Genomic DNA, 57397 nt, shown 5'->3' with positions numbered 1-57397 from the left:
GCATGGGCCAGCGCGTGATGATCGCCATGATGCTGCTGGCCGACCCCGATCTGGTGATCGCCGATGAGCCCACATCGGCGCTGGATGTGACGGTGCGCTTGCAGGTGTTGAACATCCTTGACGCACTGGTGCGCGACCGGGGCATCGGGCTGATCATGATCAGCCATGACCTGAACCTTGTGCGCAATTTCTGCGACCGGGTGCTGATCATGTATGCGGGCCGCGTGGTGGAAACGCTGGATGCGCGGGACATGGACGCGGCACGGCACCCCTACACCCGTGGCCTGCTGGCCGCGCAGCCGCGCATCGGCGGCAGCCGCGCGCCTTTGGCCGTGCTGGACCGCCGCCCCGAATGGCAAGAGGAGATGGCCCCATGACCGCCCCGGTTGACATCCAGAACCTGTCGATCACCTTTGGCACCGGGCCGGGCGCGGTAAAGGTGCTGCCCTCGGTCAGCTTTGCCGTGGCGGCGGGCGAATGTTTCGGCCTTGTCGGTGAAAGCGGGTCGGGCAAATCGACCGTGCTGCGCTGCGTGTCGCTGCTGACCGATATCTGGACCGGCACGGTGAAGATCGCGGGCAAGGACGTGCGCAGCCTGCCGCTGAGGGAACGCTGCCGGCTGGTGCAGATGGTGTTCCAGGATCCCTATGGCAGCCTGCATCCACGCCAGTCGGTGCGCACCGTGCTGTCGGAACCCCTGCGCATCCATGGCATCGGCGACCGTGACGCGCGGATGCGGCAGGCGCTGGTCGATGTGGGCCTGCCGGTTGATTTTCTTGACCGTTTTCCGCATCAGCTGTCGGGCGGGCAGCGGCAGCGGGTGGCCATCGCGCGCGCGCTGATACTGGAGCCCTCGGTGCTGCTGCTGGACGAGCCGACCTCTGCGCTGGATGTGTCGGTGCAGGCCGAGATCCTGAACCTGCTGGCCCGGCTGCGCGAATTGCGCGGATTTACCTATATCATGGTGACGCATGACCTCGCGGTGGTCGATCACATGTGCGATCGTTTCGCCGTGATGCAGCACGGCACCATCACCGAAACCCTGCCGCGTGCGGCCATCGCGGGCAATCTGGCCACGCATCCCTATGCGCGCGAGCTGATCGGCGCCTCGCTGGAATATGAGGGCCACGGCAGGGGGTAAGGCCGACCCGCCCCGAACCGGCAACCCGCCGCAAGACGCCCGGCCCGGGCCGCATGCGGCAGGTGTCTGGTCGGGCATGTGGCGCGCGCAGGTGCAGACGGGCCAAGCGTGCCTCTGGCCCAGCGGGCCAGCCATCGCGTGAAGCCGGGCCATGCGCACCCAACGCACCCTTCCGCACCGCCGCACGAAAAGGCCGCGCCGGGCCCGCCGGGGTGCCCCGGGTCTGCCGCGGGGCCGCGCGCGCAAGGCAAGACGGGCGCACCCCGGGATGCGCCCGCTGCAAGGGGCAAGGCCGCGCGGGGAGGATCAGCGCGACTTTGTGACCCCCTCGAACCGCGACAGCCAGGGGCTGACGATCATGCCATCCACATCGGCCAGATAGGCCGCCGTATCGACCACCTCGGAAAACGGCAGGATCGGCGGCACCGTCTGGTCGATGTAAACCTGAATCTCCTCATACAGTTTGGCCTGTGCCGCCGGATCACGCTCCAAAAGCGCGGCTTCGATATTTTCATTCAGCGCGGCATCGAAATAGCTGGTGCGCCAGCCCTGATAATTGGTCAGCTTGGCCTCATCACTGTTGTCGGGGTTGTAGGCCAGCGCGCGCAGGTTGCTGTCAGGGTGGGGTTGTTGACCGCCGCCGCCACGGCCCACCAGCAGCTCGAAATTCCGCTCGCGCATCGCGCCATAGATCTGGTCGCCCGACCCGGTGATCAGTTCGGCCTGGATGCCCGCCTGCGCCAGCGTGTTCTGGATCGCGGTGGCCGCTTTCAGGAACGGGTCTTCGGACAGCACGCGCAGCGTGGTCGAGAACCCGTCGGGATAGCCCGCTTCGGCCAGCAGCGCCTTCGCCCCTTCCACATCCAGCACATAGCCCTGATCCGGCAGCAAGCCCAGCACACCGGATGACAGCGGGCGTTGGTGCAGTTCGCCGTAATAGGGCATGACCGCCTTGTTCAGCCCCTCATAGTCGATCAGCAGGCGCAGCGCCTCGCGCACCTTGGGGTTGGCGAAACGTTCGTCCTTCATCGACACGGCCAGATAGTAGAAACCCGAACCGGGCGTCGATGCGACCTCGATCGCGTCGCTGGCGTCAAGCGCGGCCAGATCGGGGGCCTGCAACGAATAGGCCACGTCGATGTCACCCTGTTCCAGCATCAGCCGCTGTGACTGCGATTCCGGCAGGTGGCGGATCAGCACGCGCGCCATCGCCGGGGCGGCCCCCCAGTAGGCGTCGTTGCGGGTCAGGATGATGTATTCGTTCGACGCCCATTGCGTCAGCACATAGGGCCCCGATCCGGCTGAATTCAGCGTCAGCCAGGCCGCGCCCAGATCGCCATCCACCTCATTGGCCAGCGCGGTCTGGCTGTCGATGATCGACCCCGGCCCGTTTTGCGCCAGCACCATCAGGATCATGTTCGGGTCATCCGGCTGCGGCAGGTTCATGACAAAGGTCTGGTCATCCTCGGCCACGAAATGCGCATCGGCGGTTTCGGCGCTGAACCCGCGTGATTTCAGAAAGGAGGATTGCGCAAGGTTCAGCGTCATCAGCCGCTTCAGGCTCCAGACCACATCCTGCGCGGTCAGCGGTTTGCCCGAGGCAAAGGTCACGTCATCGCGCAGCTTGAAACGGATCGACATTCGATCCTCCGACACTTCATAGCTTTCGGCAAGCCGCGGCTGGATGGAACGGTCGTCGGGCGACAGGATTACCAGCGTGTCATAGATGTTGTTCAGAACCTGCACGGTTTCGCGCCCGGTGATCGTGGCCGGGTCAAGCGTCAGGATGTTGTTCATGGTTGTCGCCACGATCAGCTGATCGGCGGGCGTTTCGGCCCAGGATGCCGGGGCCGCGCCGATCAGCAGCGCGCCAAGCGCCACGGATGCCAGAAAATGTTTCATTGGTCCTCCCATTCCCCGCCGCGTCAGGGGCGCGCGGCTCGCCTTGTTCACTGGCATGTCAGACATGCCGCCATTCCACGCCCGCCTGTCAGGCAAGCAACGCTGTGACAGGTGCAACCAGCGCGCGCCCAAGGGCCACGGTGTCTGCCGCCTCCAGATGCACGCCGTCTGTGGCACTGGGGCGGGCCACCGTGCCCGCATCAAGGAACCCCGCGCCAATCTCGGCCGCCAGCGCGCGGTAAAGCGGTGCCAGCCGCAGCGATTCCTGCACCCGCCGCCCGCCTGTCGCACCCGCCGCACAGGGCGGTGGTGCCACAATCAGCAGTTTCGGCACGGCCCTGCGCGGCTTGTAGGGAAAGGTGGCCACGATCTCGGCCAGCCGCCGCATCCCGGCCTGCGCCGACACCGCCAGACCGCCATGCACCGCCTTCAGGTCATTGGTGCCCAGCATGATGATCACCAGATCCAGCGGCATATGCGCCGACAGTGCCAGCGGCAGCGCCTTTGCCCCGTTGCGCGGCGCGGCCCCGGCATCGTCATCGCGGCAGGTGGTGCGCCCGCCCACGCCATCGGCATGCACCCGCGCGCCGGTCAACCCGCCCTCCAGCACGCGCGGCCATTGCGCCGCTGCCGGGTGGCGCAGGCCGGTCGCCGGATCGGCCCCCCAGGTCAGGCTGTCGCCAAAGGCCAGAATCGCGTGCATCATCAACCCCTTGCCTCAGGCGACCCGGTTGTTCTCGATGAAGGCAAAGTCGATGTCCTCGCCCAGCCCGGGCCGGTCGGGCACATGCACAAAACCATCGGCATCCATCGGATCGGACAGCGATTTCAGGTAATCGAACCCATCGTCATATTCGAGGAACGGGTGCAGAAGCCCCCGCTCATACCAGCGGCAGTTCTTGGACACCGCCACCACATGCAGGTTCATCGCGGTGTTGCCATGCACCTCGCAATCCATGCCAAAGGCCTCGGCCATCCGCATCGTCTTGATCGCCGGGGTGATGCCGCCCACGTCATTGACGCCGGTGCGCAGGATGTCACAGGCCCCGTGGCGCACCCATTCGGCGCGGTGCCAGTGCTTGCCCGCGGCGCTTTCGGGGCCGACCACCGGAATATCCAGATTGTCGGCCAGCCATTTGTAGGATGACATGGATTGTTCATCCATCGGCTCTTCGATCCAGTCAAAGGCCAGTTTTTCCAACCCGCGCCCCAGTTCCAGCGCATCGCTGCGCGAATACCAGTGAAAGGCGTCGATCATCAGGCGGATGCCCGGCCCCACAGCCTCGCGCACGGCGGCGCAGGCCCTCAGATCCATCTTCACATCGGGGGCCCAGCTGACAGGTGGCATCCAGGTGTGCAGCTTTATGCCCTTGTAGCCACGTTTCACCAGCGTTTCGGCAAAGCGTGCATAATCCTCGGGCGTGGCAAGGCCACCCTCCAGCTCATCGCCGCACATGATGCTGCCATAGGCCAGCACCTTGTCGCGGTAGGCCCCGATCAGCTTGTGCACCGGCTGGTTCAGGCTGCGGCCCGCCAGATCCCACAACGCGCAATCCACCACAGCCAGCGTGCGGTCGGTCAGTTGCGCGGCCGACCCGCGCTGCCAGTGCGCCAGATCCTGCCACAGCCGTTCACGGTCCCTGTGATCCTGCCCCACAAGCACCTTGCGCAGGAATTTATCAAGCAGATGCGGGCGGATGATTTCGGGCGTGGTGAAGGAATGGCCCTCGTGCCCGTCTTCGGTGCGGATGGTCAGCATGGCCTGCGGCACCTGATGCGCGGGGCCGGGGTGGGCGTGGCCCGCGCTGTCGGAATGGCGGTGCGTCGTGGTCAGGAAAACCCGCGCTTCCACCTCGGTGATGATCATGCTTTCCCCCGCCGTCGCGCCGCCGCCCCCATCGGAGCCGTGGCATGTTGCAAGTGGCATAGCATCCTGTCAGCTAGATAGTCAATATATGCCTGACAAGTTGTATGACAGAAACGCGGGTTTCCGAATGACAGGAAGCCGACGCATCGCACGGGGCAGAGGCCTATTGCCCTGCCCGCCGCACCACGTCACAGAAGTCTGAAACAATGGCCCGCCCGCCCGGCATGCATCCGCCGGTCTGGCGGCATTGACCCTGCGGCACCCCCGCAACCTTGCCTTGGACAGCATTTGCATGACGGCTATGTAACGCTGAAGCCGTGACAGGATTGCCCATGCCACCCCGTGCCGCCGAATCTTCCTTCACCGCTCATGCCGTGCCGCTGGCCGAACTGCGGGCCTGCCCGCATTGCGATGCGCTGCACCGCCTGCCGCAGGTGCAGCCGCGCGAGCGGGCGGTGTGTGACCGCTGCGGATCGGTGCTGATCGCGCCCCGCGCCGATGCCTTTACCCGCATATTCGCACTGGCCGCCACATCGCTGATCCTGATGGGGGCCGCCGTGTTCATGCCGTTTCTGGATCTCTCGGCATCGGGCCTGCACAACCGCGCCTCGGTGCTGGATGCGGCGCTGGCGTTTTCGCAGGGAGCGATGGTGCCGCTGTCGGTTGCCGTGGCCGCGCTGATCGTGGTGATCCCGGCGCTGCGGCTGATGCTGATCCTGTATACGCTGGCGCCGCTGGTTGCGGGGCGGCCTGTGCTGTCACGGGCCCGGCAGGCCTTCCGGCTGGCCGACCGGCTGAAACCTTGGTCGATGGCCGAGATTTTCGTGATCGGCGTGGCGGTGGCGCTGGTCAAGGTGGCGGGTCTGGCCATGGTCACGCCCGGCCCGGCCTTCTGGGCGTTCTGCGCGCTGGTGCTGGTGACGGTGCTGCAAGACAGTTTCATGGACAAGGAGCAGATCTGGCAGGCCATCGCCGGTGCCGAACCTGCAAACGATGCCGCGGAAGGGGCGCAGCCATGACCATATCTGCCCGTCAGGCCGGGCTGGTAGGCTGCCTGCGCTGCGGCCGGGTGCATCTGCCCGATGTGGCTCTGTGCACGCGCTGCGGTGCCGCACTTTCCAGCCGCGATCCCAACGGGTTGCAGCGGGTCTGGGCCTGGTGGCTGGCGGGATTGCTGGTCTATATCCCCGCCAACCTTTACCCGATGCTGCTGACCCGCACCCTGACGCAGCGCACGGAATCCACCATCATCGGCGGCGCGGTCGAGCTGTTCCAGCACGGCGATGCCGGTATCGCGCTGATCGTCTTTGTGGCCAGCGTGGTCATTCCGGTGGGCAAGTTCATTGCCATCGCCTTTCTGGCCATGTCACTGGAAAAGCGCCATCTGATGACCGAGCACGCCCAGCACCGGCTGTTTGCGGTGGTGGAATTCATCGGGCGCTGGTCGATGATCGACGTGTTCGTCGTGGCTATCCTTGCGTCACTGGTCAGGTTTGACGCGGTGGCCACCATCAACCCCGGCATCGCCGCCGTGAGTTTCGCATTGTCGGTTGCCTTCACCATGCAGGCAGCCCAGAGTTTCGATCCCAGGACGATCTGGGATGACTGAACGGGAGACGGGCTTGACCACACCGACCGATGACATTCCGCCGATGATGCAGGTGCGCCCGGCCGCCGTGCGCTGGTGGCAGCGGCTGTCGATTGTCTGGCTGATCCCCATCGCGGCGCTGGTCGTGTCTTTGGGCGTGGCCTGGCAAAGCTATGCCGGGCGGGGTGAGCTGGTCGAGATCAGCTTTCAGAACGGCGCAGGGCTGGTGGCCGGGCAGACCGTGCTGAAATACCGCGATGTGAATGTGGGGTTGGTCGAAACCGTGGGCTTTGCGGCGGGCCTGACCGAGGTGGTGGCCGGCGTGCGCGTGACCAATGATGTCGCGCCATTTCTGGATGCGAACGCGCAATTCTGGATCGTGCGGCCCGAAGTGTCGGTGCGCGGCATCACCGGGCTGGATACGGTTCTGTCGGGCGCTTTCATCGCGGGCCAGTGGGATCCGGAACCGGGGCAGGCCGTCTCGCGCTTTACCGGGCTGGAGGCGGCCCCGCTGAATGCGCAGCCCGGCGACCGTGGCACCCGCGTGACGCTGCAACTGCGCGACGGCAACCAGATTTCCGCCGGTGCGCCGATCCTGCACAAGGGCATCGAGGTGGGCAATGTCGGCAACCCGCGCCTGTCGGATGACGGCAATCTGGTGCTGATCGAGGCCTATATCAACCAGCCCTATGACCGCGTGCTGACCACCGCCACGCGGTTCTGGGATGCCTCGGGGTTTGATCTGACGCTGGGCGCGGGCGGCGTGACGCTGGATGTGAAAAGCCTGGCCTCGCTGATCGAGGGTGGCATCAGCTTTGACACGCTGGAATCCGGCGGGAGCCCCGTGACAGAGACCACCGTTTTCGATGTTTACGCAGATGAGGCGACGGCCCGCGACAGCGTGTTTTCGTTGCAGAACGACGAACCGCTGGCGCTGTCGGCGGTGTTTGACGGGTCAGTCAGCGGGCTGGCCTCGGGTTCGGACGTGCGGTTTCGCGGGCTGACCGTGGGCCGCGTGACCGATCTGGGGGCCTTTGTCGAAGGCGAGGCGCGCGACCGCCGGGTGCGCCTGCTGGTGAACATGGAACTGCGCACCGGCAAGCTGGGTCTGGGCGAAGAAGCCACGGCCGAGGATGCGCTGGCGCTGCTGGGTGAATTCGTCAGCCAGAACGGGCTGCGCGCGCGTCTGGCCACGGCCAGCATCCTGACCGGCGGCCTGCTGGTGGAACTGGTGGAAGAACCCGATGCAGCCCCCGCCACCATCGACCTTGCGTCGCAGCCCTACCCCCGTCTGCCGGTCACGGCCCCGGCGATTACCGACGTGCGTGCCACCTCGCAGGGTGTGCTGGAGCGTATCAACGCCCTGCCGGTCGAGGAATTGATGCAATCGGCGATTTCCGTGCTGAACAGCGTCGATGCGCTGGCCAGCAACCCCGATCTGCAACGTGTGCCGGGCGAGGCTGCGGGCCTCTTGGCCGACACCCGCGCGCTGGTGACATCTGATGATGTGGCCGCGATCCCGGGCGAGGTGCGCGGCATCACCGAAGATATGCGCGCTGTTCTGGCAAAGCTGGAACAGGGGCAGGCGGTGGAAAATCTGGTCGCGGCGATTGCCAAGGCCAATACGGCGCTGGATGGCGTGGCCACTGCCTCGGCCGATTTTCCGGTGATCACCGGGCAGATCCGCGATCTGGGCGAAAAGGCCAATGCGCTGGAGATCGAGGCATTGGCCGCCGCCACCACCCGACTGGTCGATACCGCCAACGGCCTGATCGGCTCTGACGACGCCAAACGCTTGCCGCCCGCGCTGACCGCCGCGCTGACCCAAGTGGCGGGCTTTCTGGCCGAACTGCGCGAGGGCGGGGCCATCGCCAATGCCAACGGCGCGATATCCGCTGCCGAGGCTGCGGCCAATTCGATCAGCGAGGCCGCGCGCACCCTGCCCGCCCTGTCAGACCGCCTGACCGGCCTTGTGGCGCAGGCCGAAGGCACATTGTCGGGCTATGGGGCTGAATCCCGCTTCAACACCGAGCTTGTGAAGACCCTGCGCGAATTGCAGGTCGCCGCCGATTCCGTGTCATCGCTGGCCCGCACGATCCAGCGCAACCCCAGTTCCCTGTTGCTAGGACGATAACCGATGCCAATCCGCCATGTTCTGATCGTGTCTCTTGTGGCCCTTGCCGGTTGCGCTGCCTCGCCGCGCTATCTGATAGATCCGCCTGCCGCCTCGGTATCGGTGCGCACCGCCGCGCAAAGCATCATGCTGCGCGATGTGTCCTTGCCCGATTATGCCAGCGCCGACAAGATTTCGGTGCAGGATGCCGATGGGTCAGTGCGCGAAGTGAAATCGGCGCTTTGGGCAGACCTTCCGCCCCGCGCCGTGACGCTGGCCCTGGCGCGGCAACTGGATACCGCGCTGTCGGCCACTGTCGCGGCGGCGCCATGGCCGCTGGCGGGCCTGCCCGATGCGGAAATCGAGGTGCGGGTGGAACGCAATCTGGCGGGGTCCGATGGCCAGTTCCGGCTGGCGGGCACATTCTATGTGCTGTCGGAAATCGGGCGGCTGGGGCCGGAATCATCAGGTTTCGACATTGCCGTGCCGCTGGCGGGCACCTCGCCTGCCGAGATTGCGGCGGCACAGTCGCAGGCGCTGGCGAAACTGGCGGAAACCATCGCGCTGAGCGTGGGGCGCTGAAGCGGCGGGGACCGGGCAGAAGCCCGGCACATTTCAAGCTCCCAAAGTCAGCCGCAGGTTGGTAACACCATCGCGCAGGCGCAGCCGGAATGGCCTGCCGTCATGCGGGGCCTCTGCCCCGTCGATTGCGGCCCGCGTCACACCCCGGCCCGCGCCCGAGGCATTCACCACCTCGACCCGCAGTTCGGCCCCGCCGTGCCGCAGGGTCAGCGACATGCCCGGCCATTCGGACGGCAGGCAGGGGTCGAAGATCACTTCATCGCCTTCGCGCGTCAGGCCGATGATGCCCTCAACGCCCGCGCGATACATCCAGCCCGCGGATCCGGTATACCATGACCAGCCCGCCCGCCCCTCATGCGGGGCCACCGAATAGACATCGGCGGCAATGACATAGGGTTCGGCCTTGTAGCGTGCGGCATCGGATGGGGTCAGAGTGTGGTTGACCGGGTTCAGCAGGCCAAACAGCGCCGCCGCCTTGTCGCCCTGCCCCAGCCGCGCATAGGCCAGCACCGCCCACATCGCCGCATGGCTGTATTGCCCGCCGTTTTCCCGCAGGCCGGGCGGATAGCCCTTGATATAGCCGGGGTCGTGGTGCGTCTGGTCAAAAGGCGGGGTGAACAGCAGCGCCAGTCCCGGATCAGGCCGGATCAGATGCTGGCCGACCGAGGCCATGGCCTGCGCCGCCCGCGCAGGATCGCCCGCCCCCGACAGCACCGACCACGACTGCGCTATGCTGTCGATGCGGCATTCGTCCGACTGGGCCGAGCCCAGCCATGTGCCATCGTCAAACGTGCCGCGCCGATACCACGCGCCATCCCAGGCCACAGCCTCGATCGCGGCGCGCACGCTTTCGGCATGGGCACGCCAACGGGTGGCACGGGCCGGGTCACGGGTATCGGCCAGCGGAGCCAGCATGCCCACCGATGCGATCAACAGCCAGCCCAGCCACACGCTTGTGCCCTGCCCTCCCTCGCCCACACGGTTCATCCCGTCATTCCAGTCGCCGGTGCCGATCAGCGGCAGACCATTTCCGCCTGTCAGATCAATGGCCTGATCCAGCCCCCGCGCGCAATGTTCAAACAGGCTGGCTGTCTGGTCCGAAACCACCGGCTGAAAGAAGTCGTCATGTGCGCCGGGTGGCACCTGCGGCCCTTCCAGAAACGGCACCTGCTCGTCCAGAATGCCGGTATCGCCGGTGACGGCCACGTAGCGCGCCACGCCGAAGCCCAGCCACACCCGGTCATCCGAAATCCGCGTGCGCACGCCCTGCCCGGAATGCGGCAGCCACCAGTGCTGCACGTCGCCTTCGGGGAACTGGCGCGAGGCCGCGCGCAGAAGGTGTTCGCGCGTCATGTCGGGGCGGGTAAAGGTCAGCGCCATGCCATCCTGCAACTGGTCACGGAACCCGTAGGCCCCGCTGGCCTGATAAAACCCGGCCCGCGCCCAGATGCGGCAGGCCAGCGTCTGATACAGCAGCCATCCGTTCAGCAGCACATCCATCGCACGGTCGGGGGTTTTCACCTGCACCGCGCCCAGAAGGCTGTTCCAGTGCGCGGCCACCCCGGCTTGCACAGCATCCAGATCGGCGGTGCGGTAGCGGGTGATCAGGTCGCGCGCATCCTCGATGCGCGGGGCTTGCCCCAGCAGGAAGCGCAATTCCAGCTTTTGCCCGGGGGCCAGGGTGATGATCCGCTGCTGCGCCGCGCAGGGGTCAAGCCCCGCGCCCAGCCTGCCTGACAAAGCCTGCCCCCGCAGGCCGGCCGGGTCGGCCATATGGCCCACCGTGCCCAGAACCTCGGCCCGGTCGCAGGTGAACCCGTCAACCTGCGGCCCGATGTCGGCAAAGGCCACCCGCCCCGGAAAGGCCATGCCGTAAGGGTTGCGCGCCATCAGCGCCCCGGTTTCGGGGTCACGCTCGGTTGTCAGGTTGGGTGCGGTGGCGCTGCGTGACGGGCCCATGACCCATTCGGCATAGGTGGTGACAGACAGCCGGCGCGGTCGGTCGGTGGTGTTGTGCAGCGCCAGCCGGGTGACGCGCAGCGGGTCGTCCAGCGGCACGAAATGCAGCATTCCGGCTGCGATGCCATGGGCGGTATGGTCAAACCGGGTATAGCCGAAGCCGTGCCGCGCCGTGTAGGTGCCACGGCCACGGATCGGCAGGGCGGTGGGTGTCCACAGCGCGCCTGTGTCCAGATCGCGCAGATAGACAGCCTCGCCCGGCGCATCCGTCACCGGGTCGTTCGACCAGGGCGTCAACTGGTTCTCGCGGCTGTTCTCGGCCCAGACCGGGCCCGACCCTTCGGCCGAGGTGATGAAGCCAAAGCCGGGGTTGGCCACCACGTTGATCCAGGGCGCAGGCGTGGTGGCACCGTCGCGCAGCACCGTCACATATTCGCGCCCATCGGCATCAAAACCGCCGGTGCCGTTGAAGAACTCCAGTTCCGGCAGGGGTTGCGCCACCACGGCATCTGCCACCGGCGGAAGCATGGGCAATTGCGGCGGCTGCGCGGGTGGCAGCGGCGGCGGCAGGGCGTCAAGCTGCTGGCCGATGTCGCCCCGGCTGGCCAACAGCACCACGCGGGCCACCGACATCAGCAGGGCGCGCGCCTCGGCGGTGATCAGATCGGCGCGCAGGGCGTGGATCGCACCTTGCGCAGCACCCGCCGCGCGGGGCTTGCTTTGCGCGATGCGCACCGCCGCCTCGATGCCGATCTGCAAATCCTGCACATAGGAGGATGAGCGTTCGTTCAGCACCACCAGATCCACCGCCATCTGACGCGCGCGCCAGTATTCATGCGCGGCAAGGATCTGGCGCACATGCCCCAGATCGCCCGCATCGTCTATCAGCATCAGCACGATGGGCAGATCGCCCGAGATGCCGAACTGCCACAGCCCCGACTGCGGGCCTGCGCCCGCGATGATACGTGCCGATCTTGCCCGCAGCCGCGCATCATTGCGCAGCAAAAGGCCCGCCAGCCGTTGCAGATCGGCGGCCTCAGTGTTGCTGATGCCCAGATGGCGCAACTGCACCTGCGCCTGTGTCCATGCCAGGGTAGTGGCGCGGTCAAAGGCCGAAGGGTCGCGGTGCCGGTCCACCAGTTCCAGCAATGCCTCGGGCGTTGCCGCCACCATCGTCCAGAATGTCACGCGCACACGGCCCCCGGCAGGCACCATCACCCGGCGGCGGATGGCAAAGATCGGGTCCAGCACCGTGCCCGTGGTGCCTGACAGCGGCGCATCGGCTGCCGCAGGCCCGCCAAGGTTGCCCCCCCGCCCGATGAAACGCGCGCGGTCGGTTTCGTGTTGCATGGGCGCTGTCTGTTCGCCCTCGACCACGGCGATATGCGCGGCCCAGATGCCCGGCTCGCCGGGAGAGCGGCGGCGGCGTGTGGCGATCACCACCTCCAGTTCCGGCAGGAAATCGGTGACGACGAACATCTTGGAAAAGGCCGGATGCGCCAGATCGGCCGATTGCGGGGCCAGAACCAGTTCGATGTAGGATGTCAGATCAATCTCGCGCGCCTTGCGGCCCGTGTTGGTCAGCGTGACGCGTCGCGCCTCGGCGTCATCCTCGGCGGAAACGACGATCTCGGTGGTGGTGGTCAGCGTCTTGCCACGGCAGACAAAGCAGGCCTGATGTTCGCTGAACACGGCGGAATGTTGGTCGGGCCGCGCGCCGGTCGGCAAGAGGCCCGAAGACCAGCCCTCGCCATTCTGCACGTCGCGCAGGTAAAGGAACGACCCCAGCCCCCCCACCGTCGCATCGCCACGCCAGCGGGTCACGGCCATGTCGCCCCAGCGGCTGTAACCCGCGCCGGTCGGCGTCAGCATCACGCCGTAACGCCCGTTTGACAGCAGATGCCCGGTCGGCAATTCCGTGGCGGGGCTGTCGAACCGGCGCACCGAGGGCGCATCCCCGCCCGCATCGGCGGTCACGGTGATCTCTTCGGCCCGGGGCGGGGCCATGGCCACATCGCGCGGCACCCGCTCCTGCACCAGCAGATCCACCGCCTGCACCATGGGCACGGCATGGAAACGCGTGCGCAGCACGCCATTCTGCACGGTGTTTGCGATGGCGGTGATGGTCATGCCCTGATGATGCGCCATGAAGCTGCGCACAATCGCCATGTCGGCGCCTTCTGGCACGCGCTCGGGGGTGAAATCCATCGCCTCGTAGAAACCATAGCGCCCTTCGGCCCCCATGTCGGCCATCCGCCGGTAGTTGACCATGGCCCCGGCCGGATCAACCATCGCGGCCAGACCGGTGGCATAAGGCGCGATCACCCGGTTCTGGCTGAGACCGCGTTTCAGCCCCAGCCCCGGCACGCCAAAGTTGGAGTATTGATAGGTCATCTCCAGATCACGCGCGTTGTAGGAGGATTCCGAAATGCCCCATGGCATGCCCATCGCCCGGCCATAAGCCTGCTGCCGCGCCACGATCAGCGCATTGGTCTGCGCCAGAACCGATCCTTCGGGGGCCCGCATCACCAGCGAGGGCATCAGATATTCGAACATCGACCCCGACCACGAGATCAGCGCCGCCCCCGCGCCAATCGGCGTGGCGGTGCGGCCCAGGCGGAACCAGTGCTTTGTCGGAACATCCTTTTTGGCGATGGCAAACAAGCTGGCCAGCCGCGCCTCGGACGCCAGCAGGTCGTAGCAGTTGGTGTCCAGCGTGTTCGTGCTGACCGAGAACCCGATGGACAGCAGTTCCTTTTCGGGATCGAGCAGAAAGGCGAAATCCATCTCCATGGCGAAACGGTCGGCCTCGGCGGCGATGGCCAGCAGGCGGGCCTGCCGGTTTTCCACGGCGCGGGGCGTCAGGCGCTGCACGATCGCCTGTGTCCAGAAGGCGGTATCGGATGCGGGACCGTGCAAGGTCGCGCTTTCCTCATGCGCGGCGGTTGCCAGCGCCACAAGGCCCGCATCCACCGGACCGCCCAGTGCCCCTGCCAGCGCATCCAGCACCGGCGCCGGGGTTTGCGTGGCAGCGTGGCTCTGGCGGGCAAGTGCCACCATATCACGCAGACCGTCGCGCAGCGCCGCGTCATCCGGCGCGGCTTGCGCCCAGTCGCGGCACGATTGCGCCACGCAGATCAGATGCCCCGCCAGATTGCCGCTGTCCACCGACGACACATAGGCCGGGTCCAGCACCCGCAGGTCGGTGGTGTCATACCAGTTGTAGAAATGCCCCCGAAAGCGGGTCATCCGGCCCATCCGCTCCAGCGTCTGTTCCAGCCGGTGCAGGGCGTCATGCTCGGCCAGCCAGCCCATATCGCGCGCGGCGACGGTGGACAGAAGGTAAAGCCCGATGTTGGTGGGCGAGGTGCGGTGCGCAACAGCGGGGCGCGGGATTTCCTGAAAGTTGTCGGGCGGCAGCCAGTTGTCCGCCTCGGTTACGAAAGTCTCGAAAAACCGCCATGTGCGCCGTGCGATAAGGCGCAGGGCCTGCCCGTCATCCGGGGCGAGGGTGGCAATGCGCTGTGGTGCGTCCGGCTGGCTGATGCGCCATGCGGCCAGCGGTGCCAGCGCCCACAGCAGCGCGAAAGGCAGCAGCAGCGCCCAGCCAGCCGGATTGATCAGCAAGGCTGCACCCACCGTGCCAATGCCCAGCACCACTCCACCCGCCATCTGCCGGCAATGGCCCACGACCCCGGGCCGACGGGAAGCCCCGGCCTGCGCCGCCGTCGTCCATTCCAGCAGATGCTGCCGGGTGATTTTAAGCCGGAAAGCGGTGCGCAGAATGGCATCCAGCATCAGCCAGGCCTGATCGGCCAGAAACACCACGTTCAGCCCGATCTGCGCCAAGGCCGTCAGTGCATCGCGCCCCAGTGCTGCAAAATGCGCATTCAGGCTCAGCCCGGTGCGGCGCGGCAATACGGCATGCGGCAGGCCCAGCAAGCGCGGCAGGGCCAGCATCGCCAGAACGCACAGCGTCCAGCCCACGGCCACCGGCAATGGCAGCAGCCAGCCCGCAAACAGTGCGGCCAAAGCGGCGGGAGCCACCAGCGAGCGGCGCAGGTTATCCACCATCTTCCAGCGCCCGACCGCCGGAATGCCCCCACGCGCCAGCCATGGCAGCAACTGCCAGTCGCCCCGCGCCCAGCGGTGTTTTCGCTTGGAATCCACGTCCATGCGCGCGGGGAAATCCTCGATCACCTCGATGTCGGATGCCAGTGCCGCGCGGGCATAGGTGCCTTCGAACAGATCGTGGCTGAGCATGGTGTTTTCCGGCACCCGCCCCTGCATCGCGGCCTCGAAGGCATCGACATCATAGATGCCCTTGCCGGTGAACGACCCCTCGCCGAACAGATCCTGATACACATCAGAGATGGCCGCCGCATAGGGCTCGATCCCGCCCGCGCTGGAATAGACGCGCTGATAGAGCGACCCTTCGGCCCCGACCGGCAGCGCGGGCGTGACGCGCGGTTGCAGGATGCCGTAACCCTCGACCACACGCGCCTGTGCGGCGTCGAAACGGGGGCGGTTCATCGGATGCGCCATCTTGCCGATCAGCGCGCGCAACGTGTCACGCGGCAGCCGCGTGTCGGCATCAAGCGTGATCACAAACCGCACATGCTGCGGCACCGCATTTAGCCCGGTGATGAAACTGGTATCGGTGGCCCCGCGCAGCAGGCGGTTCAGTTCGTGCAGCTTGCCGCGCTTGCGCTCCCACCCCATCCATTTGCCTTCAGAGGGGTTCCAGAGCCGACGGCGATGCAGCAGCAGGAAACGCGGCCCCCCCACCATCGGATAGCGCAGGTTCAGCCGCGCCACCGCAGCCTCGGCCAGCGCGATCAGATCGGCATCCGAAGGTATCGTTTCGGTCGTGGCATCCGGCCCGTCGGACAGCAGCGCATAATGCACCGCCCCGCCGATGCTGGCCAGATGATGCACCTCCAGCTGTTCGATCTGGTCCAGCAGCGCATCCTCGCTGGCCAGCAGCACCGGCACGGCGACCAGAGTGCGCAGTTCGGCAGGCACGCCGCCTGTCAGTTCCATCCCCGGCAGGGGGCGGGGCGGAACGCTGCGGGTCACGCCATGGTTGACCAGCGCCGCCGCGGTGTCGCTGGCGGGCAGCAACGCCAGCAGCGCCAGCGGCAGCAGCGCCCAGCCTGCAACGCCCGACCACGCCAGCGCGGCCCAGATCACAAGCCCCGTCAGCAGCGCAATCGCGCCCAGATAGCTGGCCAGACCGCAGCGCGCGACCAGCCGTGTTGCCCTTTGCCACACCGACGGACGATAGCCGACAACCGCCTCCAGCGCGCCGCGCCCGCGCCCCACCAGCCCGTGCCCCGGGTCGCGCGCGCGGGGGCTGTCGCCCGCCGCCGCCAGCCGCAGGGCAGCATCCGTCACGGCCTGCTCATCGCCCGCCGATCCGCGCGCCAGATCCTCGATGGCGGTGCGATAGGCGTTGCGCGTGGCAAAATCCATCGCGGCGAAATCGGACGAGGCCCGCAGCCGCGCGTCGATCAGGCTGACATCCTCGAAAAACTCGGCCCAGTCGAGTTCCGATATGATGCGCATGGATGTCACGATGTTGCGCATCGTCACGTTGGATGCGCCCTGCCGGTTCAGAACCCGCGCAACCACCTCATCAACTGACGTGCCCTGGCGGCGCAGGCGATCCTCCAGCCAGCCATGCAGCGGGGTTTCTGCCGGATCAAGGCCGCGCAGCCGCCGTGCGACCTGCGCCGCGAAAATCTCGTTCAGCGGGCCGCTGTCATGCCCGGCCACCGCCAGATGCAGGGGCATCGCGCCGGGGTTGCTGGCGGCGGTGCGGTCAACCAGCGCATCGGCGGCCGCGCGCCAGTCCTCGGCCTCGATGATCTGCACCGCAAGGCGGCGCATGTTTTCGACCAGAACGATGCGCAGGGTGATGGCCACGGCCCAGATCTCGCCTATCTTCAATGGTGTGACGCGCTGATAGGCCGTGACGAACCGGCGCAGCACCGGCCCGGAAATCAGGCTGTCCGTGTGGGCGATGTAGGCCCAGGCCAGCGAGAACACCCGGGGATAGCCCGCAAGATGCCCGTCGGCCAGTTTGGGAAGCTGGCGGTAATAGCCAGGTGGCAGATCTTCGGTGATCTGCCGCAGTTGCAGTTCGACAAGGTGAAAATTGTCAAGCAGCCATTCGGCGGCGGGTGTGACGGGCTGGCCGCGCTGCGCGATGGCGGCGCTGTTGCGATAGGCATCCAGCAGAACGCGGATGTTGTCACGCAGCCTTGCCGACAGGCTGGGCACCCGCAGGCGGCGCGTTGCGATTGTCTGCGCCGCAGCAAGGGTTTCGGCGTGGTGTTCAAGACGCTCCGGCCCGAACAGATCAGAACGGATCGGAGCGGTGTCGCCCCAGGCTGACGCGACGGTATTCTGCATCAGGCGAGGGCGCGCAGGCTTGACGTGGCCGTGTCAGCGCCCCGGATGCGCGACGGCGTTTTGGGTTCGGGTTGCGACACGGCATCCTGTGCGTCGGCGATGCGGCCTGCCGACAGGTTCTGGCGTTCCGCGGGGGTCATGTTTTGCAGCCGCCGGGCCATTTCGTGCCATTTGGTCTCGATCCGGTTCCATTCCATTGGACGCTCCCGTGCTGGAAAATGCGCGCTGCCTTCTGGCGACTGATCCGGCCCGCAAATCCGGGCAGATCATCGTCGGGGCATCGGGACAGAAACGACCCGAGCGGCGGATCGGTTCCTGCCCATCGGCCAGATATGGCAAGAACACGCCGATCGTGGCCAGTCAGGCCAGCGGAACGTCGTCCAGCACGCGGCCCATGACGGCGGCCGTCTGTGGCCATGTCGGCAGGGCTTGCCCGCGCCGGGTGCTTGCGCCGGCCATTGCCATGCGCAGCGGTGCATCGGTCAGCAGGCGGCGCAGCGCCCTGGCAAAGGCCTGCGCATCATCGGGCGGCACCAGAAGGCCGGTATCAGGCGGCACGGTTTCAGGCACGGCACCGGTGGCACAGGCCACGATCGGCAGGCCGTGCAGCATCGCCTCGGAAAACACCATGCCATAGCCCTCATACCGCGTGGCCAGCGCGAATATCTGCGCGCTGCGGAAGCGGTCGCGCAGGGCATCATCGCCCAGCAGCCCGGCAAGGCGCACCCGCCCTTCCAGCCCCGGATCGCGGCATTGCTGACGCAGGGCTGCGGCCACGCCCGCATCATGCGTGCCACCGGCAATCTCGGCCCGCCAGTCCAGATCGGTGATTTGGGCCAGCGCCGCCAGCAGCACGTCATGCCCCTTGCGCGCGGCCAAAAGGCCCACCGACAGGATCAGCGGCGGTGTCTGCGGGCTGCGCACGGGGTCTGGTGCCGCAAACCCCGGCAGGGCGATGGTGATGCGGTCAGGGGCCAGACCGAAATCGGCCACCAGAATGCGCTTGGTATGCGGGCTGGGCACCACGACATGCGCGGCCAGCGCCAGATTTGCGGCCTCGCGCGCCAGCAGTTCGGCGGCACGCGAAGGGGCCAGCCCGGTTTCCAGCCCCAGCGGGTGATGGATCATCGCCACCAGCGGCGCACGCACCTGCGCCAGACCCGCGGTGTCGATCGAACCATAGACCAGCCCGTCAAGGATCAGCGGCAAGTCAGGCGGCAATGCGGCCAGTGCCGCCACTGACGCCGCCATTTCAGCCGGTGAAGGATCGGGAAAACTGCCGGGCAGCGCGATATGATCCACCCGCCGCCCCAGCGCCCTCAGGCCCAGCAGCAACTGGTGCTCATAGATATAGCCGCCGGTTTTCTGGGTGATGTCGCCGGGAATGGCAAAGGCGGCGGGGCGCATGGTATTTCCCTAAGGTTGGCGTTGTTCGCTGGCATAGACACGCAGCACCCGCCGCTCCAGCAATTCCACCCCGGCATAGGCCAGCATGGCCGTCGATGCCAGCAGCACGATGGCCGCCCACAGCATCGCATAGGACGAGGTGGAGGCCGTCAGCGCCATCAGGCTGCCCATGCCGATGCCGGTGGCCAGCCATTCGGCGGTGGTGGCGGCCAGCAACGCGGCTGGCACCGCCATGCGCGCGGCGGCAAAGAAGGCGGGCAGCATGGCGGGCACCTGCGCCAGCAGCAGCCGCTGGCGGCGCGGTGCCGCATAGGTGGCGAACAGATCCATCACCTGCCCCGGCGTCTGGCGCAGCCCGGTCAGGCACGCCACCAGCGTGGGGAAAAAGATCATCACCGCCACGATGGTTATCGTGCCCGTCGCCCCCCGCCCCAGCGCCAGCACCAGCAGCGGGGCCGTGGTGACAATGGGCACCGACCGCAGGGCGATGGCCACCGGCAGCACCGCAGCACCCAGCCCCGGCACCAGCACCACCCCCGCCGCCAGCATGGCCCCCAGCGCCAGCCCCGCCAGATAGCCCGGCACCGCCAGCACCATCGTCTGCGCGAAAGCCCCCAGCAGTAGGGCGCGGTTGGCCGCAGCCTCGGGCACCGTCACCAGAAACGCCCAGACATCGGCCGGGCGCTTGGCAAAGAACGGGTTCAGCCCGAACCCCTCCATCAGCCCCTGCCACAGCAACAGAACCACGATGATCAGCCCGACCGCCCGCCCCAGCCTGCCAAGCGCGCGGCGGGCGGCGGGCGGGCGCCGGGTGGCCTGCGGCGGGGCCAGCAGCAGATCACGCGGATGGGTGCCCAGCCGCCGCCCCAAAGCCCCCAGCGCCAGATAGGACATGATCGAAACCCCCGAGGCCACCGTTGCCAGCGCCCAGGTGCCGGGCACATCCAGGGCCCCGATGGCGCGGATGGTCAGCACGCCCATGCCCCGCTCGGCCCCGGTGAATTCCCCCACCATCGCGCCCAGAAAGGCGGCAGGCGCTGCGATCTGCAAGCCCGACACCAGATAGGGCACCGCCGCATGGATGCGTATGCGCAGCAGTTCGGCCATGCGGCCCTGCCCATAGGTATGCACAAGGTCAAACCAGCTGGCCGGGGCCGCGCGCAGCCCCACCAGCAGCGGCAGGTAGGTGGTGTAATACACCGCCAGTGCCGCCAGCGTGATCTGCGGCCCGGTGCCCGCGCCATACAGCACGCGCAGGATCGGCCCGGTGGCCACCAGCGGCAGGCAGAACACCAGCAGCGCCAGCGCCGAGATCAGCCAGGCCATGCGCGGCACCAGCAACGCCACGCAGGCCAGCGCCATGGCCGCTAGATTGCCCAGCAAGAAACCCGCCGTCGCCGCCTGCAACGTCACGGCCAGCGCGCGGCCGACCAGACCGGCATTGGTCCACAGATAATCCGCAATCTCGGATGGTCCCGCGATCAGAAACCGGCCCGCAGTGGCCTGACCGGCCGCCTCCCACAGGGCCAATGCCGCCAGCAGCGCCCCCCAGCGCCAGACCCATCCCGGCAGCGCGCGCGGGCCCGCCCCCGCCCGCGCGATCATTCCGCCGCCAGCGGCCCGGCCAGCGACCCCGCCCACAGCGCCGCCGAGGCCTGATCGACCAGATCACGGAACGCGGGCGTGGCCATCACGTCGCGGTTGCGCGGGCGTGGCAAGGACACGGCGATGTCGGCCACGACACTGGCGGGCCGGGGGGAAAACACCAGCACCCGGTCAGACAGCAGCACAGCCTCTGTCACCGAATGCGTCACGAGGATTGTGGTGGTGCCGCGCTTTTCCCACAGCCTTGGCAGATCGAAGTTCAGCCGCAGCCGTGTCAGCTCATCTACCGCGCCAAAGGGTTCATCCAGCAGCAGCAAACGGGGCTCGGCGGCCAGACAGCGCGCGATGGCCACGCGCTGCCGCATGCCGCCTGACAGTTCCGCCGGGCGGCGGTCGCCAAAGCCGTCCAGCCCCACCAGCGCGATCAGCCTTTCCACCAGCGCCGGATCGGCGGGTTGCCGGGCCAGTGTCAGCGCCAGCGCAATATTGCCGCGCACCGTGCGCCAGGGCAGCAAGGATGCATCCTGAAACGCCATGGCCAGCCCCGCCCGGGCGCAGACTTGTGCCGGGCTGTTGCCGCCGATGGTCACATGCCCAGCCGAGGGTGCCTCCAGCCCCGCCACCAGCCGCAGCAGGGTGGATTTGCCGCAGCCCGATGGCCCCAGCAGCGCCGTGGTCTGCCCCGCCGCAAAGGTCAGGTCCAGCGGCCGCAACGCCTCGGTCGCGGTGGGGCCGCTGCCGAAGGTCTTGGCCAGCCCAAGGCAGCACACATCGGGCGGGGGCAGCGCGTCAGGCAGCATGCGCTTCCTCAAGCAGGGAACGGTCCCACAGATCGGGGGTCACGCTGCGGCCCAGCAGGGCCAGCGTTTCAATATTGGCCGCCACCGTCTCATCGGTGAACCAGCCAAAGCCGTTGGCCCGCGTCAGGTCGGAAAACATCAGCGGGGCCTGACGTTCGGCCTGCAACACCTGCGTCGCCAGATCGAGGCCCGCATCGGGGAACATATCTACGGTCAGCTGGGCGGCAGCGGCGGTATCGGCCTCGTAATCCTGCCAGCCCATGATCTCGCCCTTCATCAGCGCCACCAGATCGGCGCGGCGGTTGGCCAGCGCGTCGGTGGTGGCGATGTAGGTCTGCGAGTGCAGGGCATAGCCATGGTCGGCCATCAGCATCGTCATATTGTCCACCCCCTGCATGGTCATCGCCACCGGCAGGTCGGTCTGCCAGCACAGCAGGCAATCCACCTGACCCGACACCAGGGGTGCTGCATCATATTGCGTGGGCACAATCTCGATCTGGGTGATGTCCACCCCGTTCAGCGTGCAAAGCGCCTGCAACACCGGCGTGTTTGCCAGCGCCATGCCGATCTTCTTGCCCACCAGATCGGCCGGGCTGTTTACCGGATTGCCGGGCAGCGATGCGATGGCAAACGGGTTTTTCTGCATCGCCACGCCGATGATGCGGAACGGCGCGCCATTGGCCACGGCGGCGGCGGTGTAGTCTGCCGCCGAAATGCCCACCAACGCCTGACCTGACACCACCGGCGGTTCAACCGGCGCATTCGGCCCGCCGGGGTTCAGCGCCACCTCCAACCCCAGATCGCGCCAATAGCCCTTGGACTGCGCGATATAGCTGCCACCGAACTGCACCGAATGCAGCCACGACAATTGCAGCGCCACCGCCGATTGCGCCTGTGCCGCGCGCAGGCCAAAGGCCGAAGCTGAAAGCCCTGCGGCCCCAAGGGCAAGAAAGCGGCGGCGGCTGGTGGTGATCAAAGGCATCGGCTTCTCCATAAAATGTCACAGGGATGTAGACTTGCCCACTGGCAGGGCAACAGTGTGTTTTGCAGCGCGCCACAAGGGGTAAAGCCCCGGCAACCCGGACAAGAGCAGCAGACCCCCGAACGCAAGGCTCGCCGCAAGCCCCGCATCCGCGCCAAACCCCGCCAGCGGAAACAGGCCCGCTGCGGCCCCCTCGCGCCAGCCCCAGCCACCGACGCCCAAGGGCAGCAGCATCGCCGTCAGGATCAGCGGGATCAAGGTCAGGATGGCCTCAACCGGAAGCGTGGTGCCGGTGGCGCGCGCGGCGCAGGCAAAGGCGGCAAGATTGCACGCCAGAATGGCAAGACCCAAAGGCAGTTGCACCCGCCATTGGCCCGGCAGCGCCCGCTGAACCGCCACGGCAAACCGGCCCCCGCGCGCGGCACGGCGGGCAAACCAGCCACACAGGCCCGCGCCAGCCAGCCCCGCCGACCAAAGCGCCAACCCCGTGCCTTGCGGCCAGTCGATGCCCCCCGGCCACATGAGGGCCACCGCCAGCGCCGTGAACAGTGTTGCAAACAGCACCAGTTGCCCGGCCAGACGCTCGATCACCACGGCCGTGGCGGCGCGGGCCAGATCGTCGCGCCCCCCGGCACGCAGCGCGCGCGCCGCATCGCCCAGCACCCCGCCGGGCAATGTCTGGTTCACCAGTTGTGACAGGTAGTATTCGGCCACCGCATGCCGCAGGCCGATGGCTGCGCCCAAGGCCGCGGCCACCAGCCGCCAGCGCAGGGCCGAAAGCAATGTTTGCAGGTTCAGCGCCATGACCGCCGCCACCAGCCAGACCGGATCGGCCTGCGCCAGCCGCGCCGTGACCTGCGCCCCGTCGGCCAGTTGCCACAGCACCGCCAGCAGGGCCAGCGGCACGGCAAGCCGCAAGGCGACAGGCCAGCCCATCATGTGCCACCCGACGGGGCTGCGCTGGAATAGCTGCGCAGGAAACGGTTGCGGAAGGCCGCCATCGGCCAGACCGGCGCTGCGGCGGGAAACAGCCCGGGCGCAAAGCCCCATTCTGCCATCGGGGCCAGCGCCTGCGCGGGCCCGATCACATGCAACGGCACGTCGCGGCTGGCGTTCTGCGCCACGAAACCGGCGGCCTGATGATCGCCCAGCACCAGCATCAGTGGCGCATCCGGCCCTTGGCGCGCGGCAAATTCCATCACCGTTTCCAGCGCATAATCCAGCGACAGGCGGTATTGCGCGCGCACCCGGTCGCGGTCGCGCCAGACCACATCTGGCGCGTCGCCCGCCGTGGCCATGGCATCGAACACCCGGCCATCCCCCAGCGCCTCCCAATCCAGCAGGCGCGGCACCGGCACCCAGGGCGCATGCGAGGATATCAGCACGATCTGCGCCATCAGTGGCCGATCAGACGGCGCGAGCAGCCCCGGCCCCCGCGCCAGCGTGAACTGGTCGGGCATCGTCACCCAGTTGAACGGCTTGCCACGATAGCCCATGTCTGCGGCGGCAAGGATCTGGCCAAAGCCCAGCCTTTCGCCCTCGGGCCAATCCATCGTGATGGCGGGCATGATGGCGGCGGTGCGGTATCCCGCCTCGCCCGCGATTTGCCACAGGCTGCGGCGCGGGCTGGCCAGAAGCGCGCGATACCGCTGCTGGTTGCCGATCATCAGGCCCGAGGCCAGCGTGGCATGCGCAAGCCAGCTTTGCCCGCCCGTGATCGGCGAGGTGAGCCAGGCTGACCGCGCCTGCAACCCCGCCGCCGCCAGCTTGGCCTCGGCGGCGCGCAGGAAGGGGGCGTGGGTTTCAGCGTAAAACGGCGTGTCAAAGCTGGACCTGCCGTAGCTTTCGACAAAGATCACCAGCACATCGCGCCCGCCCAGACGGTCCAGCAGGCCTACGCCGCTGGCAAAGGGGTCATCCAGTGCGGCGGCGCGGAAGGCCAGCAGCGTGGCGCGCGAATTGCGCAGCGCCACCACACGTTCCCACCCCAGCCGGGCGGTAAAGGCCGCACCGGGGGGCGAAACCGGCAGCGACCACAGGCGGCGGGCCTGCCCCGCCTCGGCCACAGCCACGCCGCCTGCCAGACAGGCCGCCAGCCCTGCGCCAAGCGCCACCGCGCGCGGCAGCCCGACCCTCGCCCATTGCGCCAGCGCCCACCACTGCAGCCCGGCGACTGCAACCACCACCGCAAGCGAAGCAACCATGGCCAGCAGCGCCACCACCACCTGCGGCAGACCCAGCGACCCCGCGCCAAGGTTCACCCCCGCCGCCAGCAGATGCCCGTCAACCAGCGGGTCAAACCCCCGGCCAAAGGCCACGAACATGCCCAGATCCGCCGCTTTCCACGCAGCCCCCGTGGTCAGGAACACCACCAACGCCAGACGCACCGCGCGAGACGCCCGCCTTGACCCCGGCAAGGCCAGCAGCAAAAGCAGGATCACCGGCAGTTCCAGCGGGAACAGCAGCAGCGCCTGCGGCGTCATTGCCCCCGGATGGTTGGGCTGCACCAGCACCAGATGCAAGACAAGCGCCGCCAGCGCCAGCCGCAGCGCCAGTGGCCATCCCCCGCGCCGGGTCACACGCGGTGCCGGGCGCGCCATCGCAAATCCACGGCGAATGACCACAGCAGCGGCACCAGCGCCAAAGCCGCCAAACCTTGTGACACGGGCGGCTGCACCACCGGAGCCAGCAGCGCGATCAATATAGCGATCTGCACCACGCAGACTGCCTTGCGGCTGAAACGTTCGGGCAGCGCGCCGTTGAGCCAGGGCCAGACAAAGCCCGCCAGCACCCAGGCATAGCGCAGGAAACCCAGCGCCAGCAGCCACGGCCCCGCCTTGCCCAGATCCAGCGCCAGCAGGCACAGCACGGCGGCAAGGGCTGCATCCACCTCCATGTCGAAACGCGCGCCAAAGCCCGAGGCAAGGCCGGAATTGCGCGCAAGCCAGCCATCCACCCCGTCCAGCGCCAGGGATGTGACGGCCAGCAGCGGCACCGCCCATCCGCCAAGCGCTTGCGGCCCATCCCCGACCAGCGGGGCCAGCAGGGCGCAGACAACCGCCGCACGGGCCATCGTCACCGCGTTGCAGCCGCCCAGCCGGTCGTGCGGGTAGTGCAGCCGCATCTGCCGCGCCACAAAGGGCACCACACAGGCAAAGGCCAGCAGCGGCGCGATGGTGCCCGGTGACAGCAACCAGCCTGCGGCCCCCGCGCCCATCCCCAGCACCGCCCCCAGCAAAAGCAGTCGCCTTTGGAGAGCGGCTGCACCCGATGGGGGCCGGATGGTCTGCGCAGTTGACGGGCGTGTGATGAATGTCATGGTCAGAGTTGTGATCCGCGTCACGGAACTGTCAAGATTGCATTGCCAAGGCTTGACGCTATCGTGTTAGCAACGGTTCGAAATTGCTGCCCGCCTGCAATCCAATGCATCATGCCGGAGCCTGTGCCATGCACGAATCCCCTCTCGTCTACAAACCTGCCGCGCGGTTCCTGCACTGGCTGATGGCATTGCTGGTCATCGCCACCATTCCCATCGGGGTCACAATGTTGCAGCCGGGGCTGTCGCGCGGGGTGCAGGACACGTTGTTCATCCTGCACAAGAATGGCGGCGTGGTGATCCTGTTGCTGCTGCTGGCGCGAATTGCCTACCGCATCGCCAACCCGCCACCGCCGCTGCCGGCGCATGTGCCCCACAGCCAGCGGCTGATGGCCGAGGCGGTGCATCTGGCGTTGTATGCGCTGTTGCTGATCATGGCCGTATCGGGCTTTGTGCGGGTGTCGGCCGGCGGTTTTCCCATCGAGGCGCTGGATGCGCTTGGCCTGCCGCGCCTGCCCAAATCCGAGGCTGTGGCGGCTTTCGCAAAGGCCGTGCATGCCAACGCCCGCTATGCGCTGGTTGCGCTGATGCTGGCGCATATCGGGGCGGCACTGTATCACGGGCTGGTCAGGAAGGATGGCGTTCTGGCGCGGATGTGGCCCGCGCGGCGGGGCTAGACGCAAAGGCGCGCGGCCATCCTGCGGTCATCGCACGCGACGGTCAGCACATATGGGACACCGGGCCTGCCCAGATCGGCCACAGGGCGACAGATGGGCCAGGGTCGCCTTCGCCCCCGATGCCCAGCCCTTCGCGGCCCGGCGAAAACCATAGGCCGCGCAGCGTCACGGCTGCTGCCAGAGCCGCAAAAGGGACCGGGGCCATTACGCAAAGCTGCGTGCGGTGGCTTGGCGCAGAGGCATCGGAACGGTTGCGTCAACCCAAGCGCGGCTTGGTGCCAGACCTGTTGCGTCGCGCCAGGCGTCGGTCTGCGACGGGTCCATGCGCAGCGGGGGCAGACCCGCGATGGCATGGGTTGCCTGTGCAAGATTGCAGCGCGTGGTCATGGCCCACAGCACTTCCTCGTCGCAGGTCAGGTCGATGTCATCATCGGTGAAGACCACCGTCTTGGTAAAAGGCATGACCCCGATCAACTGCCGGGCCAGCTGCCCAAGATCGCACTCTTGCGCCGCCCCGGGGGCCAGGGCCACGAACAGCAGCAACATTCCGCCGCCGGCAGGGGCATAGCGCAGATCGCGCACAGGCGGGCACCCGCCGCGCGACAACAGGGCCAGCGCCAGCGCCAAAGCGCCTCCAAGACCCAGGATCGCAGATTGCTCACGTCCCGGGCCGAGTGTCGCCTGCAACACCGCGTCGGGGCGCTGGGTGATGGCGGTGATCTCGATCACCCCCAGCGGGGCACCGGCGTGACCGTCATAGCCCAGAAATTCCGGCATCGTGACGCCGGGCGGGCGCGTGCCGAGGGTTTCGGCACAGGTGCGCGGCGTCAGCCGCCCGTGCAGCACGAACTCGGCTTGCGGCAGCGAGGGGGTTGCATCGTCCGAGATTGCAACCGGCGCCTGCGCCAGTGCCCCGGCCAGCGACAGCTTGTCAAAGCCGCCGGGCAGATGCGCGGTTGCCGTGGCCGAGGCGATGGCCACAGCAGGCGGCACACCGATATTGATCGTGACGGCAAGGTCTTGCCCCTCGTCCCATGCGGCTTGCGCGCGGTGCCGCAGATGGCGGCTGGCCAGCATCGAAATGCCCAGATGCCGGTCATCCAGCACCAGCATTCGGTGAGCCGACAGGGCAAGGGCGGGGCCACCATGCCCGCTCATCACGAAGCCCATCGTGACATAGGGCCCGGCGTCGCGCGGCGTGATGCGCGGAAAGGGCAACCGCGACAATGCGACACTGTCCCAACGTTCCTGTGCCAGCGGACGGGTCACGGGTGGGGTTGGCAAAAGACCTGCGGCCACGGCGGGCATCTGGCGCCCCTGCCATGCGGGCAGCCAGGATTTCAGCCGCGCCTCACAGCCATAAAGCCCCAACAACAGCGCGGGGCCCCGGGGTTGGTGATAAAGCACCGCCGGTTCCGAACCGCCCCGGGGCCGGGCCGGCACGCCCGCATGGTGACAAGCGAAATCGGCGCAGGCGGCATCGGGGCCAAGCCCATGCTTTGCCAGAAAGAAACCGCTGTCGCTTGTGGCGGCAAGGGCGGCGCGCATATCGCGCGCCACCCCTTTTTGCGTGTCATCAGACCGGGGCATTGGCCAGCGTCGCCTGACGTTCTGCTGCGCTTTGCCGACGGGTCGCGCGGTCGTAAAGCATCAGCGCCGCCGGTCCGATGAACACTTCGGACAGGAACGCCAGCAACGAACCCGATGCCATCAGCAGACCAAAGCTCTGGATGTTCGACATCGACGACATGGTAAAGACTGCAAAACCCGCCATCACCACAACGGTCGTCGTAAAGATCGGATGCCCGATGTCCGACATGGTGTTGCCGATCGCCTCCTCCATCGTGTCGCCCGCCGCCAGGCGTTCGCGCACGTTGTGAAAGAAATGCAGCGTGTCATCGACGATCAGACCCGTGATGATGCCGCCGATCAGCACGGTAAAGGTATCAAGCGGGATGTTCAGATACCCCATGACCCCAAGCAGCACCACAAACGGTGCCACATTCGGAACCATGCTGACCAGACCCAGCCCGACCGACCGCAATGCAAGCACCATCATCCCGGTGATGAGCGCCAGCGCAATGCTGTAAGAGACGGTCATGCTGTCCAGCACCTCTTTCGAGGTTTTGGCAAGCAATGCGATCAGACCCGTGCTTTCCACGGTGGCCGTGTCGCCAAGTGCTGCCTCGAACCGGGTTTCGATGATCCGGATCACATCCGAATAAAGTTTTGCCTCCAGCCAGGGGGTCTGAAAGGACACGCGGCCCGAGGAATAGTCAATTGACGCATACCGTTTCAGGTCGTCGATACCCTGTCCTTCAAGCAGAAGGATCTGGTCCCAGAGCGCGTCCTGGCTGGGAAGTCGCCGTTCGGCCGGATCACCGTCATGAATGGCCTGATTGGTTTCCTCGACAAACGAAATCAGCGAGGTATGCCGCCCGATCGGAATATCCACTGCGCCATAGGTGCTGCGTGCCGTGGCCTCGATTGTCTTGAGCATCAGCTCGTCGCGGAAGTCCAGACCCTCGGCCGGAGTGATCACCAGTTCGAGGTTCACCGTGCCCCCGAAGTTCGTGTCGATGTATTCGGTTGACCGGCGCGCATCGTTGTCGTCGGGCAGCCAGAGCAGAGAATTGTGCGAATAGCTGAGCTGCACGATGCCCACCCCGGCAGCAAGTATCACCACCGCGCAGATCGCCAGCGTCTTGCGCGGCGCGCGGGCCGCAAGCATTGCCCCCTGCCGCATGAGAGAGGCGATCAGACCGGGCTCGTCCTTCTGGCGGTTGAGGTAGCGTTCCGGCAGGGTGCGGAACACCAGCGTCGCCCAGGTCATCGCCAGCAGATACGACAACCCCACGGCAACCGAGCCGAAAATGCCAAGCGCCGTGATCGGTGCAAGCGGTGCCGCGACCAGCCCAAGCAAGCCCCCGATGGTGGTCAGCGCGGTGAACAGAATGGGTGTGTTCGCCTTGCCAATGGCGATTTTCAGCGCCTTGCGGCCATCCGGTTCCCGGCTGCGCGCCTTCAGCAGCGTCGAGACGAAATGGATATAGGTGCAAAGCCCGACCACCAGCGTCATGGGAATCAGAAGCTGGGTCGGCGGGGTCATCGCCGTGCCGGTCAGGGCGACGGTCGCCAGTGTCGAAAAGATCGCGGTGAAGAACGACAGGAACGCGCCCACGGCAACCAGCAGGCTGCGGTGCAGGATCATCATCGAAAGCACGGTCAGGATGACGCAGGCCAGCGTGAAGCGCGGCATGTCCTGTTCCATCATGTTGACGATTTCGGTGGACAGGACCGGCGCACCGGCGATGTGGATCGCAAATCCTTCGGATTCGTATTTCGCCGCGATCGCCCGTGCTGCGGCCGTCATCTCGGCGTAATGCGGTGCGCCCAGCAGGTCGCGGTCCGCAAGCGGTTTGAAGACGACCTCGCAGGTCTGGCCGTCGGATGGATCGGGCACACAATCATTGGACTGGGGCGCATAACGGTAGGGTTCGATCACCACTGCAACGGTGCCGCCATCTTCGGAGACGATGAAGTTGCGATAGAGCGGGGTCGAAAGGATACGTTCGCGCAGCTCTTGCGGGTCGCGACCCCGGACCAGCAGGTTGCGCACCAGTTCCTCAAGATAGACGCCGCCACCCTCGTATTCGATGAACGGAATGTTGTAGGGTGAAAAGATCGCCGAAACATAGGGCACGTTGTCGGCCAGTTCGCGGTGCATGTCCGAGAATTTTGTCAGGAACTCGGTCGAAAAGATGTCTTCCGACGCAACGGCCACCACCAGCCGGTTGTCCTGGCCAAATTCGCGGCGCATCGCATAGTAGCTTTCAAGGGCAGGATCGCTTTCATGCATGAAAGCTTCAACGCGCCCATCCCGTTGCAACGTGGGAAGATTGGTTGCGACATAACTGAAGACAGCGACAACAAGGATGACAAAGGCTTTGATGCGGTGGGTGTAAACCGTCTGGAGAAAGCGTGTCATCAGGCTTTCGACAAGGGAAAGCGGACGCATGGGTCTGGCTCCTTGAAAAGGGGAACGGGGACGTGGCGGCATTTTGTGCCGCCACGCCGGCGCCGCATCAGTTGACGAAGGAATCCGAACGGAAGTCGCGGAAATCGCTGTCGGGGTTTCCGATGTCATTCTCATCGAACCACGCAGAGGGCAGGCCGATGTTGAACTGCTCGCCCGTGGTCTCGAAATCCGAGAACGACACCACACGGCCTTCCTTGATCGTCGAAACGCGGTAGCGGGCGGGCGCGAAAACGCCGTCAACCCAGCGCAGGTCCAGCGTTTCCAGCACCCGCTGTTCGTTCGGGGCATCGGCGTTGAAGCTGGAATAGATCGGCATGAAGGTTTCGGTATCGGCCCAAAGCTCGCCGTCACGCAGGCCCAGCCGGATCACCTCATCCTCGGTGCGCGGGTTCACATAGATCTTGTAAACCGGATAGCCGCGGAACTCGCCGGTGCCCAGCATCTTGCAGTCATAGTCGTCGGCCTGCCGGATCAGCATTTCGCCCACGGCTAGGTCGGACCCGTAAAGACGCTGCGACAGATCTTCGGATTTCACGTCGATGATCTTGTCTGCCGAGGGCAGATAGACCCAGACCTTGTCGGGCACGCCTTTTTCAAAGCTGTCGCGCACCGAGGATTCGACATTGGCCAGCTCTTCCGGGTCGAACACGAACGACCGCAGGCGGCGGTTGATGCCGTCGTTCTTGTGCGCGGCGGCGATGCGGCGGGTTTTGACCGCGCCGGTTTCATCGGTGATCGTCATGTGGACGATGCGCCAGCTGTCATAGCCGTTGTAGCGGTTCTGCACCGATTCGATGACCTGGCGGCAATCGGTGACCATGGGCGAGGTTGGCGTGGCCGCCGCCAGCAGCGGTTCGGCCGTCTGTGCCGTGGCTGCGGTGGAAAGCGCGGCAGCGGCAAGGGTTGCGAGGGTGAACAGGGAAGTGCGGGTTCTGGAAAACATTCGAGGTGTCCTTCGTTCAGATTGGCAACGTTGAAGTGTTTTTTATCGCGCGGCCAACTTGGGGTGAATCCCGCTGAAAACAAAAAAGCGTTTCGTTCGTTTCTCTGATCTTTTTCGACGGTATGTCCGCCATTGTGCTTTTATGTGCGCCCTTGAAGCGCCCAATTGCATGCCTTTCAAGGCAGTGGCCCGCACTTTCAGGACAAAATATCTATAGATCAATGTGTTGTGCAGATGTGGCAGGCTTTTTCGCAGAATATTCAGCTTTGTCACAATCTATGGCGCACCGGCACAACTCGCTTGAATATTGAACACTACGTTACGCTTCAAAATTGTAGCGTCGAAAAGGGAAATCCAATCTGCATTGCTGATCCGGAGACAAGAAATGGATTTGAAAATCTGCGGTATAACCAGCCACGATGAACTGGATATCGTCGATCAGGAAGGTGCCAGTTACGCGGGCCTGTGGAGTGGCATTGCGGGGCACCCGCGCAACCTGTCCGACAAAAGCCTGACCGAACTGGCCGAACGCTGCCAGAACGTTGCGCCGGTTGCGGTCTGCGTGAAGCGCCCTGTGGCCGAACTGTGGAACCTGATCAGGGAAACCCGGGTGCGGCATGTGCAACTGCATGGGTTCAACCCGCCGCGCGACATCGCGTTTCTGAAGGACCGGGGCGTGACGCTGATCAAGACCGTGCATGTGAATGACGATGGGGAAAGCCCGGTTGACCGACTGGTCGATTCCTACCGCACAGCGGGCTGTGACATCTTCCTGATTGACCGGTTCGGGGGGCGGCAGGCCATCGGATCAAGCGGCGTCTGTCTGTGTTCCCGCAGCGTCGCCCGGTGGCTTGACCGGCTGGAGGGCGCGCGGGTCTGGCTGGCCGGAGGTCTGACGCCCGACCGGATCTGCGGGCTGCCCGAAGACCGCCGCATCGAGGCGGTGGATGTGGATTCCGCAGCCCGCATGGCCTGTGGCGCGATTCACCGCAAGGCGGCGCGCATGCTGGTGCTTGCCGCCCGTTCCCCCAATCTTTTCGAGGCTGCATGATGCACCAGACAACAGACCTGTTGCAGCTCAGGCCCCGCACCCGCGCGCATCGCCCCACGCTCTGCCCGCTGATCATGGCGGGCGACCCTTCGCTTGAGGTCACACGTGACCTGCTGCGCCACTGTGTGGAGATCGGGGTCGGCATGGTCGAGCTTTGCGTGCCCTTCCGCAATGCCTTTACCGATGGCGCGACGCTGATCCGGGCGCATGAACGCGCCCTGCGCAACGAGGCAGAGCTGGAGGCTGTGATAGCGCTCGCGGCCGAGTTCACCAGCCGCATCCGCATCATCCTGCTGGCGGATTCAAGCCACACCCTGCGCCCGCGCGGGTTTGACCGGGTTTTCGCCATGGCGGTGGCTGCGGGCATGGCGGGGGTGTTGCCGCATGGTCTGCCCCCTGCCCTGTCCGACCGGTTTCATACTGCGGCCAGACGCGCGGAATTGCCGGTTGTCGGCACGATCTATGCCACGGCCCGGCCAGAAATCCGCCGGCAGGTGATCGAAAGGGCCTCGGCCTTCATCTATCTTGTATCGACCTATGGCCGGTCAGGCGGGGCCACCGAACCCATGGATCTGGCCTGCCAGATCCAGGCGCTGCACACCCATACGCCGCTGGCCGTGGCGATTGGTTTCGGCTTGAAAACCCCCGGCGATGTGGGGCGGGCGTTCCAGGCTGGCTGTGACATCGCGATTGTCGGCAGCGCCGTTGCCGCTGCGGTGGAAAAAGCCCTTGCCGACGGGCAGGATCCGGGGGCGCAGGCGGCCGGGCTGATCAGGGATCTGAACCGGGAGACACTGGCATGAGCGCGCTTGACCGTCGCATGGACAGCCGCAATGACGTGCTGGCCTATTCCGCCACCGACCCCGCGCATGTGGCGCGGCTGATCGTGGATAAGGCGCATCCGTTCTTCTTTGACCATCCGCTTGATCACGTTCCCGGGCTTCTGCTGCTTGAGGCCGCGGTGCAGGCGGCGCAGAACCGCGCGCAGAAGCCGTGTTTTGTCAGCATGATCAAGGCCGAATTCATTCAATACACCACGTTCGACACACCCATCCTGGTAGAGACGCAGGATGACGCGGTGAACGGGCAACCGATCTGCCGGGTAGAGATCAGCCAGAACGGCACGCCGCGCGCGCGCTGCGATGTGCAACTGACACCGCTGGTCAGCCCCATGCCGCGCCCGCATCCTGCGCTGCACAGGGCGGAGCGCGCCCTTCCCCCCTGCGCGAGTCAGCCGCTGAACAAGCTGCGGCCTGAAAACGTGCTGATCAGCACGCCGGTGATCACCGACACTTTTGTCGAGGCGCGGCTGCTGCCGATGTCGCGGTCGTGCCTGCTGGCCGAGACGGTGAAGACGGTGCATCCGCTATATTTGCTGGAGGCGTTCATGCAGGTGCAGCGCTATCTGAACGCCACGCAGGAGGGCGACCGCCGGATCCGCGATATCCTTACCGGGGTCAGCATCATGCAGACCGCGCCGCTCGCCGATCTTTCCGAGGGCGTCTACCTGCGAAGCGCGCGCGAATTCGTGCCGTCCGGGCGCAGCCACATGTCGCGCAACGCCTGGCTTTATGCGGGGCAAAAGCCCTTTGCGAAATGTGCAATCGAGACCGCCCGCCTTTCAATCCGGGCCGCAGCTTCCAAAGGAGCAACCTGAATGGACCCCGTTCACATTGTCGGCGCCGGCGTTTCCGGCATGGGTGCTGCGCATTATCTGGCCCAGCGTGGCATTCCCAGCATCATCCACGAGGCGGGAACCCATGTGGGCGGACGCGCGGCCTGTATCCGTCAGGGCGAACATGCGTTCGAGACCGGCGGCAAGAATTTTTCAAGCGGCTGGAAGCGGTTCAACACCCTGCTGAACGAATTCGGCATTGCGGAGTTCGAGGATCAGCATCCCGGCTTCCACATCGTGCTGAACGATCAATTGGTTGCGCTGAAGAAATCCGCGACGCTGAAGGGCGACCTGCGCCTTGCGGCGTCGCTGGGGCCACGTGGGGCTCTGCAATTCCGCAACTTCCTGAGTTTCGCGCGCCAGAACGCGGACCGGCTGAACTATACGTCCGGCCTGATTGCCGAGGTTGAACGCCAGTGGGACCATTCCACCATCGACAGGCATTTCACGCAGCGCCTGACCGATGGCCCGTTGCGTCTGTTCTCGATCATCATGGGCGGGGCTGAACCATCGGAGCTTTATCCCTCGCTGATGATGCTGTTCGCTTCGGGCTTCGGCAAAGGTTCGCATCACGCCATCAAGGGCGGCATCGGGCGCTTTCATGACCGGCTGGCGGAAGGCAAGAACATCCGCTTCGGCGCGAAGGTCAGGCGCATCGTGACCTGCGACGGGCGGGTCACGGCGCTGGAACTGGAGGACGGGAACCGCCTGCGGTCAGAGCCTGCGAGCCGCGTGATTTCAGCCGTGCCGGCGCATGTGCTGCGCCAGATCGTCGATCTGCCCGCCTATGGGCGCGTCGCGATTGATGCGCTGCGCTATTTCCCGCTGGCTTTGGTGAACGTGGTCTATGACGCGCCGGTGTTCCGTGACGGCGTGCATTCCATCATGTTCGAACCCGGCGCGCCGCTGGGCCATTGTTCGGCCAACCGGTTGACGGCACCGCATCATGTGCGCTTCACCCTTTCGGGCAAGGCCGCGCGCGACATTCTTGACCGGCCGGATGCCGAACTGGTCCAGATTGCAGAAGACACGTTTTCCCGCCGGCTGCCGATCACCGCCAACCGGCTTGCGGTGCATGTCGCGCGCCATCCCGGCGGGATCTGCGGCTATGCGCCCTATTTCACCAAGGTCAAGCAAGACATGCTGCGCGCTGTTGCAACCCTGCAAGGGCTGGAAATCGCGGGTGATTTTCTGGAAGGTCACACGATGGAAGGCTGCCTGACTTCGGCCGATCTGGCGGTTCAGAGGTTGCTGCTGCCTGCCGCCCAAACATCTGTCGCGGCATGAGCAGCGAAGACATCGTCGCTCTGCCCCGCCTCGCGCCATCACGGCGCGGGGTGATCTGGGCCGCCAGCGCCTGCGCGGTGATGAGCGGGGCCGCGATTGCCCCCGCCATCCCGGGCATCGAACAGGCGCTGTCCGGCGGGGGCGGCACCGTCTGGGGGCGCATTGCGCTGGTGGTGCCTGCCCTTGTCATCATGTGCGCCGGGCCGTGGATCGGGCGGCAGACCGGCCGCATGGATCAGCGGTCGGGTTTTGTCGCAGCCCTTTGCGCCATGGCGGCGTTCGGGGTCGCGGGGGGGCTGGCCACAGGTTTCGGCTGGCTCTTGCTGACGCGCGTCGGGCTGGGGCTGGCCACGGCTGCGACGCTGTGCTTCGCGACAGCGGCCATCGCCGCGCTGTTTCAGGGCGAGGAGCGCGGTCACGTGATCAGCCGGCAGGCCGCGATAAACACCTTTGGCGGCGTGGTCTTTGTGCTGTTGGGCGGGCTCATGTCACAATTCGGCTGGCAGGTGCCGTTCCTTTTGTATCTGCTGACCCTGCCGGTGGCATTCTTTGCGGCGGGGTTCGACTGGCGCGCGCCGGTCGCACAAGCGGCTGCAAAGCCCGAGATGGCTGGATTGTGGGTGCCGCTTGCAACGCTGGCGCTGGCGATGATGGCGTTTTACCTGGTGCCGGTGCAGGCGCCCTTCGTGCCGGTGCTGGTGCAGACCCCTGCCCTGTCAGGTCTGGTCATCGCTTGCGCAACGCTGGCCAGCGGGCTGGTGTCGCTGCGCATTGCGGCGGTGCTGGCGCTGGCGAACGGGCCGGTGGTGCAGGCCGCTGCGATCTTTGCGGTGATCCTTGGTCTGGTGGAATTCGGGCTGGCGGCATCCTTGCCCCAGCTTGTGCTGGCGGCCGGGTTGATCGGCGCGGGCTTTGGCGCGTTGCTGCCGATGACCGTCAGGCGCATCATGGCGGGCGCGACTCCCGCAACCTCTCATGCGATTGCCGGGCTGATCGCGTCGGCGCTCTATGCCGGTCAGGTCGGGGCGTCGCTGCTGGCCGTGGTGCTGAGCCTTGGCGGCCCTCGGCTGCCGTTCTTCGCCATCGCGGCGGGGCTGGGGCTGGCGTGTTTCCTGCAGGCAAACCGGGCCAGACTGCGGCCATGGGCCCGCTGGATCTGGGAACATCTGGCCTGAGAGGTCAAGCCGCCAGCCGCCCGTGCGGCACGGCGCATGCGTTTCACCCCATCAATGATGCACTGTCCGCGACGCCGCCATGATGAACGCGCGCGTGGTGTCAAAGGGCGGGGCCGGGCCTGACAGCAGGGCCGTGCCCACAAGCACACCGTCAAAACCGGCGGCCATCGCCCGGGCGACCGCCTGCGGCGTGGTCAGGCCAGAGGCGCTGACCAGCAGCCCGGCATGGCCCGCACGGGCCTGCGCATACAGCAGCTCGCTGTGTGAAACGCCACCGTCATCCACCTCTCTCGTGCGGATGTCGCGGTTGTTGATGGCAAGAATGGCTTCGTGCGGCAACTGCAACCCTTCCAGCTCGCGCACCGAGGCCGCCTCGACAAAAGGCGTCAGCCCGATGGACAGCGCCGCCACGGCCAGCCGCGTTACGTCTGCGCTGCGCAGCAGCGCGCAGGTCAGCAGCACGGCCGAGGCTCCGGCCTCAAGAGACTCGTCAAGATGGCGGCGCGAGGTGATGAAATCCTTGCGCAGCACCGGCAGGCCCGTGGCGGCCATCTGCGCAATCATGCCAAGGCTGCCACCGTGCCACGCACCCGTTGTCACTGAAAGGCAGGGCGCGCCAGCGTTGGCATAATCCCGCGCCACATCGGCGACGGCATGGGCCGCGACAAGCGGCCCGGTCTTTGGCGAATGGGGTTTGATCTCGGCGATGACCGGCGCATGCGCCTTGGTCAGGGCCGCATGAAACGGCAGGCTCATGCGACGCGCCCCAGATCCGCCGCCGCGGCCCGGGCAAAGGCCTGTGCCTGCTCCAGCTTGGCGAAGGGTGCGCCATCGGCCAGACACTCCAGCGCCAGGCGGGTGCCCTGTGCCAGATCATGCGCCACGCCACCGGCAAAAAGGGCCGCCCCCGCGTTCAGCGCGACCGTTTCGGTGCTGGTGCGGTTGCCCTGGCCCTTCAGGATCGCCGTCATCATCGCAATGTTGTGCGACAGATCGCCCCCGGCCAGGTCGTCAAGGCTGCCCTGCCCCAGACCAAGCGCTGAAGCATTCTGCAACCGGGCCTGTTCGTCCTGCGCCCAAAGCCAGCTGTTCGTGCCGATGCTCAGAAACTCGTCCACGCCCAGATCCGAATGCACCAGCAAGGCAGGCACCGCCAGCAACTGCGCGATCTGGTGAAGCTGGCCGAACAGCCGCAGGGATGAGACGCCGATGACATGGGCCCGCATGTCATAGGGGCAGATCAAAGGGCCAAGGGTGTTCACGAAACGCCCGATCACCTTGAAATCCAAGGGCAGGGCCGCGATGGCCAGCCGTTTGCAAACCGGCGCATAGCGTTGCGGCGCGGCAAATGCGAGGCCGGTTTCCGACAGCATGGCGTCTGTGAACGCATCTGACGGCGCACGCGCCAGCCCCAGCGCGTTCAATATGTCGCCCGACCCCACCGAAGACGAATAGGCAGAGGAACCGGATTTCAGCACCTTTACCCCCGCCGCCGCCGCCACGAATGCGGCAGTGGTCGAGATGTTGAAGGTGGACCGGCCACCACCGGTGCCCACGATGTTCACCGCGTCGCCTGCCGATGGCAGCGCGACCGGCGGATAGGTCTGCCGGATATAGCGCACGAAGCTGCGCATCATGTCCGGGTCGGAAGGGGCGGCCGAAAGCGCGGCAAGGATTGCCACGGTTTCGGCCTTGGGGCGAAGGCCCTCGTCGGTGGCCTGCCAATAGGCGAACATGGCGTCCTCTGTCGGCGTCCGGCCCGCGATCAGGGCTGCGGCAGTCTGGTCCGGCGTCATGGCCTTCGCTCCTTCTTTCGGGAATGCGTCAGGCCGCAGCCATCTGCTTGCTGCTGATCAGCGCCTCGATCTGGCTGATGCTGCGGTAAAGATCGGCGTCAAGCTCGTCGGGTGTGATCACCAGATCATATTCACCTTCCAGAAAGGCGATCAGCTTCAGCACGCCAAGGCTGTCAACGATGCCGGTGTCGATCAGGTCCAGATCGTCGGTCAGTTGATGGGCGGGAACGTCGATTGCAAATTCGGCGGAAATGAAGCTGCGCAGGGCGGGATAGGACATGGGAGGTCTCCTTTATCTGTCCGTCGGTCTTGCTGGCCCTCAGACGAGGGTGGATTGGCCATTCTGCGCCATCTGGCGCCTGCAGGCTTTCCCGTTGGAGTTTTTGGGAACCTCCATCCGGGAAATGGTGTAGTGGCGCGGGATGGCGGCCAGGGGCAGCCGCTGCGTCAGATGCAGACGGAGGTCGAGGCTGCTGAGGTCGTGCTGCGTCGTGACCCAGGCGTTCAGCGCCAGACCGTCAGCCGACGGGGTGACGAATGACAAGGCCTCGTCCACGCCCGGATGGGCCAGCAGGGCGGCGTCAACCTCGTTCAGGTCCACCCGGATGCCGGTCAGCTTCACGATCGTGTCGTTGCGCCCGATGAAATGCACCAGCCCCGTCGCGTCGCGGCGCACCTGATCGCCCGATCGGTAGTAAAGCTTGCCCTGATGCCAAACCGTGGCGCGGGCGGTCAGTGCGGGGTCGGCATAGCCGCGCATCATGGTCGGGCAGCGCACCCAAAGCTCGCCCTCGCCGGGGCCGGCAATCTCGGCGCCATCGGCGTCGGCCAGAACGTAATCCACATAGGGCAGCGCGCGGCCAAGCGGCAGCGGATCGGGCGTGTTCTGGCGGGGCACTTCGTAGCAGAAGGTGTCGTTGGTTTCGGTGCAGCCATAGATGTTCAGAAAGCGCGCCTTGGGGAAGATGCGGAACAGCTTTTGCAGGGTGCGCGCGGGCATCGGCTCGCCCGCGAACAGCACGCAGCGCAGATCTGGCAGAATCGTATCGCCCGCAGACTCGGCGATCAGTTTCAGTGCCGAGGGGGCGGAGTGCCAGATGGTCACACGGGCGCGCTGCATCATGGCCATCAGCTTTGCCCCGCTGCGGGCGGTTTTTGCATCCGCCAGCGCCAGGCCTGCGCCCGACATCAGCGCGGCATAGATATCGAGAAACGACAGATCAAAGGCAAACGGCGCATGGCTGAGCAGGCAATCGTCCACGCACAGGCCCAGCTCATCCACCACCCATTCCTGAAACACATGCAGGGCGCTGGCCTCGATCTCCACCCGCTTTGGCTTGCCGGTGGAGCCGGAGGTATGCAGCACCGCAGCCAGGCTTTGCTGCGACACGGCAATGGGCGCGTGCGGGGCCACAGCATCGGGCGCGGCCCGCGACAGTTGCAGCAGCGGCACATCTGCGGCCTGCGCCCAATCCCGCAGCCGGGGGCCCGTGGTTTCATCCACCACCAGCGCCGCAGGGCGAAGGTCGGCCAGAATGCCGGTCAGGCGGGCATCGGGGTGGGTCGGATCCAGCGGCGCATAGGCCCGGCCGGTGGAAAGCACCGCCAGAATCGCAGCCAGACAATCGGGCGTCTTTTCGGCGCAAATCGCCACGGTTTCCTCGGCCGTTGGATCCGGGCAGGGCAGGCGGTTACGGATCAGGGCCGCCATGGCGATCAGGCCCTCGTGCGACACGCGTTCTTCCTGTGCGGAAAAGACCGTGGAACGGGGCGTTTTCGCCATCTCGCCGCTGATCCGCTCATACAGCGCGCGGGTTCCGATGATGGTGAGGTTTTCCTGATGCAGCATGGCGTTCCCTCGGTCACAGGCCAAGCATGGCGGCGATGCGGTTTTTCTGGATGTCCGAGCTGCCCGAATAGATCAGGCCGCCCACCGCGTTGCGCAGGTGGCTTTCGATCCCGGTTTCAGACATGAAGCCCGCGCCGCCATGCAGGGTGATGGCGTCGATGGAATTGGCGACATGCGCCTCGGATATGGCCAGCTTGGCCGCGGCGATCTCCAGTGAGGCCTGTCCACCTCCCTCCATCGCGATCACCATCCGCGACAGCCAGCTGCGTGACGATTGCAGCCGCATATGCATGTCGGCAACCCGGTGTGACACGGCCTGAAAGCTGGCGATGGGCGCGCCGAATTGCCGCCGACCTTTGGCAAAGGCAATGCAGCGGTCAAGCTGTCGGCGCATTTCGCCAACCTGAAGCGCGAATACACACAGGATTTCCCAGCGCATCACATATTCCAGAATGGAAAAGCCCTGCCCTTCGCGCCCGATCAGGCGTGAGGCGGGAACCCTGACATCGGCAAAATGCAGGTCTGCCATCGGCGCGGTGCGCAGGCCCATTTTCTTGCGCGGCTTGCCGATGGAAAAACCCGGTGAGCCGCAATCAACCGCCAGCGCGGAAAAGCCGCCAAGGGCACCTTTGGTCGGATGGGTCCGGGCGTAGACTACGCAGATGCCGGCGATCGGCGCATTGGAAATGAAGCATTTCTCGCCCGACAGCACATAGTCTTCGCCATCGCGGATCGCGGTGGTTTTCATGGCGAATGCGTCAGACCCGCTGTCGGGTTCGGTGATCGCATGTGCGCCGACGATCTGCGCCCGCGCCAGCCTTGGCAACAGATCTGCCTGCATCGCCGCGCTGCCGAACTTTGCCACGGGCAGACAGGTGCTGCACAGATGCGTCGCCAGCGAAAATCCCAGGCCCGCATCCTCGCAAAGATGGCCCAAAGCCTCCAGCACCTCGGTCAGTTCCAGAACCGAAAGGGCAAGCCCGCCCATGTCTTCGGCGGTGACAAGCCCGGTCAGCCCGGCATCGACCAGCGCACGCCAGCGTTGCTCGCCAAAGCGCCCGGCCTGGTCATCCTCTTGCCAACCTTCGTTGAGCGCCGGGGCCCATTGGGCCAGCGCCTCCAGCAGCGGCCCCATAAGATCATCGCGAAAGTTACCCTTGGTGCCCCCCAGCGGCAGGCTTCGGATCGCGCGCATCATGGTTCTCCCGTTGTGACGAGTTCAAGGATCAGGCTGCCGTTCAGCCCGCCGAACCCCAGAGAATTGTTCATCGCAAGGCCGGTGGCGAGCCTGCGATCAGTGCCCGCCAACGGCAGGGCAAAGCCGATATCCTCGGGATCAGTGGTTGTGGCCATCAGCGGCGCCTCGCCCGCCTGAAGGGCCAGGATCGTGGCGACAGTCTCGATTGCACCGGCGCTGCCCAGAAGATGCCCGGTCGAGCCCTTGGTCGAGCCGACAATCGGGCGCGGCGCGTCGCCGGTAAACACACTGGCCAGCGCCTCGGCTTCGGCTATGTCGTTCAGCGGCGTGCCGGTGCCATGGCAGTTCACATAGCCGATGTCGGACGGGCTGCGTCCGGCCTCTGCCAGCGCCTGCCGCATCGCCATGGCAAGCCCGCGGGAATTGGGGCTGGTGATGTGATAGCTGTCGGTGGACAGACCCATCCCGGCCAGACGCACCAGCGGGGTCGCACCCCTTGCGCGGGCGTGGTCCTCGTCCTCGATCACCAGCATGGCCGCGCCGTCACCGATGACCATGCCTTTGCGGGTGCGGTCAAACGGGCGGCAACTGTCACGGTCCATGGCGCGCAGGGCGTTGAACCCGGCAAAATCCGCCTCGCGCATCCGGTCGGACCCGCCGACCAGCATCAAGGGCACGTCGCCGTTGCGCACACGGGCCAGCGCATAGGAAAGTGCGGCCAGCGACGACACACAGGCGCAGGAAAACCCGCACAGCGGCCCGGTCAGGCCAAAGACCCTTTGCAACACCAGTGCAGCGCTGCATGGCACGACAAGATCATGCGTTTCGCTGCCGGACGTGCCCGCATCAAGCGCGTCGGAGTAACGGTCCATCATCCCGCCCGATGTCGTCGCGACGGCACAGCCTGCGCGGTGCAGCGTGGCGGCATCCAATCCGGCCTGCCGGATCGCCTGCAAGGCGGCGAGGATGCCGTGCCCGGCACAGGCGACCTCGGCCTCGGTCACAGCGGCCATCAGCCCGCCGCAATCGGCATTGTGCAACGCCGCCCTTGTGGCAAGCGGGTCAGCCACATGGGCAAGTCTTGCGCGGAATCTTTCACTGTCGAATTGCGGTGGCGGCTCTGGTGCCGTGCCGCCACGCGACAGCACCCTGCCGAAATCGGCGGTGCCGATCACGTCACGCGCCACCACCCCCAGACCGGTCACAACAACAGAACGGGTCATTGGCTGTGCTCCATCTGTGGCAGTGCGATGTTGACAGCAATGCCGCTGGCCGGTGCGGTTACAGCGATCTGCCAGTCTGTCGCAGCAGGCCCGGCCCCGTCCGGACTGGTCAACAGGTCATGAATGGCAAGCAGCCCGCCCGCCCCAAGGAAATCGAGCGCCTGAGAGCGCATGGTGCGCACAGCCGGATCGGAGCATTGGATATGCAGATGCGACCTTCCCCGGGCGGGTATGTTCGTCACGGACCCCAGCCTTGCCAGACCGGCAAGGCCGCGTGCTGTGGCGGCGGTCTCGCGTTCCAGTAGAAGAAGCACCATCGCCTCGCCAAAGGCTGTGCCGGGGGTTGCCCGGGCGCGCGCAAGAAGGTGGTCGGCGGTGGGTGGCGCGAAGTCTTCAAAAGCCGTGACCAGCACGCGGTCGCAGCGATTGTCTCGCAGCCAGTCGAACGCACATTGCAGCGCATCCAGCCCCGCGGTTTCGGTGCTGACGACGGACAGACAGGGCCCTTGCAGCCCGTATTCGATGGCGCAAGAGGACACCGGGTAATTGTGCGTTGCCTGTGCGAAACGCACGGCATCGACACCGCGCGGTCCCTGCTGGCGCAGACGGTGGTGCATCTCGTAAACCGGCGAACAGCCATAGCTGGACCCCGAGACCAGACCGGTGCGGGGGCCCGCCAGCGCCTCGGCACTCAGCCCCGACCTGGCGCACAGTCGCGCCACCATCCGGCTCAAACGATGCGACACGCGGGTATGGCGGCTGCGGTCGATCGCGGCGTGTGCCTCATATTCGCTGTGATCCAGATAGTGGACCAGAAAGGAACCAAAGGCTGCATCTGCCTTCTGGCCGTCGGAACGCAGAGGTTCCGGGAAAGCGGCATCAGCGCAACTCGCTGAAATGACGATGCTGTCCTTCATGGCAGAGCAACCTTTGGTGAATTGGAAGGCGTAGGCGAATGGCAATATCAATAGGCGGAGCTGTCACCGCCCAGCGAATGCCGTTCATTCCCCTTCAGAGGGGGATTGAAGACGCAGACCAGCCGCATCGTCTTGCTGGCTTTCAGCCAATGCTTGTCATGCTTGTCCAGCGCATACATCGTGCCGGGGGTGATGATGTGGGTCTCGCCGGTCTGTTCATCCACCACCTCGCCCTCGCCCTCGACGCAATAGCAGGCTTCCAGGTGGTTCTTGTATTCCAGCAGCGAGGCCGTGCCCGCATTGATGATCGTGTCCGTCAGAGAATAGCCCATCTGGTCTTTCTCGATCAGAAGGCGCCGGCTTTTGCCGTTGCCCCAATCGACATCGCGCTCGGTATTGGTGATGTTGCTCAGGGAATTGATGATCATTTTATCCTCGTGTTGACTGACTGGTTGCCACAACCCGGCGTCATTCGCCCACCGCTTCTGGCATGCGGCGACCATAAACCAGATGGTCCATGGATAGTTTGTCGATTTGTTCGAAAATATTGCTATGATGCACAGAATAATTCAGCAAGCCAGAAGGGTTTCCTATATTTTTCAACGATTTGTGATGAATAATTTTTCCCGCTGATATTATTTTCAGCGCAAGGAACCATCGACAGAACGTCAAAGGGGGGCGGCCAGAAATTGGCACCCCCCCTTGCATGGATCATAGGATGACTGGTTTGTTAATCGCTATGCCGGAACGTTACGCCAGGTCTGACACAAGCGAACCTGACTTGAATTTCGTTTCGGTCTTGAACATGGCACCATGCTTTTCACGCAGCCCATCGAGAATCATGTCATAGGGCAGATCATCGAATTCGCCGTGCTCATGCGTGATTTCCATATAGGCGCGGCCGGTCGTGTCAAAAGCATGGTGAACACAATCCTGAACGCCGTCGAATTCCAGTGCCGTCATGCCATAAAGCTGGCAAAGCCGCTCGTTGAAAACCGGTGTGGCCTTGATCCACCTTCCATCAAGCTGAAGCGACACCAGAACGTGATAGTGGAACACCTTTGTGCCCATCAGTTTTGCCAATTGCGGTGAACACAGGTGGTTTTGCACATCCGTCACCCAAAGCCGTGCCGGTATGCCCTCCCGCCGCAGCAGAGCCGCATAGACAATCGACTTGTGGATGCACAGCCCCGAGCGGCGGCGCAGGATTGCGCTGGCTTTCATGGCCGGGCGCGCAAAATCGGCGTTGTATATCTCATAAAACAGGCCATCACGCACGGCATAGAACAGATCGACCGCCTTCTGACGCGGGTCGTCGCCGCTGTTGGCCAGCGCCTTGCGGGCAAAGTCGGCTACGACGGGATCGGCAAAGTTCAGAAACTCGGTCTGGGCGAGTGCGGGCAGGGTCATGTCAGATATCCTCAAGTGTGTTGCACAGCACATTGGGCAAAACCACGCTGATCTCGGTTCCCTCGCCAAGCGTGCTGGTAATGTCGATCTGGCCGCCAAGGCCAGTCACAATGGTCTTGCAAAGGTAAAGACCCAGCCCATACCCGCCCGAGGCCCGGCCACGTGATTCATCGGCGCGCCAGAATGGCTCCATCAGAAAGCGCTGATGTTCCTGCGAAATGCCGATGCCCTGATCCCGGACCGCAATGCGCATGTCGCGCCCCTCCTCGCCAACCGCGCTGAACGTGACCGCGATGGGTTTGCCCGCGCCATAGCGGACCGCGTTGCTGACGAAATTCTTCAACAGCACGCTGGTCAGGAAACTGTCAAAATACGCGGTCTTGCGGCCCGTTTCATTGTGGATGGTTATGGTGATGCCCGGATGCGCCACCTGTGCGATCTGTTCGCGCGCATAGGGTTCTATGTCGATGAAATCCGCAGATGTTTCGCCCGAGTTCCGCTTTTCGGCCGCCAGAATCGACGAAAGGATTTCCTCGACAACAGAGATGTCCTTGCTGATCTGCGCACGCAGGTTCTCGTCCACCAGCATGTCCTTGCGCACTTTCAGGCGCGACAGCGGCGTCAGTATCTCGTGCGGCAGCGCCAGCAGCATGTGGCGGCGGCTTTCGTGAATACGTTGAAGCTCGGCCACCATCTTGTTGAAACCCTTGGCAAAGGTGCGATACTCGCCAAATGTGTTGTCGAGCGGAATCTGATAGCTCAGATCGCCCTCCTCGACCTTGCGGATGCCGGCGGTCAACACTTCGAAGGGCAGCGTCAACTGCCGGATCAGCAGGTATATGGCGGTGACTGCGAAGAGCACCGACAACACCACAACCCCGACAAGGAACAGCGCATAGGTCGAAATCGGCCGGCCGAACTGCGGCAGGATCGCCACCTGACTGCCCCGCACCGAAACCGCGGCGTAATAGTCGCCCAGACGGCTGATGGCGATGCCGTCACGGTCGTTGGCGGCATCGCGGTAGATTTCGGCAAAGCGGGAATTGGCAGCCTCGTCCGGCGTCATCAGCAGCATCGGCGCCGCGCCGATCATCGTCACTTCCTGCCCGGGATCACGCGCGCTTTCTGAAAACGCATCGAACAGCGCGCGCGACAGATAGCGGCGGGGATGCTCATCTGCCACGCGCTGCAGCGACAGCACCAGCACAAGGCTGAGCAATGTGGTCGAGGCCAGCGTCGCCCAAAGCAGATGGCTGAACACGGACCAAGTCCTGACCCGCAGCCTTATCGTGTCGAACAGTTTGCTCATGATGTCTATTCGGCCCTTATGCAGTAGCCCTGCCCCCGAAGTGTCTTGATGAAATCGGTTTTCAGCCCCTGGTCACGGAACTTCTGGCGGACGCGGTAGATGATCGTGTCAATCATGCCGGGGTCGCTTTGCGTGTCATAGCCGATGCGCTCAAGGATTTCTGCCCGCGACAGGATCGCACCACCGGCCTCGGAAAGCGGTTGCAGGATGCGCAGTTCCAGTTCGGTCAGGTTGATCTCGAAGGTGCCGTAAACGGCAGACATATGGGTGGGCGACAGGGACAGGCCGCTGTGAACCTGCGGCTCTGGCACCGGTGGCGGGGGTTCGCGGTTGTCGCGGTGGCGACGCACCACGGCACCGATGCGGGCGACCAGTTCGCGCATTTCCACGGGTTTGGCGACGAAGTCGTCGATGCCGCTTTCCAGTGCCACGATGCGGTCGGTCAGTTCCGCCCGCGCCGTCAACGCCAGGATGGATATCTGGGCATAGGGTTTGCCGCTGGCCCGGATGGTCCGGCAGACAGACATGCCGTCAAGCTCCGGCAGCATCATGTCCAGAAGCAGAGCATCGAAGGCCTGCCGGTCAAGCTGTTCAAAGGCCTGTGACGGGGTGAACGCCAGACTGAGATCCATGCCGTATTTGGCCAGGACAGGCTGCATCAGCCCGCCCAGTTCTTCGTCATCGTCCAGGATCAATACGCGCAAGTCTCATTTCCTTTGGTCAGCGTGAGCCGGTATCGGCCGTCGTTTGGGTCAGAAGGTATAGGTCATGCCCATCTGAACCGAAGTCTTTGTCGGGTTGGCACCATAGACCGAACGGCTGTCACCAAAACTTGAAATCGCCCGCAGGTTGAAGTTTCCGTTGTCGCCGACCGGAACGTCAAACGAAAGCTGTGCAAGGCCACTGCCATCGGCAGGCACATAGAACCCCAACAGCGACAGGTCGCTGTCACCCCAGAAGTCGTTCCAGGCAAGGCGGGTGAAGATCTGGTTGCGGGCCAGCGGTTCCTGCCTGCGGTTGGCGATGCCATGGATTGCCCCCGCAGCCGCCTCGTCTGCCCCCTGGGCACCCGAAAGCGTGTCGATCTGGGACGAGCTCAGGCCCGCGGTGTTCAGGTGGTATTCCATCGTCAACGAGATATCGCGCGCACCGACCATTTTTTGCGACAATGCCCAGTTCAAACCAAGCGCGGCTTGATAGTGCCAATCCTTGCCCTGACCGGCCCCCACCCCATCGCGGAAGGCCGCCGAGCCCTCTGATGCGCCAAGTGCTTCACTGGCGATGGAAAGGCGCTTTTGCGCCATCATTTCGGAATAGAGGACCAGGTTGTCACCCAGGGTTCCGCTAAGTTCGAAACCAATGCCGGGGTCGTCATCCAGCAACAGGGCATTGGCCGTGAAAGACAGGTTGTCGCCGATCTGCGGTGTCACTTTGACAAACCAGGCATCGGATGGGTTGGTGCGGTCCAGCCCCAGGCCGAAATTGTCGCGATCCGTCCAAACCGTTCCGGGGTCGGCGTCGATCTGGGGCCGGTAGCCGATCTGCATCAGGGTTTGCCCCAGGGTGGTCGTTCCGGTCAGGGCAACGACACCCAGACGTTCATTGCGCCGATCAGCAGGGGCCGCGCTGTCTGTCACGACAAGGCTGCCATCCTTGAACCAGTCGGTCGGGTTGAACCCGCTGGCAACGCCGTTGCGGATGTTGATCCGGCCGAACTGCAAGGAAGTCTCGGGGCTCAGCGCATAGCGCAGGGCCAGTTCCTGCACATCGACGTTGAAATCGTCAGCAAAGCGATAGCTGCGGTTTTCTTCGATGAAGGTGCGGGCGCGAAGGTTGAAGATCAGGCCAGTCCGCCCGCCGAAATCCCGGGCGCCAAAGTAATGCGCCTGAAACCGCAAGGCGTTGGTGGTGTTCCCGTCAAGGTCGCGGTTGGCAAAGGCGCGCGCCTCCAGCACCAGCGTGGCATTGCGTCCGGCGGCTGACGGGGCGGCGTCCTCGGCAGATGCAAATTCAACGCCGGGTGGCGCGGAAAATTCACCCGGCGTGGTTGCTGGATCTGTGTCCGGCGCTGCGAGGGCACCGTCCGGGGCGACGTCTGGCGGCAGGCTTTGCGCCGGCGCTGCGGGAAGATCGGGCGGCAGGTCGAAATCATCTGCCGAAACAGGCTGGGCCAAGGCAAGGGCCAATGTCGCAGCGACAGAACAGATAAACAGGCGTTTCATGGTGTTGTCTCATATCCAGGCGCTCGCCGCGCTGCTGTAGAACGCATTTGAACAGACCGTGGGCAGGCGGCATCTCGCAGGTTGCCTTTGATGCCGCCCCCAAGGGACGCGATCCCCGACCGGGGGGCCCTGACCGGGGCGCTGTTGCGATGACCGGCGGGCTTTACCCCCCGGTCTCTTGCAGCAGCACGCCGGCGGTCATGTGCTGAAGTTCGGCAGCCATTCCTTGTTGAACCACGACTCGGGGATGGTCTTGGCGCGAAAACCGCTCATCGACATGACCGTCACCTTGTTCGGGTCGAACCCGTCGGCGATCACGATCTCGGTCGGGCGGGAAACGCCCATCTGGTTCTTCAGTTTGCGATACCACGCCACCTTGATCAGCTTGCCGCTTTGCGTGAAATACTTGCCCTTCACCGGCTGGTTGCTGGCAGTATCAACCCAGAATTCGATGGCGCTGTAGGGTGCGGACTGCGACGCCTGGGTCAGTTGCAGCTTGTGGCAGTTGCGGTTCTGCCTGTCGCCGTCAACAATCGTTTCCTCGCCATTCAGGGCCGCGTTGTAATCCCCGACAAGGTTCGAGCTGACGACATCACCGTTCGACGCGTTGCCCAGCAGCCGCTGGCGCGGTGAGATGCGGACGGATGCCTTGGATGCGGGGTCATAAAGCCACAGGATATTTCCGTTGCGCAGCAGGATCTTGCCACGGTCGGCTGCGGGCGAATTGATATGCACCAGCGTCTGGAACTGCGCGCCGACGGGGCGGGAATAGGTGGTGACAGTGGTTTGCTCCGTCACGCGGCCACGATCGTAATTGGCAAGTGCCACGTCGACCACGAACGAGGTCTGCGGATTTCGGATCGCATCCGCCTCGCGCAGGATCGTGCCGGCATCGGCGGCAAAGGCCGGCATTCCCACCGAGGCCAGGCCAGCAGCGCCAAGCCCGCCGAGGAGAAGCTGCGCGAATTCACGGCGATGGAGTTTCATGTGACAGTTCCTTTCGAGTGATGGCAGAGGTTGGGGGCCAGCGTCAGGCCCGTTGCAGGCTTTCGACGATGTTCAGATTGGCGGCCTTGAAGGTCGGCAGCACCGCCGCCAGCATGGCAAGGAACACCAGCGCGCCCACCACCGCAGCGGTAAAGACCGGGTTATCAAGCACCATCAGCTGAACCGTCAGCGGCGTGGCGTTTGAAGGCGGCGTCCATTGCAGGCCCGAGGCGTTCACCAGATTTGACAGGACAACCGCCGACCCAAGGGCAATCGCCGCCCCGATCATGCCGATGATCACGCTTTCGGTCAGAAACAGCGCCCGGACAAACCCCTTGCGGAACCCCAGGGCGCGGATCGTGCCGATCTCTTTGACCCGTTCCACGACCGTCATCGAGATGGTGTTGACGATGGTAAAGACGATCACAATGGCCAGAACCGCCGACACCACGATGAACATGAAGGTGAACATGCCGAAGATGCGATCGAACGTCGGATCAACCTCGGTGAAGTGATAGACGCCCAGATCCAGCCCCGCCTGATCCAGAACCTCGGCGACACGGGTCTTGACGGCATCCACCCGTTCGGGATTGGCAACTTGCAACATCAGCGCAGTGGCTTCCTGACTGTCGCCATAAAGCAGGCTGCGCGCCTGTTCGAAGTGCATCATGACAAAGGCGTTGTCGACGGCGCGGATGGCCTGCGGCTCGGCCGCCTCGATCACCACACGGGCAATGTTCGGCACACCCGAGGATGTTGCGGCCATCAGGTTCAACTGTGGCTGGTCATTGCCCAGCGACTGGTCGGCCAGACCGCTCTCTTCGGCGACGAGGGCCGAAAAATCCTGCTCTTCGCCTGCCAGATCGGCTGCGTCAACCGGGCGATCGCTGCAATCCGCCACATTCAGCGCACCGCACAGCCCCATCATCCGCGCCATTCCAACCCCGACAATCACGCTGTCCGGCCCACCCCCTGCAAGGCCGCTCGCGGGTGTGACCTGCCCGATCTGCCAGCCGTCCCACCCGCTCATCGCGTCGATTTCGGCAGGCACGACGCCGCTGCCGATGAAGGTCTTGGAGTTGCCGGTCTCGGCATTGCCCGCCACGCCCGCGAGGTCGATGCGCGGGGTGATCACGGCCAGTTCCTCGGCCAGCATCGGGTCTGCGGCCAGAAGGGATACGACGCGGTCCCAATCCTTGATCGTGTATTCGTCGGGATTGGCCGCACCGAATTCCAGATATCCGTTGCGGTAGACCTGCAAGTTGCCCTGTTGCTGGATCATCGAGGTCTGCACCCCATACCAGATCGAGGTGACGAAACCGGCAAAAAGCAGCGCGGCAAGACCGCCGACGCCGATCGCGAGCCCCGTCGTGAGGGAACGGCGCGCGTTTTTCACCACATTGCGCAATGCGATTGTCCAGATCATGACGAGCTACTCCTGGGCCGTCTGGCCGTCGACGATGTTGATGACCGCGCTTGCCGGCGTGATCAGGCTGGTGTCATGCGTGCAGATCACGATGCTTGTGCTCAGCTCCGACTTCATCCGGTCCAGCAGGGCGATGATGTCGCGCGAGGTTTTCGTATCGAGATTTGCGGTGGGCTCGTCTGCGATGACCATGGTCGGCTCTGTCACCAGGGCGCGGGCGATGGCAACGCGCTGGCGCTGCCCGCCCGAGATCTCGCCGGGGCGGCGGTCAACAAACTCGGCAAGCCCCACCGCATCAAGATATTCCATGGCCTTGGCGCGGCGCGCCCGTGATGCGATCTTGCGGTTCAGCAGGGGAAATTCCACGTTCTCACGCAGCGACAGCACCGGGATCAGGTTGAAGCTCTGGAAAACAAAGCCGATGTGGCGCGCACGGAAATCTGCCGCATCGCGGTCGGAAAGGCGGCTGACATCCTGGTCGAGGATGGTCAAAGTGCCGGAGCTGGGCTGGTCAAGCATGCCGATGATGTTCAGCAATGTGGATTTGCCGCTGCCCGAGGGGCCGGTGACAAAGGTGGTCTCGGCCTTGGCAATGACCCCCGAGACATTCGCCAGTGCCGTCACCTGGACGCGATCCATGCGGTAGGTCTTTGTCAGATTCTGAAACCGGACCACCGGCTCCTCAACCAGGGGCGCAAAGGAGCCGATGTGCGCATCGTGTTCAAACGGCGGGTTATATGCGGAATTCACTGTCTCGGTCCTCGTGCGGCAGGAGTTTCTCTTGCCTCTGATTTACGGCCCGATGGGTGATTAACTCAAACAACAAAGGATGCTTTTTCGACGCGCTTTGCGTATCAAAAATTCACGCTGCGCGAGGGTTTATGACAGCGGCTCCATCCTAAATCACACTCTGGCCACAATGTGATAAAACAATGGGGCGGGGCCCGCGGTATCCGGCCTTGCCAGCCTGTCCTTGCCAGAGGGGAAAGGGGGCAGTTCAGGATATGCGCGCGGCGCTGTGCATCGCGGTGGCCGCAAGTCCAAGCCCGATCAGCGCCATGACAGCCCGCAGCGTGTTCCAAAAGGTCCAGTCAGCGCTGTAATCCGACCACAGGGCCACTGCATCTGCAGCAGATATTGATGTAGAATCAATCGCTTCCAAGGCATGATTGAGGGGCACGCTGACATTCACCGTGGGCAGGAATGAGCCGCAGAAATACACCGCACCTGCTGCCGCCAGAAAAAGCCCCGCCCTGCGCCTGCCCTTGATGTAAAGCACTGCGGCACAGCCCAGCGTCAGAAACGGCGTGAACAGGAATGTGAACAGGAATACCCCGTTGCGGGTTCCGCGGTTCAATTCCTGCATGGCGCGGATCGCCTCGGCTTCGGGCAGGTTGCCAAGGCCCGGCATGACAGACACCGAATAGGCATAAAAGAACCCGCCCATCGCCCCCAACAGAACAAGGGGGGCAAGGCAAAGAAGATAAATGAGTCGCGGCATGGGCATGTTTCACATTGCTGGGTCAAGTCACATCCCGGAGATTAGCGCCTTCGCGCGTCAAAAGAAACTCCACCTCAAATCATTCAATAAAAAACGGCATATGCGCAAAGAATGACATTTCATGATGCTTTGTGTTTATCTCTGGTCGGCCCTGCTGCAATATACCTGCGCCAGCCGCCGCCCTGCCGCGCCTGCATCTTGCCGTGCGTCCTGGGTTCACACCTGGGAGGTCCGCTTCACCTGACCGACAAGCGAATAGCCCCGCCCGCGCACGGTGCGGATGAAATCAACCTCGGCCCCCGCATCCTTGATCTTGGTCCGCAGCCGGTAGATCAGCGCGTCTATGCTGCGCGTGTAGATCACATTGGTGCCATGCACTTCGCCCAGCAGGTCATCGCGGTTCAGAATCTCGCCCGGACGCTTCGCCAATGCGGCGATCAGTTCAAACTCCATCGACGTTGTCTCCAGCTTCTTGCCGTTGACAAGAACCTGGGCGCGCTGCGTCTCGATCTGAAGCACATCACATTCCAGAACAATCTCGCAGCCGCCGCCGCCCTTGCCCATGGCGGGAGCGTCAGTCGCCAGGGCGCGCGTGGCCGAGATTTCCGGCGCGCGCGACCGCCGCAGGATGGCGTTGATCCGCGCCACCAGCTCGCGCGGCTCGAACGGTTTCTTGACATAGTCGTCAGCGCCGGTTTCCAGGCCCACCACCATGTCTGTCAACTCGGTGCGGGCGGTCAGGATGATGATGGACACGTCGCTGTAGGCCGCGCTGGAATATCTGATCTTGCTGCACATCTGCAACCCGTTCAACTCGGGCAGCATGACATCAAGCAGCACCAGATCATACTTGCGCGCCTCAAGCGCGGCGAAACCTTCTCGGGGGGTGTGCACGGCATGCAGTTCGATGCTGTAGCTTTTGAGCACGTCACGCATCAGCTCTGCCAGCTCGGCATCGTCATCTATCAGCAAGACCTTGATCATAATAATCTACTCGAAATTAACATAAAAAAACATGTGCTGATGATCGGGTCCGCTCCTATCGTTGTCACACGGGCTGGCGAAGCCTGCTTGGGGGTTCACTCTACGCATGGCGTTCTATTCCCAAGGGTCAATCGACATTTTGGTCAACCTATCCGAGAAATATGACAGAGTCTACAATCCAAGGATATCAACAGTGTCACCCGGCAACCTGTCACTTTCGCAACGCCACCAGCCCTTGAAACCCGTGACTGGTCCCGATGCGCCGCTGCGTCTGATCGTCGGCCTGTCTGGCGCGTCGGGAATGCCGTTCGCGCTGAGGTTGCTGGAGGTGCTGCACGGCCAATCAGTGGAAACACATCTGATCGTGACCCGGGCCGCGGTGCAAACCCTCGCCGTCGAAACCGAAAATGGCTATGAAATGGCGAAATCTCTGGCGGATCATGTCCATTCCAACGGCGACATCGGTGCGGGTATCGCGTCAGGTTCCTTCAGGGCACAGGGCATGCTTATCGCGCCATGCAGCGTGAAGACCCTGGCCGAGATTGCCAATGGCATCGGCAGCAGCCTGCTGACCCGCGCGGCGGATGTGACGCTGAAGGAACGCCGCCCTCTGGTGCTTGGTGTCCGCGAGACGCCTTTGCACCTGGGCCACCTGCGCAACATGATCGCAGTCACCGAAATGGGCGCGATCGTGGCACCGCCGATGCCGGCATTTTACACCAAAAGCCGCACGCTTGACGATCTGGTCAACCATCAGGTGCAACGCTGGCTTGACGCGCTGGGTATCCCTGCGGCACTCGCCCCCCGCTGGAAAGACTGAGCCGCGCCGGGCTGGTTCCGGTTCAGCGGCCTGCCCGAGGACTTGCCGAAGTGCCGCTCTTTTGTGCGACCCGGGTATTCAAACCAACCCCGGCGCCCTGCGCAGGGGACCGGGGGCATTGTTGCCGGGCGGACATCGCAAGGTCAGGTCGCCAGATAGTCGGCCTCTTTGTCGCGCAGGACGCTGTGATAGTGGTTGTCGCCGTTGCCAAACCGCCCCACGTTGGAAAACTCGATCCACAGCCGGGGCCCGTCCAGGCGCAGATAGGCCCCCTTTGTGTCGGGGTCCATGCTGCCCGACCAGGCAAGGCGGGTGTCGGGAAAGTCGGCCAGATAACGCTGCATCAAGGGTTCTGCGATCGCATCAGCCGCATCCCCGACCCAGGCAAACACCAGATCGCGGACAAGGCCCCGCTGTGCGGCCCCCAGATCAGCCACGCGGATACCCTGCGTTTCCGGGTAGCGGTCGCTTGCACCGGTGCCGACCCTCACGTCGTCAACCGGGTCGATTTCGGCTGCGGCCAATTCTGATGCCCCAAGACCGCCCAGGAGGGCAGAGAAGGCCTGCGTCTTGCCGAGCATCGGGCGAACGCGCCCACCGTCCAGGACAATCTCGACCGGATCGGTGCCGACAAAGGATGGCGTCGGCATGGCGGCCCCGTTCGCGAAGCTCGCGTGATGTGCCAGATGATGCCCGTTGATCTGCACGGTAAAGCGGCCCGTTGTATCCGGCGTGCCAAAGATCGCGATGAAATAGCGCCCCGCGTTCACATGAGCCTCGCCGTTGCGCAGGCCCAGTTCGTCTTCGGCAGCAAGCACGCCGCGAAACTGGTCATACCCGCGTTGTGACAGCATGGCCGCCGCTACACCAAAGGCGGCGCTGCGCTGCGCCTCTGTCAGCGCACCCAGCGCGATGCCGTTGCGGTCACGCCGGCTTGGAAAGTAGATCCATTGCCGCATGGCAGGATCTGCATCGCCGTAAAGCGCACGGGCCCTTTGCCCGGGCGACAGGCCGTCAAGAAAGGCGTTCGCAGCGTCAACAACCGCCTGGGTCATACGCGCGCCGGGCCGTGGCACCCCGGTTTCGGGGCTGTTTGCGGCTGCCTGTCCTGTCCCGGATGCCAGCGAAAGCGCGATGGAGGCTGGGACTGCGGCAATGAAGGAACGACGATCCATGGCGGGCTTTTCCTGTGTTTGGTGTCAACAGTGCAGGCAAACCCCACACCCTGCATTCAAATCGGCCCTCGGCGTGGAAAAAGCCATGCGTGTGTGTCTTGAACATCGTCGCGATCGTCCGGGCGCGGGGGCGGGGGTGGATCAGGGTTGGGACGCTCATGCGTCAAGCGCGTTCGATGTCGTGGAAGGCTTGTCTGGCGGATTGCCGCACGCATTCAAGAAAGGCGATCATCGCCGCGCTGTTGTGGCGGCGGTTCGGGTAATAGAGATACCAGCTTGGCAGTTTCGGGCTCCAGTCGGCCAGCACCTCGACCAGCGCGCCGTCGCTCAATGCTGCGCGGGCGTAGTCCTCGAACACATGGGCGATGCCCTGGCCCGCCAGCGCGGCCTGCATTTCCTGCTGCGCCGAACTCAGCGTCAGCCGCCCCTCGGGCTGTAGGGTAAAGCTCTGCCCGGCTTTCTCAAACTCCCATTTCGCCAGTTTTCCGCCGGGATAGCGGCGCCGGATGCAGTCATGCGCCACAAGGTCTTGCGGCACGCGCGGGGTGCCGTGCCGCGCGATATAGCCGGGCGCGGCGACAATGGCATAGCGCAGCGGTTTGCCCAGTGGTGTGGCGATCATGTCGGGTGCCAGATGTTCGCCAAAACGCACCCCGGCATCGAAGCCCTCGCCGACGATATCGACCATGGCCGCATCCGACACGATCTCGACCTTCACCGCAGGATGGGTCTGCATGAAGCGAAAGGCCAGCGGGCACAGCACATGGTCCACCGCTGGGCCGGGCGCCTTGATGCGCAGCGTGCCCGAAGGCGTCGTGCGCAACTGGTCCACCTCGGCCAGGGCCAGCCGGATGTCATCCAACGCGGGGCGCAGCCTGTCCAGCAGGCGTTGCCCGGCCTCGGTCGGGGCGATGCTGCGGGTCGTGCGGTTCAGCAGCCGCAGGCCAAGATCACGTTCCAGCGCATGCATCGTCTGGCTGATGACCGACGACGACACCCCCCGCTCTGCCGCTGCGGCCCGAAAGCCGCCGCAGCGGACGATCTGGGCGAAAACCTCGAGATGGTCGAGCCGGACGGCAGACATTGCTTCTCCTTGCCGATCAGTCTGATCGCTTTTGATCGGCTTAACAAATGAATGCCCTGCTGTCATCTGACAAGGCGAAGGGTGGCCAGCCGCCCCATGCGAAAGGATACCAGGATGCTTACTCTCGACCGCCGCACGATCATGCTGACCGCCGCCGCAGGGCTGATCGGTGCCCCTTCGCTACCGCGGCCTGCTCGGGCGCAGGCCACGCCGGTGCTGGCTGCGGGCAATGCCGGGCATTACCGGTTTCAGCTGGGCGACATCGCCGCCACGGTGCTGAGTGACGGCATCATCGGCGGCCCGCCGCAGGTCTATGCCGGCGACGCACCCGAGCAGGAACTGGCCGAGGTGTTGCGCCGCGCCTTCCTGCCGGGTGATGTCATGACGCTGAACCTGAACGTGCTTCTGGTGGAAATCGGCGGCCGGCGCATCCTGCTGGAGGCCGGGGCCGGGCAGACCATGGGGCCGAACGGCGGGCGGCTGTTTGACAACCTGCGCGCCATCGGGCTTTCGGCGGATGACATCGATCTGATCGTGATCTCGCACACCCACCCCGACCATGTGGGCAACCTGCGCGCCGCCGACGGCAGCCGGGCCTTTGCGCGGGCCACGGTGATGGTGCCGGCGGCGGACTGGGCGTTCTTTGTCACGCAAGACCCCGATCTGTCGTATATGCCGGTGCCGGAAGAGTTCCGCCGGCGTTTCGCCGCCAACATCCGGCAAAGCGTCGAACCGTGGCGGAACAGGGTGGAACTGTATGAGCCCGGGCAAGAGATCGTGCCGGGCCTGACCACGTTGCCCGCGGCCGGCCACACGCCTGGCATGGCGAATTTTCTGGTGCAATCGGGCAATGAGCAGCTGCTGCTGACGGCTGATCTGGCCTATCATCCGGTGGTCAACATCAACCGCAACTGGCGCCCCGGGCCGGACCGTGATCAGGACGCTGCGGCGCGGTCGCGGCGGCGGATCT

49 protein-coding genes (1 of these 49 cut by a window edge) are annotated in these 57397 nt (G+C 65.0%); 14 read left to right on the top strand and 35 right to left on the bottom strand.

Annotation, left to right across the window (positions count from 1 at the left end):
• Positions 1 to 377, top strand: partial view of an ABC transporter ATP-binding protein gene (locus GEU84_RS13840; protein WP_152827082.1) — the 3' end only. It extends 463 nt beyond the left edge of the window; only the last 377 of its 840 coding nucleotides appear in the window; its start codon lies beyond the left edge, outside the window; it ends in the stop codon at positions 375 to 377.
• Positions 374 to 1141: an ABC transporter ATP-binding protein gene (locus tag GEU84_RS13835; protein ID WP_152827080.1), complete on the top strand. Its 768-nt coding sequence runs from the start codon at positions 374 to 376 to the stop codon at positions 1139 to 1141. The genes GEU84_RS13840 and GEU84_RS13835 overlap by 4 nt, the downstream gene beginning before the upstream one ends.
• Positions 1142 to 1447: 306 nt before the next feature.
• On the opposite strand, the gene GEU84_RS13830 is transcribed toward GEU84_RS13835, so the two are convergent.
• The 3 genes from GEU84_RS13830 to GEU84_RS13820 form a co-directional block, all read right to left on the bottom strand.
• Entirely contained in the window at positions 1448 to 3043 is a 1596-nt protein-coding gene (locus GEU84_RS13830) for an ABC transporter substrate-binding protein (RefSeq protein ID WP_152827078.1), read from the bottom strand.
• A gap of 88 nt (positions 3044 to 3131) precedes the next feature.
• Entirely contained in the window at positions 3132 to 3746 is a 615-nt protein-coding gene (locus GEU84_RS13825; RefSeq protein ID WP_152827076.1) for an SGNH/GDSL hydrolase family protein, read from the bottom strand.
• 15 nt (positions 3747 to 3761) lie between these two features.
• Positions 3762 to 4910 (bottom strand): mandelate racemase family protein, encoded by a 1149-nt coding sequence (locus tag GEU84_RS13820; protein WP_152827441.1) that lies wholly within the window; start codon positions 4908 to 4910, stop codon positions 3762 to 3764.
• Between the two features lie 332 nt (positions 4911 to 5242).
• On the opposite strand from GEU84_RS13820, the gene GEU84_RS13815 reads away from it, so the two are divergent.
• From GEU84_RS13815 to GEU84_RS13800, 4 genes are read left to right on the top strand one after another with little or no spacing between them, the layout of a single operon-like run.
• Complete coding sequence (locus tag GEU84_RS13815; protein WP_152827074.1) at positions 5243 to 5929, top strand: paraquat-inducible protein A; 687 nt, start codon at positions 5243 to 5245, stop codon at positions 5927 to 5929.
• Positions 5926 to 6519, top strand: a complete 594-nt coding sequence (locus GEU84_RS13810; RefSeq protein ID WP_152827072.1) for a paraquat-inducible protein A — start codon at positions 5926 to 5928, stop codon at positions 6517 to 6519. The genes GEU84_RS13815 and GEU84_RS13810 overlap by 4 nt, the downstream gene beginning before the upstream one ends.
• Before the next feature lie 13 nt (positions 6520 to 6532).
• On the top strand, positions 6533 to 8632 hold the full coding sequence (locus GEU84_RS13805) for a PqiB family protein (protein ID WP_241427693.1): 2100 nt from the start codon (positions 6533 to 6535) through the stop codon (positions 8630 to 8632).
• Between the two features lie 3 nt (positions 8633 to 8635).
• Positions 8636 to 9193 carry a PqiC family protein gene (locus GEU84_RS13800; RefSeq protein WP_152827070.1) on the top strand — a complete coding sequence of 186 codons (558 nt, stop codon included), beginning with the start codon at positions 8636 to 8638 and terminating at the stop codon, positions 9191 to 9193.
• A 33-nt stretch (positions 9194 to 9226) separates the two neighbouring features.
• Here GEU84_RS13800 and GEU84_RS13795 read toward each other — a convergent pair whose 3' ends face one another.
• The 9 genes from GEU84_RS13795 to GEU84_RS13755 all read right to left on the bottom strand — a co-directional run bounded on the left by GEU84_RS13795 (position 9227) and on the right by GEU84_RS13755 (position 25682).
• Positions 9227 to 17569: a GH36-type glycosyl hydrolase domain-containing protein gene (locus GEU84_RS13795; RefSeq protein ID WP_152827068.1), complete on the bottom strand. Its 8343-nt coding sequence runs from the start codon at positions 17567 to 17569 to the stop codon at positions 9227 to 9229.
• Positions 17569 to 17766 (bottom strand): hypothetical protein, encoded by a 198-nt coding sequence (locus GEU84_RS13790; protein ID WP_152827066.1) that lies wholly within the window; start codon positions 17764 to 17766, stop codon positions 17569 to 17571. Before GEU84_RS13790 ends, GEU84_RS13795 begins: the two co-directional genes overlap by 1 nt.
• A gap of 163 nt (positions 17767 to 17929) precedes the next feature.
• Positions 17930 to 18976: a glycosyltransferase family 4 protein gene (locus tag GEU84_RS13785; RefSeq protein ID WP_152827064.1), complete on the bottom strand. Its 1047-nt coding sequence runs from the start codon at positions 18974 to 18976 to the stop codon at positions 17930 to 17932.
• 9 nt (positions 18977 to 18985) lie between these two features.
• Complete coding sequence (locus tag GEU84_RS13780) at positions 18986 to 20581, bottom strand: ABC transporter permease (RefSeq protein WP_152827062.1); 1596 nt, start codon at positions 20579 to 20581, stop codon at positions 18986 to 18988.
• Positions 20578 to 21381, bottom strand: a complete 804-nt coding sequence (locus GEU84_RS13775; RefSeq protein ID WP_152827060.1) for an ABC transporter ATP-binding protein — start codon at positions 21379 to 21381, stop codon at positions 20578 to 20580. The genes GEU84_RS13780 and GEU84_RS13775 overlap by 4 nt, the downstream gene beginning before the upstream one ends.
• The gene (locus tag GEU84_RS13770) at positions 21371 to 22363 is read right to left on the bottom strand and encodes an ABC transporter substrate-binding protein (RefSeq protein ID WP_152827059.1); all 993 of its coding nucleotides are present in this window, start codon (positions 22361 to 22363) and stop codon (positions 21371 to 21373) included. Before GEU84_RS13770 ends, GEU84_RS13775 begins: the two co-directional genes overlap by 11 nt.
• An 18-nt stretch (positions 22364 to 22381) precedes the next feature.
• A complete protein-coding gene (locus GEU84_RS13765) occupies positions 22382 to 23302 on the bottom strand; it encodes a lysylphosphatidylglycerol synthase transmembrane domain-containing protein (protein ID WP_152827057.1) in 921 nt (306 codons plus the stop codon).
• Entirely contained in the window at positions 23299 to 24963 is a 1665-nt protein-coding gene (locus tag GEU84_RS13760) for a sulfatase-like hydrolase/transferase (RefSeq protein WP_152827055.1), read from the bottom strand. The genes GEU84_RS13765 and GEU84_RS13760 overlap by 4 nt, the downstream gene beginning before the upstream one ends.
• On the bottom strand, positions 24939 to 25682 hold the full coding sequence (locus GEU84_RS13755) for a CDP-alcohol phosphatidyltransferase family protein (protein ID WP_241427692.1): 744 nt from the start codon (positions 25680 to 25682) through the stop codon (positions 24939 to 24941). The genes GEU84_RS13760 and GEU84_RS13755 overlap by 25 nt, the downstream gene beginning before the upstream one ends.
• Positions 25683 to 25810: 128 nt before the next feature.
• On the opposite strand from GEU84_RS13755, the gene GEU84_RS13750 reads away from it, so the two are divergent.
• Complete coding sequence (locus GEU84_RS13750) at positions 25811 to 26356, top strand: cytochrome b (protein ID WP_152827053.1); 546 nt, start codon at positions 25811 to 25813, stop codon at positions 26354 to 26356.
• Positions 26357 to 26560: 204 nt separating this feature from the next.
• Here GEU84_RS13750 and GEU84_RS13745 read toward each other — a convergent pair whose 3' ends face one another.
• From GEU84_RS13745 to GEU84_RS13735, 3 genes are all read right to left on the bottom strand, one after another.
• Positions 26561 to 27904, bottom strand: coding sequence for a UbiD family decarboxylase (locus tag GEU84_RS13745; RefSeq protein WP_174539872.1), 1344 nt, complete (start codon positions 27902 to 27904; stop codon positions 26561 to 26563).
• 28 nt (positions 27905 to 27932) lie between these two features.
• Positions 27933 to 30374, bottom strand: a complete 2442-nt coding sequence (locus GEU84_RS13740) for an efflux RND transporter permease subunit (protein WP_174539871.1) — start codon at positions 30372 to 30374, stop codon at positions 27933 to 27935.
• A 67-nt stretch (positions 30375 to 30441) separates the two neighbouring features.
• A complete protein-coding gene (locus GEU84_RS13735) occupies positions 30442 to 31338 on the bottom strand; it encodes an outer membrane lipoprotein-sorting protein (protein WP_152827047.1) in 897 nt (298 codons plus the stop codon).
• Between the two features lie 385 nt (positions 31339 to 31723).
• Between GEU84_RS13735 and trpF the strand changes: the two genes are divergently transcribed.
• From trpF to GEU84_RS13710, 5 genes are read left to right on the top strand one after another with little or no spacing between them, the layout of a single operon-like run.
• Positions 31724 to 32389, top strand: coding sequence for a phosphoribosylanthranilate isomerase (trpF, locus tag GEU84_RS13730; protein ID WP_152827045.1), 666 nt, complete (start codon positions 31724 to 31726; stop codon positions 32387 to 32389).
• Positions 32389 to 33192: a tryptophan synthase subunit alpha gene (trpA, locus tag GEU84_RS13725; RefSeq protein ID WP_174539870.1), complete on the top strand. Its 804-nt coding sequence runs from the start codon at positions 32389 to 32391 to the stop codon at positions 33190 to 33192. The genes trpF and trpA overlap by 1 nt, the downstream gene beginning before the upstream one ends.
• Positions 33189 to 34046: an AfsA-related hotdog domain-containing protein gene (locus GEU84_RS20965; protein ID WP_152827040.1), complete on the top strand. Its 858-nt coding sequence runs from the start codon at positions 33189 to 33191 to the stop codon at positions 34044 to 34046. The genes trpA and GEU84_RS20965 overlap by 4 nt, the downstream gene beginning before the upstream one ends.
• Positions 34047 to 35351 (top strand): protoporphyrinogen/coproporphyrinogen oxidase, encoded by a 1305-nt coding sequence (locus GEU84_RS13715; protein ID WP_152827038.1) that lies wholly within the window; start codon positions 34047 to 34049, stop codon positions 35349 to 35351. It begins immediately after the preceding gene.
• Positions 35348 to 36526: an MFS transporter gene (locus GEU84_RS13710; protein ID WP_152827036.1), complete on the top strand. Its 1179-nt coding sequence runs from the start codon at positions 35348 to 35350 to the stop codon at positions 36524 to 36526. Before GEU84_RS13715 ends, GEU84_RS13710 begins: the two co-directional genes overlap by 4 nt.
• Positions 36527 to 36577: 51 nt before the next feature.
• Here GEU84_RS13710 and GEU84_RS13705 read toward each other — a convergent pair whose 3' ends face one another.
• From GEU84_RS13705 to GEU84_RS13620, 18 genes are all read right to left on the bottom strand, one after another.
• Entirely contained in the window at positions 36578 to 37282 is a 705-nt protein-coding gene (locus tag GEU84_RS13705; RefSeq protein ID WP_152827034.1) for a beta/alpha barrel domain-containing protein, read from the bottom strand.
• Positions 37279 to 38322 (bottom strand): anthranilate phosphoribosyltransferase, encoded by a 1044-nt coding sequence (locus GEU84_RS13700; protein ID WP_152827032.1) that lies wholly within the window; start codon positions 38320 to 38322, stop codon positions 37279 to 37281. The genes GEU84_RS13705 and GEU84_RS13700 overlap by 4 nt, the downstream gene beginning before the upstream one ends.
• Before the next feature lie 28 nt (positions 38323 to 38350).
• Complete coding sequence (locus GEU84_RS13695; protein WP_152827030.1) at positions 38351 to 38602, bottom strand: acyl carrier protein; 252 nt, start codon at positions 38600 to 38602, stop codon at positions 38351 to 38353.
• 39 nt (positions 38603 to 38641) lie between these two features.
• A complete protein-coding gene (locus GEU84_RS13690) occupies positions 38642 to 40171 on the bottom strand; it encodes an AMP-binding protein (protein ID WP_152827028.1) in 1530 nt (509 codons plus the stop codon).
• A gap of 13 nt (positions 40172 to 40184) precedes the next feature.
• Positions 40185 to 41366: an acyl-CoA dehydrogenase family protein gene (locus GEU84_RS13685; RefSeq protein WP_174539869.1), complete on the bottom strand. Its 1182-nt coding sequence runs from the start codon at positions 41364 to 41366 to the stop codon at positions 40185 to 40187.
• Entirely contained in the window at positions 41366 to 42592 is a 1227-nt protein-coding gene (locus GEU84_RS13680) for a beta-ketoacyl-[acyl-carrier-protein] synthase family protein (protein WP_152827024.1), read from the bottom strand. Before GEU84_RS13680 ends, GEU84_RS13685 begins: the two co-directional genes overlap by 1 nt.
• Entirely contained in the window at positions 42589 to 43509 is a 921-nt protein-coding gene (locus GEU84_RS13675) for a beta-ketoacyl synthase N-terminal-like domain-containing protein (protein WP_152827021.1), read from the bottom strand. Before GEU84_RS13675 ends, GEU84_RS13680 begins: the two co-directional genes overlap by 4 nt.
• A 47-nt stretch (positions 43510 to 43556) precedes the next feature.
• Positions 43557 to 43937 (bottom strand): ectoine synthase, encoded by a 381-nt coding sequence (locus tag GEU84_RS13670; protein ID WP_152827020.1) that lies wholly within the window; start codon positions 43935 to 43937, stop codon positions 43557 to 43559.
• Positions 43938 to 43977: 40 nt separating this feature from the next.
• A complete protein-coding gene (locus GEU84_RS13665; RefSeq protein ID WP_152827018.1) occupies positions 43978 to 44217 on the bottom strand; it encodes a hypothetical protein in 240 nt (79 codons plus the stop codon).
• 42 nt (positions 44218 to 44259) lie between these two features.
• Positions 44260 to 44919 carry a transglutaminase-like domain-containing protein gene (locus tag GEU84_RS13660; RefSeq protein WP_152827016.1) on the bottom strand — a complete coding sequence of 220 codons (660 nt, stop codon included), beginning with the start codon at positions 44917 to 44919 and terminating at the stop codon, positions 44260 to 44262.
• A 1-nt stretch (position 44920) separates the two neighbouring features.
• Entirely contained in the window at positions 44921 to 46228 is a 1308-nt protein-coding gene (locus GEU84_RS13655; RefSeq protein ID WP_152827014.1) for a HAMP domain-containing sensor histidine kinase, read from the bottom strand.
• A 5-nt stretch (positions 46229 to 46233) separates the two neighbouring features.
• Positions 46234 to 46932, bottom strand: a complete 699-nt coding sequence (locus GEU84_RS13650) for a response regulator transcription factor (protein ID WP_152827013.1) — start codon at positions 46930 to 46932, stop codon at positions 46234 to 46236.
• 48 nt (positions 46933 to 46980) lie between these two features.
• Positions 46981 to 48450 carry a hypothetical protein gene (locus GEU84_RS13645; RefSeq protein ID WP_152827011.1) on the bottom strand — a complete coding sequence of 490 codons (1470 nt, stop codon included), beginning with the start codon at positions 48448 to 48450 and terminating at the stop codon, positions 46981 to 46983.
• Between the two features lie 198 nt (positions 48451 to 48648).
• Positions 48649 to 49437: an outer membrane lipoprotein-sorting protein gene (locus GEU84_RS13640; protein WP_152827009.1), complete on the bottom strand. Its 789-nt coding sequence runs from the start codon at positions 49435 to 49437 to the stop codon at positions 48649 to 48651.
• A gap of 43 nt (positions 49438 to 49480) precedes the next feature.
• A complete protein-coding gene (locus GEU84_RS13635; RefSeq protein WP_152827007.1) occupies positions 49481 to 50863 on the bottom strand; it encodes an ABC transporter permease in 1383 nt (460 codons plus the stop codon).
• Positions 50864 to 50869: 6 nt separating this feature from the next.
• Positions 50870 to 51502 carry an ABC transporter ATP-binding protein gene (locus tag GEU84_RS13630; RefSeq protein ID WP_152827005.1) on the bottom strand — a complete coding sequence of 211 codons (633 nt, stop codon included), beginning with the start codon at positions 51500 to 51502 and terminating at the stop codon, positions 50870 to 50872.
• Between the two features lie 358 nt (positions 51503 to 51860).
• Positions 51861 to 52364 carry an anthrone oxygenase family protein gene (locus GEU84_RS13625; RefSeq protein WP_174539868.1) on the bottom strand — a complete coding sequence of 168 codons (504 nt, stop codon included), beginning with the start codon at positions 52362 to 52364 and terminating at the stop codon, positions 51861 to 51863.
• A gap of 216 nt (positions 52365 to 52580) precedes the next feature.
• Positions 52581 to 53348, bottom strand: coding sequence for a response regulator transcription factor (locus tag GEU84_RS13620; RefSeq protein WP_152827001.1), 768 nt, complete (start codon positions 53346 to 53348; stop codon positions 52581 to 52583).
• 193 nt (positions 53349 to 53541) lie between these two features.
• Here GEU84_RS13620 and GEU84_RS13615 point away from each other — a divergent pair, with 193 nt between their 5' ends.
• Positions 53542 to 54168, top strand: coding sequence for a UbiX family flavin prenyltransferase (locus tag GEU84_RS13615; protein WP_338144802.1), 627 nt, complete (start codon positions 53542 to 53544; stop codon positions 54166 to 54168).
• Between the two features lie 143 nt (positions 54169 to 54311).
• On the opposite strand, the gene GEU84_RS13610 is transcribed toward GEU84_RS13615, so the two are convergent.
• Together GEU84_RS13610 and GEU84_RS13605 are read right to left on the bottom strand one after the other, a co-directional pair.
• A complete protein-coding gene (locus GEU84_RS13610; RefSeq protein ID WP_174539867.1) occupies positions 54312 to 55223 on the bottom strand; it encodes a DUF3500 domain-containing protein in 912 nt (303 codons plus the stop codon).
• Positions 55224 to 55506: 283 nt separating this feature from the next.
• Positions 55507 to 56427 carry a LysR family transcriptional regulator gene (locus GEU84_RS13605; protein WP_152826995.1) on the bottom strand — a complete coding sequence of 307 codons (921 nt, stop codon included), beginning with the start codon at positions 56425 to 56427 and terminating at the stop codon, positions 55507 to 55509.
• 114 nt (positions 56428 to 56541) lie between these two features.
• Between GEU84_RS13605 and GEU84_RS13600 the strand changes: the two genes are divergently transcribed.
• The coding region (locus tag GEU84_RS13600; RefSeq protein WP_217438573.1) for an MBL fold metallo-hydrolase at positions 56542 to 57397 on the top strand (856 nt) is incomplete at its 3' end.

Origin of the sequence: Fertoeibacter niger, assembly GCF_009380135.2 — a bacterium.
Classification (GTDB): domain Bacteria; phylum Pseudomonadota; class Alphaproteobacteria; order Rhodobacterales; family Rhodobacteraceae; genus Fertoeibacter; species Fertoeibacter niger.
This window is presented reverse-complemented; position numbering and strand designations above follow the sequence as displayed.

What these genes read in the sequence shown, in the direction of transcription:
- GEU84_RS13775 (WP_152827060.1), bottom strand. Translation starts at nt 21,381, where the DNA reads ATGCTGCCTGACGCGCTGCCCCCGCCCGATGTGTGCTGCCTTGGGCTG.
- GEU84_RS13620 (WP_152827001.1), bottom strand. Translation starts at nt 53,348, where the DNA reads ATGATCAAGGTCTTGCTGATAGATGACGATGCCGAGCTGGCAGAGCTG.
- GEU84_RS13755 (WP_241427692.1), bottom strand. Translation starts at nt 25,682, where the DNA reads ATGACATTCATCACACGCCCGTCAACTGCGCAGACCATCCGGCCCCCA.
- GEU84_RS13705 (WP_152827034.1), bottom strand. Translation starts at nt 37,282, where the DNA reads ATGAGCCTGCCGTTTCATGCGGCCCTGACCAAGGCGCATGCGCCGGTC.
- GEU84_RS13740 (WP_174539871.1), bottom strand. Translation starts at nt 30,374, where the DNA reads ATGCGTCCGCTTTCCCTTGTCGAAAGCCTGATGACACGCTTTCTCCAG.
- GEU84_RS13835 (WP_152827080.1), top strand. Translation starts at nt 374, where the DNA reads ATGACCGCCCCGGTTGACATCCAGAACCTGTCGATCACCTTTGGCACC.
- GEU84_RS13685 (WP_174539869.1), bottom strand. Translation starts at nt 41,366, where the DNA reads ATGCGCGCGATCCGAAGCCTGCCGCTGGGGGGCACCAAGGGTAACTTT.
- GEU84_RS13610 (WP_174539867.1), bottom strand. Translation starts at nt 55,223, where the DNA reads ATGACCCAGGCGGTTGTTGACGCTGCGAACGCCTTTCTTGACGGCCTG.
- GEU84_RS13735 (WP_152827047.1), bottom strand. Translation starts at nt 31,338, where the DNA reads ATGTTTTCCAGAACCCGCACTTCCCTGTTCACCCTCGCAACCCTTGCC.
- GEU84_RS13785 (WP_152827064.1), bottom strand. Translation starts at nt 18,976, where the DNA reads ATGCGCCCCGCCGCCTTTGCCATTCCCGGCGACATCACCCAGAAAACC.
- GEU84_RS13660 (WP_152827016.1), bottom strand. Translation starts at nt 44,919, where the DNA reads ATGACCCTGCCCGCACTCGCCCAGACCGAGTTTCTGAACTTTGCCGAT.
- trpF (WP_152827045.1), top strand. Translation starts at nt 31,724, where the DNA reads ATGGATTTGAAAATCTGCGGTATAACCAGCCACGATGAACTGGATATC.
- GEU84_RS13820 (WP_152827441.1), bottom strand. Translation starts at nt 4,910, where the DNA reads ATGATCATCACCGAGGTGGAAGCGCGGGTTTTCCTGACCACGACGCAC.
- GEU84_RS13710 (WP_152827036.1), top strand. Translation starts at nt 35,348, where the DNA reads ATGAGCAGCGAAGACATCGTCGCTCTGCCCCGCCTCGCGCCATCACGG.
- GEU84_RS13750 (WP_152827053.1), top strand. Translation starts at nt 25,811, where the DNA reads ATGCACGAATCCCCTCTCGTCTACAAACCTGCCGCGCGGTTCCTGCAC.
- GEU84_RS13665 (WP_152827018.1), bottom strand. Translation starts at nt 44,217, where the DNA reads ATGCAAGGGGGGGTGCCAATTTCTGGCCGCCCCCCTTTGACGTTCTGT.
- GEU84_RS13715 (WP_152827038.1), top strand. Translation starts at nt 34,047, where the DNA reads ATGGACCCCGTTCACATTGTCGGCGCCGGCGTTTCCGGCATGGGTGCT.
- GEU84_RS13810 (WP_152827072.1), top strand. Translation starts at nt 5,926, where the DNA reads ATGACCATATCTGCCCGTCAGGCCGGGCTGGTAGGCTGCCTGCGCTGC.
- GEU84_RS13640 (WP_152827009.1), bottom strand. Translation starts at nt 49,437, where the DNA reads ATGAAACTCCATCGCCGTGAATTCGCGCAGCTTCTCCTCGGCGGGCTT.
- GEU84_RS13630 (WP_152827005.1), bottom strand. Translation starts at nt 51,502, where the DNA reads ATGGATCGCGTCCAGGTGACGGCACTGGCGAATGTCTCGGGGGTCATT.
- GEU84_RS13675 (WP_152827021.1), bottom strand. Translation starts at nt 43,509, where the DNA reads ATGAAGGACAGCATCGTCATTTCAGCGAGTTGCGCTGATGCCGCTTTC.
- GEU84_RS13795 (WP_152827068.1), bottom strand. Translation starts at nt 17,569, where the DNA reads ATGCAGAATACCGTCGCGTCAGCCTGGGGCGACACCGCTCCGATCCGT.
- GEU84_RS13625 (WP_174539868.1), bottom strand. Translation starts at nt 52,364, where the DNA reads ATGCCGCGACTCATTTATCTTCTTTGCCTTGCCCCCCTTGTTCTGTTG.
- GEU84_RS13765 (WP_152827057.1), bottom strand. Translation starts at nt 23,302, where the DNA reads ATGATGGGCTGGCCTGTCGCCTTGCGGCTTGCCGTGCCGCTGGCCCTG.
- GEU84_RS13745 (WP_174539872.1), bottom strand. Translation starts at nt 27,904, where the DNA reads ATGCGCGCCGCCCTTGCCGCCACAAGCGACAGCGGTTTCTTTCTGGCA.
- GEU84_RS13790 (WP_152827066.1), bottom strand. Translation starts at nt 17,766, where the DNA reads ATGGAATGGAACCGGATCGAGACCAAATGGCACGAAATGGCCCGGCGG.
- GEU84_RS20965 (WP_152827040.1), top strand. Translation starts at nt 33,189, where the DNA reads ATGAGCGCGCTTGACCGTCGCATGGACAGCCGCAATGACGTGCTGGCC.
- GEU84_RS13770 (WP_152827059.1), bottom strand. Translation starts at nt 22,363, where the DNA reads ATGCCTTTGATCACCACCAGCCGCCGCCGCTTTCTTGCCCTTGGGGCC.
- GEU84_RS13825 (WP_152827076.1), bottom strand. Translation starts at nt 3,746, where the DNA reads ATGCACGCGATTCTGGCCTTTGGCGACAGCCTGACCTGGGGGGCCGAT.
- GEU84_RS13605 (WP_152826995.1), bottom strand. Translation starts at nt 56,427, where the DNA reads ATGTCTGCCGTCCGGCTCGACCATCTCGAGGTTTTCGCCCAGATCGTC.
- trpA (WP_174539870.1), top strand. Translation starts at nt 32,389, where the DNA reads ATGCACCAGACAACAGACCTGTTGCAGCTCAGGCCCCGCACCCGCGCG.
- GEU84_RS13760 (WP_152827055.1), bottom strand. Translation starts at nt 24,963, where the DNA reads ATGGCGCGCCCGGCACCGCGTGTGACCCGGCGCGGGGGATGGCCACTG.
- GEU84_RS13655 (WP_152827014.1), bottom strand. Translation starts at nt 46,228, where the DNA reads ATGAGCAAACTGTTCGACACGATAAGGCTGCGGGTCAGGACTTGGTCC.
- GEU84_RS13780 (WP_152827062.1), bottom strand. Translation starts at nt 20,581, where the DNA reads ATGATCGCGCGGGCGGGGGCGGGCCCGCGCGCGCTGCCGGGATGGGTC.
- GEU84_RS13695 (WP_152827030.1), bottom strand. Translation starts at nt 38,602, where the DNA reads ATGTCCTATCCCGCCCTGCGCAGCTTCATTTCCGCCGAATTTGCAATC.
- GEU84_RS13670 (WP_152827020.1), bottom strand. Translation starts at nt 43,937, where the DNA reads ATGATCATCAATTCCCTGAGCAACATCACCAATACCGAGCGCGATGTC.
- GEU84_RS13700 (WP_152827032.1), bottom strand. Translation starts at nt 38,322, where the DNA reads ATGACGCCGGACCAGACTGCCGCAGCCCTGATCGCGGGCCGGACGCCG.
- GEU84_RS13830 (WP_152827078.1), bottom strand. Translation starts at nt 3,043, where the DNA reads ATGAAACATTTTCTGGCATCCGTGGCGCTTGGCGCGCTGCTGATCGGC.
- GEU84_RS13800 (WP_152827070.1), top strand. Translation starts at nt 8,636, where the DNA reads ATGCCAATCCGCCATGTTCTGATCGTGTCTCTTGTGGCCCTTGCCGGT.
- GEU84_RS13690 (WP_152827028.1), bottom strand. Translation starts at nt 40,171, where the DNA reads ATGCTGCATCAGGAAAACCTCACCATCATCGGAACCCGCGCGCTGTAT.
- GEU84_RS13635 (WP_152827007.1), bottom strand. Translation starts at nt 50,863, where the DNA reads ATGATCTGGACAATCGCATTGCGCAATGTGGTGAAAAACGCGCGCCGT.
- GEU84_RS13680 (WP_152827024.1), bottom strand. Translation starts at nt 42,592, where the DNA reads ATGACCCGTTCTGTTGTTGTGACCGGTCTGGGGGTGGTGGCGCGTGAC.
- GEU84_RS13815 (WP_152827074.1), top strand. Translation starts at nt 5,243, where the DNA reads ATGCCACCCCGTGCCGCCGAATCTTCCTTCACCGCTCATGCCGTGCCG.
- GEU84_RS13645 (WP_152827011.1), bottom strand. Translation starts at nt 48,450, where the DNA reads ATGAAACGCCTGTTTATCTGTTCTGTCGCTGCGACATTGGCCCTTGCC.